We start from the raw sequence: 51,285 nt of genomic DNA on the forward strand, positions 1-51,285 counted from the left end.
GGACGCGACAAGAAGAGCCGGGGTAAGTTGAAATATCAGCTATAAAATTATGACTGAAGAGAATTTAAACAGGCTCTAAAAAATACAGTTTTCAGCCGTTTCAGTTTCATGGAGATGCTTGCCTTATGAAAACAAACCCGTCAGCGGCGAATAGGTATAAACATTCTTCTTCCAGTTAAAAACATCCTCAGCAGGGCAAGCATGATAAAAATCCACATTGTGCCGTTGCAGTTCGCGTTCCTGTTCTTTAGTGAACCAATAAGGAATCCCCTGTTCCAGTTCAGCTTTCAGTTGGGCAAAAAGTTGCGCATGCTCGATACCCTCACAGTCAATAGGTTTTATGACTTCCACGCAAAGATAACGACGGCTGCCCGTAGGCTCAGTCAACAAATCATAGCGGTTGGAAGTGCCTATAAACGAAGCGACACGCGGCAAGTCACGATAGTTTTTCTGATACGCCTTACAAATATGCAGGCTCGACATTTGCATCAGATTTTTCAATAAGGGCATCTTACTCGCAGCATATTTATCAAATTCATCAAGATTGATCAATCCCATCTCCGACATCAGACGCTCTGCCTTCCCTTCCGAAGTCAGTTGGAGATTATCCATATAGTAATGCCGCAAAGCCGCAGGCATCAACGACTTGCAGAAAGTAGACTTCAACCGCCCCTGTTCCGAACTTACGAGGATGAGAGCTACACTATTGGCATGAATCCCTGTTTTTCCCGACCATTGGACGGCAACTCCCAAAAGCCATGTATGAAAGCCGCGTACCCACAGAGATAAGTAGAAAAGATTCCATCCGCGCATCATCGCCAACGGACAGGTAGATACGGATGAACCCAGAAGCAGAATTCAGTCGCGATGCACACTGAACGAAATAGGCGTGACTGCCGTATTGGACGCTCTCTCGCAAGTAATGGGAGAAGAACTTGACGAAGGAAGACAGGTACACCTGAACGGTATCGGTTATTTCTACCCTACGTTGACCGCCACCGAAGAAATATCCGCAGATACTCCCCGCAAGAATTCGAAAGTGAGACTGAAAGCGATACAATTCCGTTCGGACCAAAGGTTGAAACAATCTGTCGGAACTGTAAAAATAAAGCAAATGAAGCGGGTCAAACATTCCGCCAAATTATCGGAAGTAGAGATAGACATGCGACTGAAAGAGTATTTCACCGACCATCAGATTATGCAACGTTCCGACTTTCAAGGTATCACAGGGATGGTACGCTCCACAGCCATGATTCATATCCGCCGGCTCCGCAAGGAAGGCAAGCTACTGAATATCGGCATATCCAACCAACCGATATATGTGCCCGCTCCCGGATTTTACGGAAAATCCAGAGACTACCAGCCTGTCAGATAAGCTGGCACAAAGCAAAAAAACAAGGATTATAATCAAAACAACAGATATATAAAAAAAGACGGCTGAAAGCAAAGACCATCTATTTTAAGGTCTGCTTTCAGCCGCTTTTCCTTTACAGCAAGCGATTACAGAGAATCGCTGAATGCTGAAATCACTTTATCACTTTGCAGTTTCTACTAGCACAACACGGTTCAGAATCGGCTGACCGAACTTATCGACGCCACCACCGGCAGCAACCTTCAAGTTATCAGCAGGAATTCCATACTTCTTAACCAGCAAGTCCTTAACAGCCTGTGCACGTTCCAAACTCAATTTTTGATTGAATTCCGGACTGCCTGTTGCAGAGTCTGCATATCCGTTGATAGTATAGGTAGTGCCCGGGAATTCTTTAATCCGGCCGGCAAGGTAAGACAAGTTCATCTCTTCTTGCGGAGACAATTTATCCGAACCAATCTTAAAGAATACGGTACGCGGAGCGATGTTAGAATCTGTGACGACTACTGCTTCAGCCTCCTCTACTTCGACCGGCTGTTGTGCATTGGCCAACTGCTGTTGCAACTGCATGTTGGCGGCTGCCATCGCATTCATCTGGTTACGCATCTGATTCAATTCGAGTTCAGAGATAATCTGTGGCGTAGGACGTTGGAATCCGCGGGTCGGGAAATAATAAGTTATACCGATCGTAGCACCGAGGATACCGTCATAATCACGTTTGCCACCATGTTCGCCGTCAAATTTACCTTCCAAACCTGTTGCACTCAATTCAATATTCAAGTCAACAGCATTCGACAGACGGAAACGGTTGATGACACCTGCGTTGAAAGTAGCGGCATCGGTGTGAGGACGTGAGTAAGAATGAGCCCAGCCGGCACCGATATAAGGGATAATTTCATATACACGGTTCGGATTATATCCACCGAAAAGCGCGTTCAGGTTAATCATCAAATCACCGTGAAGGTTCATATAGTCCCATCTCTGTTTGTAAGAACCGTCTTCTCTCGGACCGCCGACTACATAATTAGCCGTTTCGTTCATAGTGAACCCCTTGGCTTGCAATCCGCTGTATTGCATACGCAATCCGAATCCCGGAGTTAGCCATTTGCCGACAGAGACGTTGAATGTAGGAGCCACGCGGTCTCTGAACTTGCCGATATGGTCATTATTGCCATACAACATCTGGGCACCGCCTCCTACAGAGAAAAACCAGTTGCTCCAGAACGGGTTGGTTAGCACTTGATATTTATCTTGTACCTGAATCACGTCGTATTCAGTTACCGTCATAGTCTGCTGCGCAGAAGCAACAGACGCAACGCCGGCAAAAGCCAGCAACATCAGAATCTTTTTCATATACCTTAATAGTTAAGTGGTTATTAAATCTTTGTTGAACTAATTAAATAACACGAACCAAACTAAAAGGTTTTAGAAAAAGATGAAATTATTTGCTTTATTTGAATAAACGTTCGATATCTTCTTCCCTGATTGTCGTCAGAACGGTCTTCCCATCCGGAGTGTAATTCGGTGAGGGACAGGCAAAAAGATTATCTACAAGACTGACCATCTCTTCGTTGCCCAACACCTGCCCGTAGACGATTGCCGCCGCACGCGCCAACGTCAAGGCCAATATATTCTGTATTTCCTCCTTGACATCGTTCCCTTTTTCCATCGCCGTATGTAGCATATTACGCAACAATTCGACCGGATTCAGCCCTTCGATACCGGACGGAATACCATTGATAGCATAACTTCCGCCACCCAAATTGCTCAAGTCGAAACCTACTGCGGATAAATCCTCCATAATGCTTTGCAACACAGTCGCTTCCGAGGCCGGCAATTGCAAGATTTCGGGGAAAAGAACGCCTTGCGACACGCCTTGTTTCTGCTGAATCTGAATCATATACCGGTCGAAAAGCACCCGAATATGTGCCCTGTGCTGGTCAATAAGCATCAAACCGGATTTTACGGAAGTCAGAATAAAACGTCCTTTGAACTGCAAATGCTGGTTTCCTTTTTCTATCACAGGCTCGCTGGCGTATAAAGTGGGAGAAGCCATAGAGGTCACCATCTCCACCTTTTCTTCCATAACCGGCGTTCCTTCACTGACGGCAGAATCCTCCCACTCCATCTCAGGCTCCGGCATCGGGTTATTCATCTTGCTGGCTTTCGTCAGGCCGCCATACAAGTCTTCCCATTCCACTTTTGAACGGCTGTACGAACCACCGCCTGCACTACCTCCGGCAGACACTTTGAACGGATTATAATCCGAATTATAATGCACCTTGGGCGGCTCGGAAGTTGTCTTCTGTTCAAATGCCGGAATATCGGGCATATCTTCCGTATCAAAATCAATGGAAGGAATAGCGCTGAACTTCCCCAGTGACTCTTTTACCGAGGCTGAGAGTATCTGCCAGATGGCTTGTTCATTCTCAAACTTGATCTCAGTCTTAGTCGGGTGGATATTGACATCAATGTTAGCCGGATCTACTTCAAAATAGATAAAGTAGGAAATCTGCTCACCGGCAGGAATCAACTGCTCATAGGCTTCCATCACTGCCTTATGGAAATAAGGATGGCGCATATAACGTCCGTTGACGAAGAAATACTGATGGGAGCCTTTCTTACGAGCCGTTTCCGGTTTGGCTACATATCCGGAGACTTTCACCATAGTGGTATTCACATCTATATTGAGCAACTGCTGATTGAGCTTTTTACCGAAAATAGCCATAATGCGCTGGCGCAATGGGGATACCGGGAGATTGAAAAGCTCGGAATCATTGCTATAGAGCGAGAAAGCGACTTCCGGATGGACAAGGGCGATACGTTCAAACTCAGCAAGGATATTACTCAGTTCGGTCGAATTCGCTTTCAGGAACTTACGGCGGGCAGGCACGTTGAAGAATAAGTTCTTCACGGAGAAATTGCTTCCCTTAGAGCAGGAAACAGCTTCCTGGCTCTCTACCGTAGAGCCTGCTATCACCAGTTTCGTACCCAATTCTTCCGATTCCGGGCGTGTCTTCAGTTCCACCTGAGCCACTGCGGCAATGGAAGCCAAGGCTTCTCCGCGAAAGCCCATCGTGCGCAAAGCAAACAAATCGGCAGCCTCACGTATCTTGGAAGTAGCATGGCGCTCGAAGGAAAGACGGGCATCCGTTTCGGACATTCCCTTTCCGTCGTCGATGACCTGGATGCTGGTCTTACCCGCATCAGTCACCAATACATGTATATTCCGCGCATCTGCATCAATCGCATTCTCCACCAGCTCCTTGATAACAGATGCCGGACGTTGTATCACTTCGCCGGCAGCAATCTGGTTGGCTACCGAATCAGGTAACAAATGAATAATATCGCTCATAGTCCAGTAAAAAAATTAAAACGACCAGCTTCCCGTCGCCAAATAATGCCACAAATACAAAAGGAAAGCAATGATAATCAATATGATTCCGAAAGAGGCCGGTTTGCGTCCACTTGCCTTTCTCCGTTTCAGGTGAGTGGTTCCTTCAATAAACTTGCCACGAATATCCTCCGGATTAAATTCTTTCTCCGGCAGCATGCCCAAGTCCCGCCTTGCCTTCTCTTCCATCTTGGCGAGCTTTTCCTTGCGCTCGTCTACATAAATGTATTGATGATTAAAGCCACGAGGTTTCCTCATCGAATTAAACATTCCCATACTACTTCATATTAATTAAGTTTCGCTTTTCTGTTTTCGGTCGCCGGTCGGTGGTGGGTTTCAGGGTTTCCCCTACCCGCTTGCTCCGCCAGTTGAAAATATCGTCTTTATTGAGTGGACGGACATAGTCGAACCACGCAAAGGTAGGAAGACGCAGTTTGTCGGCTGGTATCTGATCCATCGGATACATCGTTCCGTTGGACTTGCCGACAAACAGTCCCTTTTCCATCTTCTTGTCTTTCATGTAAAGATGGAGCACACTGCCTTCCAGACAATTGAATCCGGTCATCGTACTGTCCTTCTCTTCCGGATAGAAAGCGGTCTGGACATTGCCCACCACCTCGATATGCCGCATATCGCCATCTACGAAATAGGCTTTCATCTCCTTGCCGGACACTTGGTTGTAATGAATGGAATCTTTCATTTCCACCGTGAGCGCTTGGTTGATGATATGTGCCCAGTCGATGGTGCTGTCGTTCATATAAATCTTAATCTGCTCGCCCAATAGCTGCTGGCCGTCATTCCAAAGAATAGGGTCGACGTGCATGGTCATACAGGAGTCTTTCGAGTTATAAACCAGCGAGTCGCATACGCCCTGCACATCAGTGCGGTACATACGTACTTTATGGTAAGCCTTCATCAGGCGGAACAAAGAGTCGGTATTCAGATTGTAGGATACCATCTGCAAGGTATCTCCATGCATAAAGAGAGTGTCTCCCTGCGAATAATCAATGGCAACCGCCCGTTTGGTGGCAAAGGCGGAATCCGTCAATTCGTTATAGAAACAGTAATCGCCCGTCAGCATATTCTTATTGATAGTGTCCATCATCTTCACATTGTCGAACGCTTCGCCATAGCCGTTGATACGGTCATAAAACAAGCTGTCACCTACCAGTTTTTTCCCCTGGTTGGTCAGTACCGAACGGTCTAACAGTTCGGCTTGTTCGGTCATTGTGTTATAGAATCCACGTTCGGAATAGATGTGGTTATTATCGCTTACAATGTTTGAAGGACCGAGGATAACGGCAATTTTGTTGTCCGTATTATACCTCAAAGTATCAGAAGTCAATACAAACTTGGGATTAACGAGTTTCACATCGTGGTTGAACACTGACTGCTTCGTCGCAGGACTGTATTCCCCCCAGTCGGAAGTCAATACGTTCTCCTCGTCCATCAGGGTTCCTCCCTCAAAGTAATAGCCGAGGTCATAGAGACGGTCGTAGTTCAGACTATCCGTCAGCAAAGTTGTATTGCGGTTTATCATCTTCACGTTTCCACGGAGTTGCGCAATCTGCGCCATTCCGTCGTAGAAAAGGTAATCACCGTATATAAATAAGGTGTCGCCCTGCTCCATACGCACGTTACTGAAGGCTTCCACAGAGTTGGTTTTCTCGAAAATCAAGGCACTGTCGCAGTACATATACATACTGTCGTGACGCATCTGCACGTTGCCAATCAGCACTTGCACATCAGGACGTGCCAACTTGTCCGCCTGACCTTCGTCAGCGTGGAGCAAATAAACTTTCATTTTTTTATTCTCCGGCTGCTTCTTGTTATCCGATGGTTTCCCGGGGTTTTGCGCCACGAGACATACACCAAACAGGCATAGAAAGCCTATAAGAAGCCATCTATGCCTGTCTTGTTGTTTATCTTTCTTATTTTGTCTCAGCATATAAAGTCAAGCTGTTAAACATCAATCCTTCTTCACCCAACCCGGGTATTTGAAGTCACATTTCTGCCAGTTTTCATTGATACGTACATACGTATTCTTCTGCTTGTTCAGAATCCACTTCTGCAGCATCTCTTCACGGCGTTTATCCATCACGATTTCCTTCAAGTCCTGATAGTCTTCTGCAATGGTAGCCTTATGACCGTTGATTTTCGCTTTCAATTTCACGATAGCACATACCTCTCTTCCGTCCTTTTCGTTTATCATTGTAAAGGCTTTTGAAATCTCGCCTACGTTCATCCTGTCTACCACCTTAGCTACGTCCTGCGGAAGGTCCTGCATCTGGAACTTGGAAGTAGTAACACCTGAATTCTCGTTGATGTTCACCATGATACCATGGTTGTTGCGGGTATCCTTATCTTGTGAGATAACGGCAGCCGCTTCATCGAACGTGAATTTGCTGGCACGGATATCATCTGCGATAGAATCGAGACGTGCACAAGCTTCGGTCAGTTCTTTTTCTGACACTTTCGGACGCAACAGGATATGGCGGGTATTGACACGGTCGCCACGTTTTTCAATCAACTGGATGATGTGGTAACCAAATTCCGACTCTACAATCTTGGATACCTTCTTCGGGTCCTGCAAGCTGAATGCCACATTCGCATAAGACGGGTCCATCATGCCACGGCCCATGAATCCGCACTCACCACCTTTGATGGCAGACGCTTTATCTTCCGAATAGAGACGCGCCAATGTAGAGAAGTCGATTTCTCCCTTTGTCACACGATCCGTATAGCCACGCAGCCTTTTCTTCACATCTTCAATTTCCGCAATAGGTATTTTAGGTTGCAGAGTGATAATCTGCACTTCCACCTGTGTCGGGATATAGGGGATACTGTCCAGCGGAAGGTCTTTGAAATAACGGCGCACTTCTGCCGGAGTCACTTTGATTTCCCCTACCAGTTTCTGCTGCATCTTCTGCACCGTCAGTCCGTCACGTGCATTGTCACGCAATGTCTCACGAATTTGTGTCGCGGTTTTGTTGAAATACTCTTCCATTTTTTCTTTAGAACCAATCTGCTGGATATACATATTGGTCATCATATCTACACGCTGTATGATTTCCGCTTCGGAAACTTCGATACTATCCAACTTTGCCTGGTGCAAGAACAGCTTCTGCACGGCTATTTCTTCGGGAATTACACAATAAGGGTCGCCGTCGAATCTGCGTCCGTTATACAGGGCATCCATACGTGCCTCTTCTACATCTGATTTTAAAATAGCTTCGTCACCTACTACCCAAACTACTTCATCAACCACATTGTCCTGTGCATAAGTTGCCACATTGGCAAACACTGCCAGGATAAGGGTAACAACAAATCTAAAGTTCACAAACTTCTTCATTCTTTGTATTTAATAATTATATATAATCTTCTTCTTGCTTGCCGCTTGCTGATACAGGTCACTCTTCACTTGTTCCATAAAGCTCACCCGCTTCTGATTGACCAGCAGGTCTTTCACTTCCGCCCGGGCAAACTCATACGGTTTTTCCTCTCCTGCCCCGCGATAGTCGCTCACATTCAGGAAATAATAAAATGCCGTATCTTTCAGTTCTACCTGCCGGTGCTTGTTCACATATTCTTCCGGCGCTTCCACTTTCAACGGAATCAGGTCCAGCACATCTGTCACCGGCACCCATTTGTCGTAGAAGTATGCGTATTTCACCGCATTCTGCAAACTATATTTCTCAAGGCTTTCCACAGCATCCTGCTTATCCGACTTATACCATCTACGGACATTGTTCAACTGTGGAGCCGTCAGAGGTACTTTTATAAACAGTCCCTTTATCAACGGGCTTTCCAATTTAAACAGTTCCTTGTTCTTCCCGTAATACTCCGCAATCTCCTGTTCGGGAATATCCTTCGTCAATTTCTGATTAATCAGCTCCTGCTGATACGTATGCATAATCAACGCCTTCCGGTAATTCTCCACCAACTTGTCCACATCCACATTATCGGGAATGTTGTTCGCAGCTTTCTCATATAATAAAATCTCTTCCGCCCAACTACGAATATAGTGTTCGGTGAAGAGAATACTATCGTCTTTTGACAATCCGACCGGAAGCACGGACATCAAATCTTCTTTATATAAAAAGTTACCGTCCACCTCTACCAAAGGAGTCTTTCCTTTGTGGTCGCGCTGTTCCTTGCACGCTCCACAAGTAAGAAGGGTAATCAGTAAGAGGACTAATATTCGCATTGGCAACTGAAATCTACTTATTTAAGGTACGAAGATAGTGAATAATCGGTTACATCAGTTATTATTAACTGTTTTTAAAACCTCTTGGTTTATTTCAACCTTACCGGACTCCCTCAATTCCCGTGTCCAGTACGTGTCAAGATAGATTCGATAATCCTTCCGGACGCAGTCTATTACTTCCCGATAATCATCCGGCCCCTTCTGTTTTTTGCCACACACAATGGTAAAAGGATAAGACATCACGGGTTCATATCCACCCTTCTTGAAAACCAGTTTATCTACATATTTATTATCTCCGTCGGCAAAAATCCCTTGTTCAATCTGTATCTTTTCCGTACCGGATGCATTAAATGTTTGCCGAAGTTTATCCACCCATTCATTTTCCGGCAGTTTCTTCAGCATTTTTTTCGCCTGTTTGGCGGTCTTTTTGTCTGCACAATGAAGAACCACTCCTTTATAACGCGGGCTATCCCAACGATAATCGGATGAGTGAAACTTGAAATAAGTAGCTAACCCGGCACGATCATTCATAGCGGGCAAATCTACTTTCTGCCGTGTCACCTCTTTTATGAGATACTCCCCATTGGATTTCTGTAGGGCATAACGGATTTCGGGATGCCTTTTATCTATGTTTTTGCTTTCATAATCCAATAACGATTTGGCAATAAAAGCATCGAGCCGGCGTTTGACAGCCTGCGGATGAGAAGCGGCAAACCGCTTAAACAAATTTCCGGTATAGCTCTGTCCGTCAATGGTGAACAATGTTTGTCCTGTCTTTCCTATTGCTAACAGTTCTTCCATACCTGCCTGGTTCGGAGTATATCGCCAGTCTTTTTTCAACCGTTCCACCACTTTCTCGGTAGCTTTATCCAATATCTCCCTGCTCCGCATACGTTCTGTCAGTTTATCGGCAACTTCCTCATAGGCAGGCATATCTTTCCGGTCTGTCACTTTCAGGATATGAATTCCCGCAGGAGTAAAGAACGGCTGGGATATTTCGCCTTTCGACAGAGCGAAAGCTACATCCTCAAATTCGGTGGTGGTCTGCAAACTTTCTATCCAACGGGACTGCTTGTCATCCGAATATTTTTCCACCAAACGGGAGAACTCCAGTCCGGGTTGATTTTGTATAGCCCGGTAGATAGAGTCCATACGGGTCTTTTGCTCTTCCAGATGACGGGAGGTAATCGTTTGCGGCAAGTATTTAAAAATCTGCATGACCTGTACTTGTCCGGGACATGCTTTTAGTCCCATCTTCTGATACAAGACACGAGCACAACTATCCAACGTCGATTTATCTATCAGATAAGATTCCGTCAGTCTGGCACGCGCAACTTCCTGTTGCTTGCGAAAAGCGGAAGTCGTATCAAGTCCGACAGCTTTTGCCGCTTCGACCATCTGCACGGATCGAGCAAAAAGCACCGCATACTCCTTTGGAGAAAGATTACCGTCTTCGCCAACCGCATTGTGCCGATAGGAATATTCGAACTCCGAACGGGATATGTCTCTCCCGTTGACACGCATCAACACAGGATCTTCCTGAGCAAAGACCAAAACTGCGAAGAAACAAATACACCCAAACAACAGACTTCTTTTCATCATCAATTCTTATTTTCCCAACAACAATAACAAGCATCAAAAACCAGCGAGTAGCGGAAAACAACGAACGGTGAGCAGCAAACATCTGCTGATTGACACAGCGTGTTCACCGTTCACCGTTAGCATTAACAGTTCACCGTTTATATATGTTATTCCGGACGGCTATAATTAGGCGATTCACTGGTAATCGTCACATCGTGCGGATGGCTTTCCATTACACCTGCATTGGTAATACGGGTAAACTTAGCGTCGTGAAGTTTCTCAATATTAGCAGCACCGCAGTATCCCATACCTGCACGCAGACCACCTGACAACTGATAAACCACTTCGAAGAGTGTGCCTTTATAAGGTACACGCGCTGCGATTCCTTCCGGAACGAGCTTCTTCACATCGGCTGTTCCACTCTGGAAATAGCGGTCTTTCGAACCGTTCTCCATCGCTTCCAACGATCCCATACCGCGATAGGATTTGAATTTACGACCATTGAAAATGATTGTGTCGCCCGGAGATTCCTCTGTTCCGGCAACCAATGATCCGATCATAACACTATATCCACCGGCAGCCAACGCTTTCACCACATCGCCCGAATAGCGCAAACCGCCATCGGCAATCAAAGGAATGCCTGTACCTTTCAGTGCTTTCGCCACATCATATACAGCCGATAACTGAGGAACACCTACACCGGCAACAACGCGAGTGGTACAGATAGAACCCGGACCGATACCCACTTTCACCGCATCCGCTCCTGCTTCTACCAAAGCTTTTGCGGCTTCTCCGGTAGCAATATTACCCACTACAATATCAATATTCGGGAAACGTTTCTTAGCTTCTTTCAGTTTTTCAATCACAAACATAGAGTGACCGTGAGCCGTATCAATAACGATGGCATCCGCACCCGCATCCACCAAAGCCTGCATACGGTCCAGCGTATCGGCAGTCACACCTACACCGGCGGCTACACGCAATCGGCCTTTGGCATCTTTACAAGCCATAGGTTTGTCTTTTGCTTTTGTAATATCTTTATACGTAACAAGCCCAATCAACTTTCCGTCCATTCCTACAATCGGAAGTTTCTCAATCTTGTGTTTCTGAAGAATCTGAGCAGCAGATTCCAAGTCGGTAGACTGGTTTGTAGTCACCAATTTTTCTTTCGGCGTCATGACAAGGTCGATATGTTTTGTCATATCTCTTTCAAAACGCAAATCTCTGTTAGTGACAATACCCACCAAGTAACCTTCATCATCCACCACAGGGATACCGCCGATTTTGTATTCCGCCATGATGTCCAATGCATTCTGAACAGTAGAACCTCTTTTAATCGTCACAGGGTCATAAATCATACCATTTTCGGCACGCTTTACGATGGCGACTTGTCTTGCCTGTTCTTCGATAGACATATTTTTGTGAATCACACCGATACCGCCTTCACGAGCAATGGCAATAGCCATTTTCGCTTCGGTAACCGTATCCATGGCAGCCGTCACAAACGGGATTTTCAACTCAATGTTTCTTGAAAACTTTGTCGAGAGGTCGACAGTACGCGGCAAAACTTCAGAATAAGCGGGGATCAACAATACATCATCGTAAGTCAACCCATCCATTACAATCTTATCAGCAATAAATGACATAGGGTTATGCGTTTAAAATTTATTGCGTGCAAATATACGGTTTTTATTCAGAAAGCGCAAGTTCACTCAAATATTTTTCCACCCAAGAATCAGACTTTGCCGGTTGGAACCCCCGCCAGTCTAATTCTTCAATTGCTGAAAATATCCCGTCAACAACCTCCTTAGAATATTCCCGATAAGACAATGATTCTCTCCATCCTAACCCCTCCGCTATTTTCGTTCTTGCAAAAGCCCATTCATCCAGTGCAAATTTCAACTCGTACCACATAGCATGATAATAATACGGTTCGGAATAGTGGTGGTACTTAGAAAAGAATTCTTCAAAATCCGTATAATTTCTAATAGAATCAGCTTTTGCCTGTTCAACTGAATATAGAAGTTTTCCAGTCAGGATATCGCGTTCCTTCTCCAAACATTCTCTCCGATAATCGAGCCACTCCGTTACCTTCTCGTTTTTTTCTTCGGGCACAGATTGATGTATTTGCGATCCATACAGGTAATCAAGATAGCAAAACATGGCCTCTAACAGATTATGCCACGCTACATACTCCTTGAAAATCCATTCATTGTCCGGCCAAGCAGACAACATAGAGTCATAAGCCAATGATGTATGTATACTTGATATCAGCCTGATATAATCAGTCCACATATTTATATGTGATTGCGAACCATAAGTTAAGGTATAACTCAAATCCGCCACATCTTGTAAGGCTTTATCAACATCTCCGTTATAATCCGAATCGATAATTCTCTTGATAGCACGAGCATAGTTCAAGTCATTCATTGGAGAACCTTCAACGGCAGCAAGGTCGTATATCTGTATCATAAGTTTATAGACATGAGGGTTTTCCGTGCGCATCCTTTCCCAGTATGTTCCCTTAACATCCAGACAAACATCCCGCGCTTGGGCAAGATACTCATCCACAGGATTCTCGCTATCCGCGAAATGCGGTTCATAATGAGCGTCCGGGAAATATTTACCTTTATATTCGCCTGGCAAATATAGAGTCGTATAATGCCTGTCATCAGCATTTATCAGTTTGAAGGTAGCATCATCTATTTTTTCAATTTCAGGAGCCTCAAACTGATACGGATCCAAAACAAAAAATCGCTTTTTAAGGTCGAATATTCCATACTGTTGCCGTTTTTTTCCCTCCTCCACCACATTGGAGTATGTTGAAAGAAACCGTCCCTTTTCATCTATTATTTTCAAACTATCATACTCCATAGGCAATATAATTCCATAACGGTCACGAAGCCCCAATTTGAGTTCAGAACAGCGAGACTGTTCTTTCAGATCTCGTCCAGTATACTTTTCAACTACATAAACCCCATTTTTGACACAAATATTTGCCAAATACGAATATGTATAATCAGCATCCGTGACCACATAAGGATTAAATCCAAGAATAAAGGGTGCGATGACCGTTGGAATGACGGTCATCAAAATTATGGAGACAAGCCACTCCCGCGTTTTAAGGATCATCGTGATACCGACATACACAATCAAAGTTATCGATATACAAAGCAACGAAACCGTAAACCGCCCGTTATCGCAAATGAGCCAATAGCCCCATCCGGCAAAAGACAAAGCAACACAACAGCGAGTGAGAATAACGCCCTTAGCCAAAGATTTCATCAGCATTATATAAAACAGAGGCAGCAGCAAAATGAGTCCTACAAATCGCAATGCCGAAATATCTTTCAAACCGATTATCAAGGCAAACAGCATGAATGCAGCATATCCGACATACCACCCGACTTCTCTGCCATCGCTTATCAACTGCATCAATGAACGTCCTTTGCGTAAATAAAGCCCCCAATACGCAAGCGGGCACGAGGCCAACACTACTCCTAAGAGCAAACCTCCAACCTTTCCTTCATCCACCATCCTCCAAACGCACAACACCACAAGAGGAAGCAGATATAGCCATATCCCTTTCTTTCGCCAGTCTGTCTGCCCGAAAGCCTTTTGCCTCCATCCTACAAACAATGGCATTCCGATGAGCCACAAGAACCACAGCACAGTAAAACCGTCAAACCAAACTTTCAGTTTCCGACCAATAGGATTTTCAAAAATCGCCACCATCACATCGGGACTTCCCGCACAGCAGCCCAATTTGTAAATCATACGCACAAACGGCGTATCACAAAAATCCAATGACAAATAAGCGATAAAAAAGGCAATAGCCGAAAAAAGAGTCCAAGACGATTTCCTACGCATCTCAAAACAGAGAGCGATTCGGATAGGCACCAGCAATAAAAAGTCCGCACTGCAATATCTGTTTAAAAAGAAAGCCCAAACACTTACCAATATAAGATCGATTACAAACAGGCTTTTACTGTAAATATTATATTTCATCTTTCTATTTTTAAAATATTCGCTATTTCGGAATATGGAATGACAAAATGAATGATTCCCTCCGCAAATGCTCCGTTCTCATAAGGCTGATAGGAGAACACAAGCCCGTTTTCGGTTAGAGCCGGACGAGGATAAATTCTCCCTTTGACTGATTCTTTGAGCACCGTAGAAAAGTCGGAACCAAGAGAAGCCAGATCTGCCGAAGCATTAGAATCCGTCTCACCATTTCTACGTTTGTGGTTGCAGATTTTCTTCTCAAGGCTTTCAATCACAAAATCAAAATTCTTCGGTTCAATAATATCTTCCGCTCCAAGCAACCGACCGGCAACTTTGTCAAAAGTCAGGTAATACTCCTCCATATAGCCATGTGCTCCCATTGTATACCTATATGTATAGAAGCGATAAGTGATATACCTTCCTCCACACTCATAAGCCGGATTCATCTTAAACAGATAATCATATTTAGGTCCCCACTTTTTACCCTCTTCATCGGCCACATCAAATTCTTTTCTATAAAGCCGTTCGTGCTCTTTCGCATAATGGGCGGCTATCTGCTTGGGCGTTTTTGCCCCGACATCAATCCTCCGCAGCACATCCGTCCTATCTTTATCGTCAGAAAAGAGTGTAGCTATATCATTAGCCATTATATCCTTCATGGTCCTCTTAGTCCAAGCAGGAATCTCCGAAGGCAGATATGCCTGAAAAAAGAAATCGCAATCACATGCAGCATCAGAAATATTGAAAGTATGAGAAAACCGATGGTTCTTCCAGCCTCTATTTGCAACAAAGCAATTCATCATGTTTACCTCACGTGGCAATTTCCAGGCATTGAAACACAACGTATCAACCCCGAACATCACATATATATTTTCGCCTTCCGCCCAAATATCATTGTAGTTGTCTATAATGACACAAGTATCCACCGGAACATTGTTACAGACGGTTATAAGCATGGCCTGCTCGAGCGAAGATACCTCTGCCACTGCGCCTCCATCACCAAAAGATACCCCCACAAAACGATTTCCAGATTTCACGAGAGTATCACCGACATAAACACCATTTTCCGAGCTATAAGTGCGAGTTGCGCAAAATGTAAAAACAGATGATATCCAAACAGTTACAAAAGAAAACAATAAAATACGTTTCATATAAAATAGTTTTATCATTGTATAAATCCAATTCTTTTCCGTTCCCCATTCTTTCTTTGATTCTCAAATTTCTGCCGCAGACGTTCGTACTCCTCAACCGTATCTTTTGATAAACTCGGCATTCTCGTTTTCAGCGCCTCCTTCAGTATAGACATCGAAATGGTGGATTTCAATTTAAATGCAATACGGGCAGCTTCACTGACTATTGCGGAGATATCACTTGTCAGATACCCTTTTGTCTTTTCCGCAAGATATTCATAGTCTATATCCGAATCGACCGGTTTATTCCTCAATGCAAGATAAAACATCGCCCTACGAGCCTTGTTATCAGGCATCGGCACATAGACAAGATAATCAATACGTCCCGTTCTAAGAACCGCAGAATCAATCTTGTCCGGTCGATTCGTAGTTGCTATGACAAAGACTCCATCGCTACCACAGTTATTGAGTTGTGACAGAAATTCGTTGACCTCCCCGCTTTGACTGGTATTGTTTATGCCATCCCTGCTCCGGACCAACGCATCAAACTCGTCAAAGCACAATATTGAAGGGGCATTTTTGCGGGCTTCATCAAACAATGACGCTATCTTTTCTTGTGTACCGTGCAAATAAGTACTTGCCAAATCGCTTGCTTTTATATAATAATAATGGTAGGAAGCCTGTTCAGCGAATTTTTCGGCAATGAATGTCTTTCCACACCCTGGAGGGCCATACAGCAGCATACCATTAGGTATATCTATACCGTACAGCTTTGCCCTCTCTCTATCAGCAAGAATATCGATCACATCCTCTTGCAGACGTTGCTTTATTTCATTCATTCCCGCCACAGCAGAGAATCCTTCTCCCAAGGGTTTATTCATAGGTACTACCTCCGACCGTCCTTCAATAGCATCCAGCATCTCCTTAGCAGATGAAAACTCGGCACCAATTGCTTTATATATGATATTTAGCAGACGTTCCTCAATAACATCGTCACCATGTACGCGAATACGAAGCGGCATCTTCGGAATTTCACCCAAAGCCATGTGATACATTATCATTCCTATAGACTGTATATCCATACAAACCGATATCTTGTCAGACCTCATGGCAGCACTTAATCCTACAATCCATGCCGTCGCCTCTCCACCGCCAAGGTCTATCATTATATTGCTCTCGGATATACCCGAATGTGCATATCCTCCATCATGCATATTCCCTATCTGTCCCAACAAGCCAATTGCAAATCGCTTCACTTCATCTGCAGAACATTTTCGTTCTCTTGACAATTTTGCTTCAAGAGTTTCACCACTAAGATACCTGTAAACCACATAATCACTTCCCGATGCGATATAAAGTTCTGACAACGGAGCCACCCGTTTCTCATTCTCATTAACCCCCAACTTTAAAGCGTAGAGCAAACCATCCCCTCCTCGAACACGATAAATCTCCATATCATTATTCTTCTTTAATGGCAGCAGTACCTTATATTCATCAATATAATCCCCTTTCTGATACTTCATAATCTACATGGATGGCAAATCGATACGACATTTTTTAATGCAAACTGATGTTGAACTACCATAAGGAGTCTCCTCTAAGATGAGTAATCCATTTATTCTCTCAACTATTTCCTTGATTTTAAAAAGTGGAGCCTCGGGATCATCCTTTAAGATTCCCATAGCTTTACCTATTAACTTTTGGGCAATCTTAGGCTCTTTCCATTTTAAAGAACAGAATTCCCTGTCAGTCATACGAATAAAGCCCCGATATATTTCCTCCTGCCTCAAAGAATATTCATAATCTTCTATTTGACCAAGCAATGCTTTGGCTTTCAGTATATCTTTAAAAGCGACTACCCTTTCGACTTGTGCAACCAAATTATTTACCATTTTATCAACTCCAGGATCTTTCTTACCCACAGCCGCAATCTGCAAACTCATCAAAGCCCTTTGCAGACGAATGCGTTCTCTGTCCCATTCTGTCGATTGTTCGTAATCTTCAATACTACGGAACACCTCTTTAAGATGCTGTTCTATCTGTTTATGCTGGGCACCGTTATCAAGTGCTTCTTCTATCTGCACAATTTGAGTTCTGATACGTTCGAACACTTCCATATCCTCAACAAATTCTTTCAACTTGTTCAATTGTGAAGTTGCCCGCGCAATCTGAAGTTTCAAATAGTCCAAGTCCTTCGTCTCTTGCCTGCGCGACGTGTCAAGATGCTTTTCCACCCTCTGGCCCGATTCAGGAAAATCTACAACGATTGTCATCATTTCCGAACGGGCCACCTCTATCTTGATGTTAATACGGCTTCCTTGAGGAATAAAAGATACAATATCCTCACCACTGACAATCACATCGGAAACATATTCAAACAAAGCAGCAGTTTTTCCTTCGGCACTATCGTCTCCCTGATAAACCGCTATCCGCACCATATCATTCTCTTCACCGGGACGAAGTTCGGACAATGTCTTCAAACCATACACCGTACCAACAGCCGGCAACGGGCGGTTCTTTTCCAAACCGGTGAATGCGGTAAACACACATTTGTCCTTTTTGGGATTAAAGACCTCCATGCCTATGTTGTAAGGCAATATAGCCGTTCCCGCTTTTGTTCCTTGCACAATCGTAAGTTCAGCCGGAAAGCATTTCACCTCTACACCGTTGACAGATGCTACGACACGGAACGTATTGGGCTGGTTGGGGATTAAATCAAACTCGAGCAACCCACCTTGTTCACTTATCCGAACATTCTGACTTTCCATACCATCCGAACGTCTGACCATCTTCACACTCAGCCCCTCTACAAAATTCATTGTTTTTATAGGCACGAACATCTGAGTATCCACTGTAGTCGCCTCAAAATCTATCAACAACTGCAATGTATCATCTTCAATATCATTCTCATCTATTTTCACAGGTATAGTAGAAGCATATATGGCAGCTCCCGTTGCAACAGCTGTCATCGGATTGATTTCTGTCTCCACATTTTCCGTCACCTGCTCTTTAAGCATCTTACGAAGTAATGGAATAGACGTAGGGCCACCGATCAAAATCAGATGAGACAATTTTTCATAGGATATATTATTACGCAGCATCAGCGTTTTGCATACGTCTACCGCCTTTTGAAGAATAGGCCTTATTGCATCTTCCAATTCTTGTCGGGTGACAGTTATCTCAAGTTCTATTTCCTCCCCATCTCCATCTTCCCCCCAATCGCCTGCCTCCAAATAGACAACCTCGCTATCACAATACGACAATTTGTTCTTGACTTTCTCTGCTTCCACTTTCAGTGCCTCGACAAACAGTTGATACTGTTCGCCGTCCGATAAATCAAGAGCATACCTCCGGGTGATTTGCGGCAGAATGATTTTCGACACAATGGCCTCATCCATATTCTTGCCTCCCAAGTAATTGTCTCCTTCCGTATCGAACACCTGCATAATTCCATCGCTCACATGCACAAGAGCAACGTCTAACGTACCTCCGCCCAAATCGAACACCATCCATATCCCGTTCTTATCCTCAGCCTTAAGTCCGTATGCGATGGATGCGGCAATAGGTTCTTGCAGCAGTTCCACCTGCTCAATTCCAGCAAGGCGCGCAGCCTCCAATGTCGCATCTTTTTGGTTTACTGTAAATTTCGCAGGAACTGTAACCACAGCAGCTTTCACCTCATCATCTGTGACAAAAGAACATAAAGTCCGGACTATCTGTGCCGACAATTCCTCGGGCGACCACGGATGCCCGGCATTCACATTAGAGAACTTCATATCAGTCCCCATATATCGTTTGAACTCTATACACGAATTTGAGCCCTGTGCTGATTTCTTCTTCAAAGCCCGAAGCCTGTCAATACCCAAATCCGCATAGGCCGATTGCCCAATGCGTATGGTTCCGCTTTTTTTGAACGACACACAGGAAGGCATAGTTTCCATTCCACTATCAGAACGGATAACAACAGGTACGCCATGCTCCATCCGGCAGATTGCCGAATTGGTTGTGCCCAAATCTATACCATAGTCTATTGTTACATGTTTCATATTCCAATCCTATTTATTCATTACATCATCATTACGAGAAAAATTACAATCAAAAATGCGAGCCACAGAACCGTTTTTATACATTCCTTACGCCTAATCACCTTCAATAGCTGTCTTGCGATTGCTGTTTGCACAAAGCACGCCTCTTCAAATTCGCTGACAAAAGCCGCAACGTTTTTGCACGATTCATCATCCAGGGCAATGTCTTCAATTGTACTATCAACAAATTCAAACACCTCTTCCATCAAGCCATGACACAGTTTCACACTGACAAACGCGCGTTCCGAGTTCAACCACTCCCCTATACACGTCAGGATAGCCTTTCCTTGTTTGCCAATGGAATAAACAACGGTTTCGGCGCATCTCCGATACCGTTCATCCGTTGTTCCGAAAAGCATTGCAGCCACCTTGATATAATACATAATCCGCATCGTCACATTCCTGAAATTGTCAATCAACATATAGAAGTCCGATTCTCCCTCTGTAAACGATTCGCAAAGTTCATAAAGTTCACCCCAAATTTTTCGTTCAAAGAAAACAGTGGCAAGATAATGAGCCTGGTTTATACACCCACTTTGCAAAGCACTTTCGGTGCTTTCCACATGCTCGGATAGTATATCAATCAACATATTTGCCAGTTTCTCTTTTTCAATGACAAACAATCCGTGTGTAACGGTCTTGACAAACTCATTCCGCAAGGCATCATCCTGTATCAATGATTCGTAATGGCAAAATGCACTCGCCAAATTTCCGGCAACCAAAGCATCTATGGCACTATTTAGAGTAAAAGCCCACAGATATTTCTCATCAGCATACCAAAACAAAGCATACTTAAGCCGCTCAACAGGTAGCGAAAGTGCCTGGGCAGCATCCGCAGCCATTTCACCACTTCTCTTCAACACAGGAAGAACACCATCACCTTTCAATACGAATGTCACCATCTGCCCCACTTTTGAATAGGCTGATATGCGATTTCTGTTACTGGTTTCCTTAGCTATGGAATCACCGACATAAACCCCCAATATCCTATATGGATTATCACCAATGAAAGTTTGTATCATCGTCCCAATATTTCTTTCATGACTTCTTTTCGTTTATCTATTTCCTTCTCAATCTTGTCTATCCCTATAGCAGCCCCCGATTGCGTATCAATAGTCCACTCTGTGACCGCTTGATTTTTATGTTTTTCTGGAACATACTTCCAAGAATACTGCATGGGCACTTGGAATCTATTGTCAATATTTTCATTCCATATCTGAAACGAATGCGCTCGGACTGTAATCTGTTTTTCGGGAACAGATTGCGCAAATGCACCATTAAAAAAGAGTGTTGGGTATAAAATTAAAAGTGAGTCTGTCTCATTACTTAAATATTCCCTACCAATAGCACAGAAATTTCCCTTATAATAAAATGGAACATAATAATGATCGACAAAAAAGGTTTTCCTATCAGGCAATTCCGGGTATACCCATTCTTTTTTTGCCCTATTAACATCCTGTGTCACCACGCAAACTTCAGGAAACAGAAACATGAACGGACACGGCAGAAAATATATCATTAGCCATCCCCAATTTCTAACCAAACGACTGTGTTCATTTAGCTTTTCTACTTCATACACAGACAGACGGACTTCTTTTCGCAAAAGCCTATATGGGCGATATTTAAAATACGCCCACAGTCCCACATATATCAACAGGCCTATCTGATAAAACACTCCAACTCCGAAAACCATAACATTTTCATCGTCAACTATTTTCACAATCAAGACACATATCTCTCAACTCTGACATCTTTATTTATATCAACTAAACTTATAGATCGTAAACATATACTTTGACATCTTTGCGGCAAAACTCTTCAACGATTATACTTTCCATTACCTCCCAATTCCCGCCGGCAAGCCCGCACCCGATTTTCGGCATATGGATTTCAAATTCGATATTTTCCGAAGCCAATTTTTTAAATATATCTTGAAATCCTCGCCTAATCGATTCGTAATTAACAAAACCGGATTTTTTTGAGGGTAAAAACTCAGGCAAAACGCCGGCTGTATTTCGGAATTCATATTGGTTTCGGCTATAAAAATACTGACCAATTATATTAGCCACATACAAGTCCGGCCGAATCTTAGAAATACAGACTTTTCCCATCAAGTCGTTTCGCAATTTATTTGAACGTTGATATGGAGAACAGAACAATTGGTAATCGACCTTTACCTTGGGATAACGTCGACTTAATGCCAGAACAAATCCCCGCCCCCATCCACCAAACGCGTTGCAACAATGACAAATTACAGAAACAGTTCGGCTGTTATTGTGTGGCAACGTGGCGTCACCATGCAAATATTTAATTGAAATCATCGTTTTGAGTGTTAAAGCTATTTATTCATTCCTCACAAGTTTAGATACATATCCTTTACCATGGCAATATGAGCACCTTTGGTTGACAGTCCTTATCTGGTTATTTCCAAAGTAAACCCGCTTTTGGTTGTACCCACCATCACAATGTTCACACTTCACATTGCATCTTGAATAGTTGTCCACATTCTCAGGTGTCACATAATTTCCATCATAAGTGACGACACCCTGAATCGGTTGAAACGGGTTGTTCATCATCTGTTGCTGAACAGCAGCCGCCTGATTGCGATAGAATTGCAAGATTTGCTGCTGCATCATCATATTTTGCATTTTCATGGCATTAATCTGTTGTTGCTGCTGCCAGCACCACGAGGGACTGCCAGATCCACAATCTAAAAGAAAATCTTGCGCCTTAGATATCGTTGTAAATATCATTGTAAAAGCAAACATCAGTAAGACCTTTTCAAACGATTTCATTCTTGTCTTCATTTTCTTTATACCCTAAATTCGTGTCGGGCACAACCTTCAATTGTTATAACTTTGGTTTCTTTGACAGTTTATGCAATCAGCATGCAGAAAGTAACCTGTTGCTACATTCTATTTTGCTTTTTTCAGTACATACTCCGCTTTTATCACACAGTCCCGAGCGCGTTCCCTTGCTCGCTTAGCTTTACGAGCATAATCTTCCGCTTTGTTTATCACATTCTTTGCACGCTGCTGGAAAGTTTTCATTTTATTGTAATCCTTCCTCTTTGAGTAATAATCCGCTTCCCTCAGATATCCTTGCGCTTGTCGATTGTAGTAGTCCACCTCACGCTCATATCTAAGAGCCTGCTTTGTATAGTACTCCGCTTCACGTTGATACGATTGCGCCTGTCTAATGTAATAGTCGTTTTGTGTCCTTAAAGGCAAAAGACTAAGCAATAAGAGAACTATAAACATTAACTGCTTCATATTTTATTCAAATGAACCAAACTTATTGACAAATGCTTCATAAATCTATTAATCGCCATTGGGAAGGAGATACCCAAGAATCGATTTCCAATCAGGAAATCTATCTGAACCAAACTGTATCCATTCACCCTCAAATTCACTTGCTCCATTCTTGCCTCGATCGTCTATCAAGACATCACCTTTGCACAGATTTTTACAATGCGTGATAATCATTCTTTTGTGGGAAACATCCCTGGAATCTCATCATAGCGTCCCTCATACTCTTTAAGAGTCTGCTCGTCCTGTTGTGCAAGTCCTGATTCAAAATCGACAAGCACACCATCCATATCAAAATAGATCCTTTTTCATTCTTGTCACTACTTCTTACCCCACATTACCTGATATGCATTCTTTCCATTACGACGGAGCAACATCAATAGCATAAAGATTATAATTCTACCAAGGCTTGCCACCATATAAGAAAATACATTGCTTGTGCTGAAATATGGAACGTCAAATCCATCCAAGCTAAAGCCATAACGCTGCAAATAAAGTAACGTACCACATAGTACACAAGCTATTATAAATAAATAAAATCCTTCTTTCTTTGCCTTCAGCATCCAATAGAAACCGAGAATATCTATACATGCAGCACAAACGCATCCCAAGAAGAGATAAATATTTACTTTAATTCCTCCCAATATGTTAAAGAGTCCCATACAGATAGCGGTAATTCCAACCGCAATCATTATACAAAAAATCACATTCAAAAAGACGTTCAGTCCATTATCATTCACTCGTTTTATCCATTCTTTCATACCACGAAGTTTACCTTTAAAATCAAACATATGCATTTCTATTTTTTAAATTTATAATAAAGAGTTTATAATCATTCATTATCTATCAAGCCTTACACATTTTTCTCCATACACATTGTAATAGCCATTTTTCACATACAACTTATAATCCATCTCAATACGATAAGTCCCGTCTTTTTCAACCTCAAACTCAAGAGGAGTCGAAATAAGGCCTGATGGAGCATAAGTCGTAAGCGTATGCTTTCCCGGTGAGGTTTTACGCTTCAATGTATATCCTTTAATGAAGTTGCCGGCACCAATTTCCTTACCGTCAAGAAGCAGTTTGTAAAAGCCATCTACATACGGCATTTTATGTTTTTTCCTATCAAGATGTATCTCCAATAAGACAGAGGTTTCCAACAACCGTTGCCGTGTATAGATATCAAAACCTTCTCGCAGCCATTCCGCAAATTGCCGGGCCGGACACAACTGCGCCACGCCCGCTTTCCTCTTAAACATACGAAAGGCTTGTTGCTGAATAGATTTCGTCCCGATACAACTACTATCATTCAACATACCTAAACGTTCTACCCTCCTTACCACCTCTTCGGAAAGCAGTCGGCGCATCGGACGAGAATAGTTGCCAACCAATGACAGCGCTATGTATGGTTCATCCACTTGAATATTCTGGGCTTGCAATTGTTGCAGTCCCCATCGCACAACTTCATAATTGTATCTGACGCAAGCGGCATGAAGCAATGCCTTTTGCAACACCGCCACTCCCACATAGTTCACAGCCACATCATCCGCATCATATTCCATCTGTTTAGCCAGTCGAGCATACGCTTTGTTGATGCAATTGCAAGTCCACATTGAAAAATAAGTAAACAGTAATAATTGCAATCTGATCTGCATTCTCCACACTCCTTGCTTTTCAGCCTCCTTGACAGCTACAAACGAACGAGAAAACTGACCAATCACGTAAACGGAAATCGAGCTCTTCATCTCTTGCTGTACATAATGCCCAAACTCGTGATACAATATTGCACGGATTTCTTCGTCATCCATTTGAGTCAGAAACCCAAGTCCTATCACTAATTCCCGCTTTGGTTCAAAGAAAAGATTGCGCAAATATGGTTGGATAAACACTGCTGCTGTTGCATCGGGACAGATATATACTTTATGAATAGGAGACAACTTCAAGTTCTCCGTAACCTCCGCTATTGCATCGAACAACACCGGAAACTCTTGTGCCGTTGTGACCTTATACGCAGTCGGCAACATGTTTTTGAATCTGAACGCCCGTAGCATCTCCCACAAAAGTACTCCTCCCGCAATAGATATCACTGCGAGTTGCAGAGGCCATTCATGCTCGTCCTGATAACGAATCACATAATATCCGAACCATAACGACCACAAAGCAACACATACAAAACAGCAACAGCCGAGTATGTAAACTATAATCGACTTGTTAATGTTTTGCTTTATTTTTTCTACATCAAAGCACATCATTCTTCTTCATCCGTATCCTCTTCTCCGTTTTCATCTACATTTCCTTCTCCCAAGAATCCAGCCATAGCCAATGGCTCGTACATTGGCCGGACAGTCTCAGAAGCGGTATCCCAAGAAGGCAATTGTATCACTTCAGCAACAGGAGACCCGTTCAATGCTTTACGAGACACATTCAGCAATTCAAACGTGTCAACATCCATCGTTCCGGCTTCTTGTAAGGTACACTCTCCAGAAAGAATGCAATCAAGATATAAAGCCAATTCTTCATCCGATAGTTTATTGAATCTTCCCATAACCATTTGCTTTTTCATTCAACAATGCCGTTGCTTTCAATGCAACAAAAAAATATTCTTTAAAAGCCGAATCCGCCAAATTAAACAAGACCGCATTTCGCTCTTGTTCCGTAGCTTGTCCGTCAAGCACCCGTCCAAGCAACTCGATATTATTAATTTGAATCATACTATTTTCCATATCCCATCGCAATCATTTGTTTTTGCAAATTCTTTCTTACCCGATTATAGCGAGTATATATATAACCAGCAAATTGAGCATCCGTTTTTGCTTCCGTACTTAGCATTTTATCATTCATTATAAGCACTTTCGCCTCGTCCAACACATCTCCCGGCTTTTCACCATCTATAAGAATGCGCTGCACAAGGAATCTATCAAGAGGAGACATACTTTTCATTATTCTGCCCAAATCTTCCATAAAGAACGATTCCTCATTCCTCTCTTCATATAGATGAGGCACTAAGCTAATATTCTCATCCAACGACAAAAGTTCCTTATCCCGCTTATGTTGAAAATAACGAGAAGCGATAATGGTAACATACGAATTTAACGTACACGTATATTTGAATATTCTTAATTTGTGCCAATCATCTGCCGCCAGGAATTCATAAAATTCTCCAATGAGTTCCTCCGGCGTTTGCTTATCTTGGCAGAAATATTGCCCAATATATATTAACACTGGTTTGCATCGCACAAAAAAGAAATCCTGAATAGTATGCAGTTCTCCCGCAATAAGACTATTTATTATTTGTTGTTCTGTCATAATCCTTTATATTTCATAACATCGTTTTTTTATGGTATAGCACTAAAACATATCAGCCGTATATATGCGGCAAGGCAGAAAACGATAAGGTACTGAATGGATACCAATCTACGATTAATAGATTGTAAATGCTTTCGAGTTTAGGCAAACGTTTTCATACCAAATTTCAATTCTATACTCCCCTTTTATCCAATGGCCTTTTGTTGTATTACCCCAACCGCTTAATATTTTTGAATTTGAGCCACTATAAACATATAATGATTCTTGTTGAGAGTAACCACTTGGCGAAGAATTCCCTGTTTTTATTAAACCATTAGGCATATACCATTTAATCTTAAGATCAACAGAACATCCTGTATTGATTCCTACATAAGTTATTTTTGGTTGCAAATACATTGTATGACTGCTGTATATCATATTTCCATAATCTGTTTCTATCTCCCCATTATGATATATATTGCCAATTTCAATATTAGTTATATGGATTGGAAATATATCTTTCACAGACAAAAACTTTGATTCAAAAGTTCGTAAGGAATCCCTGCATGAAACTATATCAGCACTTAATTCTTGAATTTGAATATTTTGTTGTCTAATAGAATCTCTTTTATTAGATAAAGTATCTTGTAATTGAGCAATACAAGTATTCATATCGGATATACTATTATTCAAGGAGTACAATCCTACAAGACTGACAATTACAGCTATAAAAAGAATGAAAACCCATCTATATTGTTTCTTTTGCTGAGATAGAGATTCGATTTCTTTTTTTAATGCTTCCTTTTCCTCCTGCAATTGTCCCTTTTCTGAATTTAGGCGTTCTACCGTCCTGGAAAAACTTGAAGGTATCACATTGTCCATTGTCACAATGACATTGTGATAATGCCGTATAGCAGCCGTTATTTTATTTTTATCATCTTCATTAAAGGCCAAACTTATTTTGCTGTCCATTGAAACAGAGAAATCCTCGGGGGGCAAATTTCCCCAATAAGACTGCCTCCCATTAACATTCTCTTGCATCTCGCGAAAAACGCTATCTACTTCTGCTGCTTCAGACGAGAAACTATCAATATTTTTACGAATCTTCCCTGACTCATCATAACAAAATAGTATACCTCTATTTGCTAACGCTTCTAATGTACTTTGAAGAAATTCATACAACCACTTAAGATTTAAACAAATTTCACCACAAACTATACACAATCCATATATTTCAGACGCAGATTTTTTGTACACGTATGCATAATACATCAGATTGCCATCCCTATGAATGGCAATCTGGTTGTCTGTACAGCAATTTTTACATAGTTGCTTTAAGAAATTTTCCGATTGATCAGACGTATATTGCTGATAACTACCGGAGAACTGACTGAATAAATAGCTTCTTAGTATCACTATTCTTTAAAATAAATAGATTGGTCGTATTGTGAAATTTCATAAGAATCCCCTAATGCTTGCATGACAGGAAGACCGATTAGTATATCTGTTCCTACATTATCATCAATTACTGCTTGGATATTAGACAACATATGTTCTACACCTTCTTGATCCACAAAAGAGATCGATTTCAACATATAGACAGCATATTCGCTGGTTTGTCCATTTGCAATTGTAACAGGATAATTAGATTTATAGTCACTTATAGAAAGAGTTCCATTTTTCACTAATGCTTCTGCCTCTAATTTAGAAATTTTTAAAGGTAGACTACAACCTGAATCCCAAACACCTTCAAATTGAGGACCATTATTTAAACGAACACGGACAACTATAGAATTTTTCTTCATCGAATACGGAATGGCAAACGAAAAATTATGCTTATTCCGTTCATTAGGAAATTGTGAAGGGCGATAAGCCTTTTTATTCTCACACGAAGAGATAAGCATCAACATCGCCAAACCAAAAAAAATCAACTTTTTCATACTGGAATTTATTTAATGTTTAAAAACTTATTTGCGGGAAGTAGAAGAGTCAGAACTTCCTGTTACTATTTTACGAGTCAAGAAAAGCCTCTCCCTCTTACTTGAATCATAACCTTTAGGTCCGTATGCAATAATCACAGAACCAGTGCCATTTTGTATCTCTACAGGAACATTCTGTTTATTATCTGTTGTTCCCGAACAACCTTGATACCTCCATCCATAGTCACCTATGGAAACAAACTTCGTAGCTTCTGCAGTAAGCACTTCTCCTACAACAACCGTATCATTCATATTCAACAGCTGTCCATTATCGCGTTTCACTACAAGACCAAAATCAGGTCGTGAAGGAGCAGATTCTTGAGTTATATTAATTTGCTTCTCAAAACTACCTGCCTTTATCATAAAACTACACGCCCTCTTTGGTCCTGAATTTTCTTTTATTCCAACAGACAATCGATTTTTTTCTTTTTTAGTCAATGTTATCCACGAACTATATTCTTCTCGCAAATCAAAACCCCATTCTCCATCTGTTTCTATAGTAATATCAAAATCCCCGCCTTTACTGTCAAAATCCTTCTTCACAGGAAATGCGTCTAACATTGTAGCCATTGACTTGGAAGATTGAATAGCCAAAGCCGTATCTGAACTTGCCTTCGACAAAAGAGAATCCTTTAGAATCCCGCTCACTTCTTTTTTAAGAGTTTGCGGGAAATCACGAAAAAAGCCGTAACTCATCAAACTACTTAGTATCACAAGAATCAAAATAATAAAAAGCAAACATATCTTCAAAAGATCCATTTTATTTTTAGACCGATATTGCGACTTTTTATCTTGCCATTTGGATATTGATTTTCCAATCTTAGCATATTTTTCCAACTCGCCACGAACTGTTTCAATCACAGCCTCATATTTGCTATTTTCAGCTAACAATGATTCTATTTTCGCATCTTTTTGCTGCATCTGCAAATTCAAATCTTCTATATCTGCACGAACTTTAGATTTTTCAGACCTCCTACATTCATCACGCTCCTTCCAATCTCTGTTCTCTGCCTCCAAAACCCTAACACGCCTCTGTAATATCTCCATATTTAGAGTATATAGTCCATATTCTTCGGAAATATATAAACGACCTACTTTACACAAACTATTAAAGGATACAAGAGAGTTACATACATCTACCCCCACTTTAACACCATGCCAAGAATCATAATCAGCAATATGAACACTTGAATCTATCACCATACCATGCCCACCTACAATCTTAGAAAAAGCCTTCTCTATATTCTGATTGAAAAGCGACAAAAATGCTTTTTCCACATCAAACTGAGGTATGACATATTGCTCTTCACCATTCTCATTGGTGCCTATAATTTTCTTTGTTTTAAGCAACTGGGTATATGCATCATACAACATTCTATATATAGCTTCCGGGAATACATAAACACCTTGACATGCTATACTTAAAGCAAAATACTGTCCTTTTCTTCCGTTCTGACCGCTACCACTACATTCATTATTTACAAATGAATAAATGCTGAAAACTTTCCCATTCTGATTTCTGTATAAGTCCACAAATAAAGCCAATTTTGCAGACGACTCTTTCTGGCGGAGTACACGCCCCTGAAAATACTTGTTTGCAATATCATTGCAAAATGTCTCAGGAGCATTGTCCGGTATAAACACACTTTGTCCTACCGAAGACCCATGTATAAAAGCAAATAGTTCCATAAGTTACCAAAGTTTTACAATTTTTTCCCATAGACTAGCAGGATAAACTGGACCTGAAGCTGTATAACTGCTACCATCGTCGGGATAAGTTCCTGTACAGAAAGGCAAGAAAGTATAATTCTCTATATCCCAAAAAAGAAATCTCTTCTTAAAAAACAAGTTTGGATAAAACTCCTTTGCGTTGGCAAATATAGCAGACAAATTGGAAACCCCACTGGTATTTGCCCATAAACCATTTTGAGGCAAATCTACTTTATTATAAAGAAGGATAACTTTACTGGGATGATGAAGAACATAACGGTTATATAAGTTAATCATTTTTTGTTCATACTTCATACGTAGTGCCGGATTGTTTCTAAACGATGGAGTTGAATCCAAATCAAGCAAGATTATATAGACAACTTTACGTTGCTTATTTGGTGTGATTTGTGCAATTTTATCCAGATAATTTTTAAATGGGATATTAGGTTCTTGCAAAGATTTTGTTAAGTTGAAAAAATCCTCCCCGGGAGCTTCCAAGAAATGAGCGACAACATTTCCCCTTCCATCTATAATGTCAGCCAGTAAATAATCAACTGTATTCGGCATTTTCTCATCCGTTTTAGCTATAATTTCTTCAAAATCTCTACAATCTACTTGATATTTTTCTGTATTCAGCAATGTGGTATTTGCCGAAATGGTATACCCCAATCCCGATTTATAAAGGTAACTGGCAAGACTTTTCAACACCATGCTTTTACCGCTTGCCGGAGGTCCGCAAAGTACCACAAACGGTGCGGAGTCACTCGGAATTTGAGGTTGAACATTAGGTGATGTAGAAGTTCTTTTTACATCATTAGAAGCAACCGGCTTCTCATCCAAAGCAGCAGTTTCACCACCAACAAAATTGAAAGTTCCTACAGAGTTTTCAGTGTTTAAATTTTCCATATTCCTATTTTTTTATATTACACATCATTTTTATCTTGCCATTATACGTAGCACATAAGCTATAATATCTATTATCAACGAGAACAAAATCCACCCCAGCAATTTCATATCATTAGGCAATCTGCCATGAAGCATATCATCCCAAACATTAAATGTACTGAACATCCTGGAAGAAGGGTAACTTCTATACCTTCCTTCATCACTATCATCCACATTTTCAGCCTTGTTTTCTTTCATCTGCTGCCTTATTGCAGTTTGGACATCTTTATCCAATCGATGAAAGACATTATTTGTCAGCTGGACTTTTGAGAACTGATAATAGACATCCGGTGTTGCTATTTCTGTAATTTGAGGAATATCCACAACATACAAACTATCATTAATGAATTGCCTGATTAAATCCATATCCTTGATTTGGGGAATCATCCTCTTGTAATAATCTCTAATAACAGATTCTCTTCTTAGCAAATTCTCCGCAATTCTTATTTTATACTTTTCTTTTAATGCCATCACTTCTCGTGCACCTGTTTTCCCCCTATCCCCTTTATCTTTATCTTCATCAAATATAGAATGCTCATAGGTATATTGGTCTCCAAATTTACCGGCAGTTCTTGCAAAATAGCCCTCAATATCCTTCAAGTACCCAATAGCCCTATCGCCAAATCCATAACGAACAGATGACTGGCATTCGCGTTCAAAATTACCAGCCAAATTTTGAACAGATGATTCACATAGAGCAATATCTGCGGCCTCTTTTTCTTTTATACCATTTTTACTATCTTGAACAGTCCTTTCTACATAGTTTTTATAAATTCCCAATTCTGAATTTATCACCTTCAATCCTTCATTGCTCATAAACATATAATGAACATTGGTAGCAAAACTTACTCCCCAAAACAATAAGAAACCCAATAGTCCCAAAATAAATTTTGATTTACTTGGATTAAAACAGTTTTGCATTTCACCAATTACAGTACTTAAGCAATATCCGGCCATCAAAGCTACTATGAAAACAAATACAAATACCGCCCATACTTGTGTCAATTCAAATGACATTGCTACAGATTTTGCGGTCAAGTATGAGCTATAAACCGCAAACAAACAATATCCTGCCCAGCAGGAGATCTTTTTTACAATACTAAATCTATTCATATTAAAAAAATTAAATTATATTACTAATACGTAACTACTATCCGTTACACATATTTATTTCCAACGCTTTGGGGCACGAACATCATCATCACCATTGGGACTATTGTTTATATCTTCATCATTACACATGCTATCCTCTGTTCCATAATAGACAATCATCGGATAAGGTAAACTGCTCATTAAACAAATTGCCTCTTGCAATAAAGAACGGTCGTTTCTACAATAATACAGGAATCTATTTGTGTCATGATTATCTACAAAAACAAATGGAGTAAAATATACTGGATAGCGAGAAAAATGTTGTTCCAACCGTCTTCTCAGCTGTTGATTATCAAGCAATCGTTCACCAGAGCATACCGTTTCTACAAGTATATTCATAAACGAAAAATCGAGTATGCCATCTAAGACTCCAGCATAATCCAGTTGTATCATTTCTTGAATATCAGAATTGTTCATCGTAGAATAATTCATTGCTAAATCTTTTCGACGAGCATTTATAAATTCAATCTGCATAAAATCTCTTGGATTTTGCAGCCAAGCTTCTCCAATAATAAAAATCTGTGGATTTATTCTTTTCAATTGAGCGGACAGCTCCCTCAAAAAAGAAAAAGGAACACCAATAGCATGATCTATTCTTAATCCATCAATCCCCATTTTTGCCATTCTTACCGCAACTGATATCATATACTCGGCAGTAGCGGAATTATGTAAATTGAATTTTGGCAAATCAGGATAATTTTGGTAAGACACAAATCCACCAAGTCTACTTTCATCAAAATAGAACCAATTTTTATACTTACTATCCACATTATTTTGAGCCGATTGAAATATTGCATTTCCCAAATGACAATGATTGGGAACATAATCGCAAATTACTTTTATTCCCTTTTTATGAGATTCCATTATCAAATTCTGGAAATCATTCCAAGACCCAAAATGTGTATCAACTTCTTCGTAATTAGTTACATGATACCCATGATAATTCCTTGTCGCGAATATAGGTGTTAATAAAATCGCGTTATATCCTAAAGAGCTAATGTAATCAAGTTTATTTATAATTCCCTGTATGTCACCACCGTAAAATCCATCCGAATCAATAGTGGGGTTTGTTGTCCAATTTCCACAAAATCTATCTATCATGATATGGTATATAGAAAGACAAGAAAAATTTATTGATTCATTATCAATACACTTCTCATTCAAATCGGAACAATTGCGGTTATCATAGATAGATGGAGGAAGCGGATTCACAGAGAATTTATGTCCCCCCATTCTTATGCAATCGCTACTTTGGCAACATCTCCGACTATAATAACGGCAATCACTACGACAGTAGCCGCGCTTTTTTTCCTGTTGTTTTCGTCTCCGACTGTCATCAATTCGTTCTTTTCTCAATTTACCCAATAGTAGCTCATGATACATTGCTGTCATAATACATACACAAAAAAGCAGTATCAAAAAAAGAATAATCACCTGAATGTTTCTTGATATTGGAATATTAATATACTGCAAGTTATGTTCTATAGCAACAAGTATAAGAACAAACCAACTCGTAAATAATACATTGGGAGCGAATTTAAAAAACATCAAGAATCTCATCCTACTATTCATTATAAAAACAGGAGCTAAAGACACTCTATGTGGGTACGGGTATTTTTTCTTACAATCGTCCCAATTATCATACTCATCCCACATCTCATAAACATGCCCTATGGATAGTTCGCTAACACACATAGAATAAATTGCAGACAAAGCAAGGAATAATCCCATTAAAAGGATTAAAATTATTATTACCTCCTTTAAATCATTATACTGTATTGCACAAAGCCCAGTAAATAAAAGAGCATGAGCACTCATAATCCAAGTCACATTATGATTCTGATGTTCAGTTTCATCTTTCTGTTGATTGTACATATGATCTACAGTTTTATTAATGAATTCTTGTTTCATCGTTTAATCAAATTTATTTAATCTATCGGCATTTTTATTTCTTAAAGAATTGAGTCCACTTTAAAAAAGTGCATTTCACATTTTCATCCCCTTTCAAAAGCATCTGTAAGGCGTTAATCTCTGATAAAAAGACTTTTTAAAGTGGACTCAATTAGTTTATTTTATAATTCATTATTTAATGGCACTTTTAGTAATTAAGTGACTCTTTGTTCTCATTTTTCTAAATTATAATTATCAACTATATCACTCCTTACCCTTTATTTCCACCAAATATATTTCCCCCAGCTGAGTATAAACTGCATCATCTGTCTTATAATGACTTTCACCTTCTATTTTCATCCCTGATGTAAAGTCCGCAGGAACTGTCCATCTAAAAGAAGGTGCGTCAGCAGTAACTTTGCGGGTGGTTCCATCGGGCATTGTGAAAAATGCTTCTTTTTCTTCCGGTTCGGACGGATTGAACGTTATCTCAACCTCATCACCTGCCTCGACCGGAAGTTCATTACTCTTTGATTGACCATCCACAATTATTGTCTGGCCATTACTCGTGACTTTTATCGTCCAATTACTGGAAACAACCATTCCCCTACCTGCTATTGCAGCAACTTCATTATCACTATCCGCACTAAGATTTACTGCCTTAAAATCAAAGCCGTTCGAAACTATTTTCGGTTTAGCTCCTTCACAACTCAGCACCCCCAACGCTAAAACAACCATCATCAAACCACTCAGCAATGCTTTCTTATTCTTCATCTTTCCAAACCCTTGATTCGTGTCGGGCACAACGTCTTATATGTTTATCAATCAAATTTATTCTTCTACTTCACCTTCTCCAAAAACGCACTCGGGATATACGCTGTGGCAACCGTCATCAATCCGTCAATCACAACCGCCACACGCTGCTGTCCCTGATAGCGTGCCACCCTCCCCACGACACCCGCAAACTGTCCTTCGATGATACGAACCGGCTGCCCTTCTTTGAATTTTTCTATTTCGCCCATAGACACAATGAGATTCTCCGTATCGGCAGCACAAATAATCCTAAGATTTTCAATTTGGTGGTCCGGAACGATGAGAGGTTTCTTGACAACGTTGTTGCCAACATGCAGATGACGATAATAAAAGCGGAGATAAGGGAGATTTACATTATCATAGACGAGGGATTTCATTTGCTCTTCCGTCCCGTAAGCGAAGAAAATATTGGGAAGGCGGGACTCTTCAACAGTTCGACGTTTTCCATCAACCAATTTTACACGGGTCAGGGTTGGATAGAAGGCGACAACGTTGTTCTTTATAAAATAATCGTAGGCTTTTTTCTCACGGCCGTATGTGGTGCGCAGAGCATACCAGTGGGGACGCGACAACGCATTTCGGGTGGACACCCCTGTTGGTAAGTTCTCTGCCGGAAACGGCTTTTGAACTGCGGGGAGAGCGTCGGGGGCAAGCCCGGCGCAAGGAGGAGGTGGTATGCCGTCTCCTATGCTTTTTACATCTACGGATGTGGCGCTATATGATTCCATATCGTGATGGCACTTTGTCATAGACATGACTCGGTGCAAAACAAAAAAGCGCGAGTTCGTCCTGTTGTCCGTCCCACACACCGAGGCTCTAGCACTGCCTATCGTAGTTGAACAGACAACGTCAGAGCCCACGCCGATATGAATATCATCACCGTAAAAAGAATAATAAAGTAACAATACTGCATCCCGACAGGATACAATTCGTGCTTACTATTTTTTACGGGATAGATGAATCACACCCGGGGCATCTACCGTTGCCCATGTTCAAGACTACGATTGCCGTCAATTTGCTAGATTTCGGTGTATCTCAAACAGAGCGTCAAGTAAACGCCTTTTTATGTATTTTCTTAGACTGTCCTTCCCACCCATACCCGTTTTGTGTAAACCTGCTTTTATGACTTCGCTACACTCTACATGGCGTGGGCTACCCTCCTAATGTTGCAAAGACACATCTGTCCTCGACACTAAAACTGGGGTATGACAGTCTGAATACAAAAATATATGTAAAATCTGAATTATCAAAAACTTTCGTCAAATAAATACAATTCGTCCGATGCTTAGAAAGCTATAGCATAGTCATGCACACAGCAAACATCTGCATTGAAAAGAATTGTATCTCCGAGTGTACAAATTAATTCGTCCGGCTATAGCGAAACGAAAAGATGCCTATAGGCTACGTTTCGTCCGCCTATAGGCAAACGAAACGTAGCCTATAGGCGGACGAATTAATTTATGCACTCGGAGACGTTAACCGCTACACACGCGAAAACTTATATGTGTATGCAGGGCGAATGCTCAGCGCACTACCTCCCCTTTGCCATTCAGCACCACGCCGTTAATACCGTCCAATGAACAGAGATAAAGGTCGGGACCTATGGCACGGACCCACTTGTATGACGGCAGAGTTACCACATGTCCGTCGGCAGTCATCAGCCCTAACCCTGTGCAATCAGCACCGACCCTATATACCCGCAACCGGGCTGTGGCTTTGGGATGATAGTCACTCACCACCGGAACGGCATTTTCACCTCCGCCCTCTGCGGCGGTTTCCGTACGATAGAGTATCTCATCCGTCTCGTATTCCAACATCTCGACTCCGGAAATGCAGAAATCGTTGAGGAGATTTCCCTGCAAATCGTACCTGCGCATCGTGTGGTCCGGCATCGTCACCCAGATGGCATCTTCAGCAATGTCAATGAACCATTCGGCAAACGGGAGCACCGGTTGCAGGTCTTTGTCAAGAACGGCCATCTCCTTTCCACGCCGGACACACCACAGGGCATAGTCATCGGTAGGAATGATATATTTGTGTACCTGAGGAAGAACCATCTTACCCGTCTTGTCCATCAGCCCCCAGCCTTTGCCGTTGCTCACCTTGCAATAACCGCCATGAAATACATAGCCGCTCATGTAGCTCGTATAAAAAGTATGAATCAGACCGTTGTCGATAACCACCTTGCCCGTAGCATCGATAAACTTGATGTATCCTTTTTCCTCTACTCCGGCAAGTCCTTCGGAGAATATCCACGCACGGTCATATTTCGGTTCGATGACAACCTTGCCCGTTCTTTTATTGAAGTAGCCGCGTTTCTTGCCATTGCTGAAGCAGACAAGCGAATCTGTCCCCATCGGCTGGGCAATCCATTCCACATTCTTCAACAGCTTCTCGCCGGTACAACTGTTGTAGACATATCCTTTACCATGTGCCGGACCATAGAAACAGATACCATGTTCGGCATCGACATAGGAAGTGTACGATTCCCCCCTGTTTCTCCACGTCGAAATCCGAGGATTATCACGCAGAAATTCGTATGCCGAATAGACAAACACAAATGACAGCACGGCCATGAAAACTGCCGCACTCGTGGCAAACAGCCCCCATACACACTTGGCAAACCGCCCGTCCCGCTTATAGCCAAACAGTCCGAAAAACCATCCTAACACTTGACACACACCTCTCCACAACACTGTGAAGAACATTCTCGCTGAAACTTTTTTCATTTTTTCTTGTTCCTTTTCAATTTTAATTGTTAGTTATCGTAAAAGCAATGCCTTGCACCCACAAGCGCCCGACTTCATTGGTATAGAGGCTGCATGTATGCAAAATCTAACACTCGACTTCATTTTTTTATTAGATTCTATGTTGTTGAATTGTTTATCGTAAACATAGAAAAAAAATTGCCCCTGCCACAGATAGCTGTAACAGGGGCAATCTCTTCAAAGAGGGAGAATAGCATTAATTAGCCATTTCCGAAATGAACTTGATACGTACTAAACGGACTTCTTCTTCCGTGAAGTCGTCACCCAATTCATCAAGCGCATCGTCAATCTTATCTGTGGTAGATTCCTTGAAATAATCGTAGATGTCGAGCATATGGTCTTCGTCCATGATTTCTTCCAGGAAGTAGTCGATATTCAGTTTGGTTCCCGAATAGACAATTGCTTCCACTTCGTCCAGCAATTCGCCGAATTCGATTCCTTTGGAAAGAGCAATGTCGTCCAACGCCACTTTGCGGTCAATAGCTTGAATAATAGCCACCTTCATCTTTGACTTATTGGCAACGGTACGTACACGCAAATCTTCAGGACGCTCTATTTCATTCTCTTCGCAATGGCGCTTAATCAGTTTACAGAACTCCTCACCATAGCGTTTTGCTTTTCCGGCACCTACGCCGGGGATATTTTGCAGTTCGTCCAGTGTTACCGGATAGATAGTAGCCATTGCCTCCAAAGACGGATCCTGGAATATTACATAAGGCGGAACTTCCAGTTTCTTCGAGAGTTTCTTCCGCAGGTCTTTCAACATTGAGTAGAGAGCCGGGTCTACCGCACAAGAGCCCCCGCCACGTGCCGGTGCTTCTTCCTCTACCTCCTCAAAGTCATTATCCTCGGTAATCTTGAATGATTTCGGCTTTTTCAGGAACTTACGTCCTTCCTCTGTCACTTTCAGGAGTCCATAATGCTCCACATCCTTGCTCAAGTAACCCGCTATCAAAGCCTGGCGAATCACCGCATTCCATGTTTTGTCTTCTTCGCCCATACCGGAACCGAAAACCTCAAGGTCTTCATGCAAATGCGCCTGTACTTCCGAAGTTTCTTTACCTTGTAGTATGTCTATTATATAATCTGCTTTAAAATTTTCTTTCACCGCGATAATCGCTTCAATCACGGTACACAATAATTCTTGAGCCTCCACTTGTTTCTTAGGGTTTAAACAGTTGTCACAATTTCCACAATTCTCTTCCGTGTATTCTTCGCCGAAATAATGCAGCAACGTCTTGCGCCGGCATACGGAAGATTCGGCATAAGCAGCGGTTTCCAACAGAAGCTGCTTGCCAATTTCCTGCTCTGCCACAGGTTTTCCTTGCATGAACTTCTCAAGTTTCTGCAAGTCTTTGTTTGTATAAAAGGTTATGCACTGACCTTCGCCTCCATCTCTGCCGGCGCGTCCTGTCTCCTGGTAATATCCTTCCAAGCTCTTCGGAATATCATAGTGAATCACAAACCGTACATCGGGTTTGTCTATTCCCATACCGAAAGCGATAGTAGCCACAATGACATCCACCTTTTCCATCAGGAAGTCATCCTGATTCTTGGTTCTCGCTACCGAATCCATCCCCGCATGATACGGGCGCGCATTAATGCCGTTCGCCTGAAGGATTTCGGCAAGTTCTTCCACTCTTTTCCGGCTCAGACAATAGATAATACCTGATTTTTCCGGATTGTTCTTGATGAACTTGATTATATCCCGGTCGATATTGGCGGTTTTCGCGCGTACCTCATAATATAGGTTCGGACGATTGAACGAAGATTTGAAGACCTGGGCATCCACCATTCCCAGATTCTTCTGGATATCATGCTGTACCTTTGGTGTTGCCGTAGCAGTAAGCGCTATCAACGGAGCTTTTCCTATTTCATTAATAATAGGACGAATCCGCCGGTATTCGGGGCGGAAATCATGCCCCCACTCGGAAATGCAGTGAGCTTCATCTACCGCATAGAACGAAATCTTCACTGAACGCAAAAACTCTACATTTTCTTCCTTCGTCAATGATTCAGGCGCCACATATAGCAATTTTGTCTTTCCGGCAAGGATGTCCGACTTCACTTGGTCTATCGCGCCCTTATTCAATGAAGAGTTGATAAAATGGGCAATCCCGTCTTCTTCACTGAAATTACGCATGGCATCCACCTGATTCTTCATCAACGCAATAAGCGGTGAAACTACAATAGCCGTACCTTCCATCAAAAGCGAAGGTAGTTGATAGCATAGAGATTTCCCGCCACCGGTAGGCATCAGCACAAAGGTATCCTTACCACCGAGCAAGTTTTGAATGATTGCTTCCTGGTTCCCCTTGAACTTATTAAATCCGAAATACTTCTTCAGTTCATCTGTTAAATTAATCTTCCCTGCCATCTTAACTTAGGTTGTTTTATTCAGTTCATGGTTTAACTTTAAGTAAACCCTCTTTTTCAAGAGAGCCAAACAAAGTTATAAACAACTTCGTAATTACCAAGCAAAATGTGACTAATATTTTCAAGAAAATACAGCAGCAATCATTTTTAGACGCCTTACGCTTTGATTTTAAGCGGTTTGTAGTCGTGCCATATTCGCTTTTTCCAGTTGATGTTTCGCATAATCCAGCGTCACTTCATACTCTTTTTTGCTTTCCGAAGGGATTTCAAACATGACATCCATCATGATTGTCTCCACAATAGAGCGTAAACCGCGGGCGCCGAGCTTATATTCTACAGCCTTATCAACGATATATTCAAAGACAGAATCTTGGAATGTCAACCTGATGTTGTCCATTTCAAACAGTTTGATATACTGCTTGATGATAGAGTTTTTCGGTTCGGTAAGGATAGCACGAAGCGCGTCACGATCCAGCGGATTGAGATATGTCAATACCGGAAGTCGTCCGATAATTTCGGGAATCAGCCCGAATGACTTCAAATCCTGGGGAGCGATGTACTGCATCATGTTATTCTTGTCCACCATAGCTGTTTTCTGTGATGCCGTATAACCTACGACATGCGTATTCAACCGCTGCGCGATTTTTTTCTCGATGCCGTCGAAAGCACCGCCACAGATAAAGAGGATATTTTTGGTATTCACCGGAATCATCTTCTGGTCGGGATGTTTACGTCCACCCTGAGGGGGAACGTTCACCACAGAACCTTCGAGCAACTTCAGCAATCCCTGTTGCACACCTTCACCGCTCACGTCGCGAGTGATGGAAGGGTTGTCACCTTTACGGGCAATCTTGTCGATTTCGTCGATAAACACAATTCCCTGTTCCGCTTCCGGCACATTATAATCCGCCACCTGGAGCAGACGGGTAAGAATACTTTCAATATCTTCGCCCACATAACCGGCTTCCGTCAATACCGTAGCGTCTACAATCGTAAACGGCACGTGCAGCAACTTGGCAATGGTACGTGCCAGCAGCGTTTTTCCGGTTCCGGTGCTACCTACCATAATGATATTGGACTTCTCAATCTCTACATCATCGCCACTGTCTTTTTGCAGCAGACGTTTATAATGGTTGTAGACCGATACGGAAAGGAAACGTTTCGCATCGTCCTGTCCGATAACATACTGGTCGAGAAAATTCTTTATTTCTACCGGTTTGGGCAGTTCTTTCAAATTGAGTTTGGTAGCTCCGGCACTTTTCTTGCCTTCACCCAACGCTTCCTGAGTAATCTCATAAGCCTGGATGGCGCAACTGTCGCAGATGTATCCGTTCATTCCCGTAATCAGGAATCCGACTTCATTCTCCGACCGGCCGCAGAAGCTACACTTTTTCTTTGTTCTTGAATCAGCCATTTTTATTTTCTAATCAATACCTCATCAACCATACCATACTCTTTCGCTTCCTGAGCGGTCATCCAGTAGTCACGGTCTGAGTCCGCCCATACTTTATCAAAGTCGGTATGCGAGTGGTCGGCAATAATCGTATAAAGTTCTTTCTTCAATTTCTGAATCTCACGTGCTGTAATTTCAATGTCCGAAGCCTGCCCCTGAGCACCTCCCATCGGCTGGTGAATCATCACCCGCGAATGGGGCAAAGCGGCACGTTTGCCTTCGGCGCCCGCCACCAACAATACGGCTGCCATTGAAGCTGCCATACCTGTACAGATAGTAGCGACATCACTTGAGATAAACTGCATCGTGTCGTAAATACCCAGTCCGGCATACACACTTCCGCCCGGAGAGTTGATATAAATAGAAATATCCTTGCTCGGGTCTACAGAATCCAGATACAACAACTGTGCCTGAAGCGTATTCGCTGTATAGTCGTCTACCTGTGTACCGAGGAAAATGATGCGGTCCATCATCAACCGTGAGAAAACATCGAGTTGAGTCACGTTCAACTGTCTTTCTTCCAGAATATAGGGATTCAAATACCCGGCCTGCGATTTAATCACATCATCCAATACCATGCCATTCATTCCTAAATGCTTGGTTGCGTATTTTCTAAAATCATCCATGTTAATTGTTCCTTTCTTAAAATTAAAAATAAACGTAAGTACAAAGAAACGAAAAAGAATACAGAGACACAAAAAAACACAGAGTTATAATTTTATAAAAACTCTGTGTTCCTGTGACTTTATATGCTGTTCAACCGAACGATTATTCAAACATCTTATTGAATTCTTCGATAGAAACGTTCTTGTTTTCCAAAGTTATCTGTGCTTTCAGGGCAGCAGCCAACTTCACTTCTACAACACGGCTTACCAGGTTGTTGATAGTTTCTTTCTTCTTCAACATCTCCTGTGTGTAGTTGTCAAGCACATCTTCGGGGACGGACAACATGCCGTATTGAGCAAACTGAGCTTTCGTTGTATCTTTTGCCATCTTCAGAACATCTTCCTGTTCCACCTTGATGTCGTTAGATTCTACCAACTGTTCCTTAATCAGATGCCAGGTCAGTTCTTCAATACTCTTATCATAGTTTTCATTAACATATTGTTCGCCTTTCTCTTCGTTGTTCAGCAACATGATACGTTTCAGCAGCGCGTCAGGGAATTCCAACTTACCTACTTTCTCCATCATCATTTTACGAACGTCGATCAGGAATTTATAATCGCTGTCTGCAACAAATCTTACTGCGATTTCTTCCTTAATCTTAGCACGGAATTCTTCTTCAGTCTTCACAACGCCTTCACCGAATGCCTGGTCGAACACTTCCTGAGTCAACTCACCTGGAACAAAACGAGTGATTTCCTCTACCTGGAAACTGAAGTTTGACTGCACGTCCTTGGCGATTTCCTTGTCGATTTTCAACAAAGAACCAAGTTCCGCAGCATTTCCGTCATAAGCAACGTTCGGATTGAACACCAACACGTCGTTTACCTTAGCATTGGCAAAGATAGCTTTCTGTTCGTTGTTCTTCATATAAGAAGGCATCATAACCGCACCTTCTACCTGAATACCGCCTTCTTTCGTGTTACCTTCTTCGTCCAACTGAGCCAACAGCCCTTTCAGCATGTCGTTATCTTCGTAAGCATCCACCTTGTCATACTTGCCGGTGCGCTGAGTATACATCTTCACCTGGTTGTCGACCATTTCTTCAGACACTTCGATCGTATAATAATCCACTTTATCCTTAGTGCTTACTTCAGCCTTGAATTCAGGTGCCAAAGCGATGTCGAATACGAAATCGAATTCATCCATTGTATCGAAATCAATATTCTGCTGCTTCTCTTCATTAGGCAACGGTTCGCCCAACATATTCACCTTATTTTCTTTAATATAATTGTAAACAGTTTCTTGCAATGTCTTATTCACTACTTCTGCAATCACCGATTTACCATACATCTTTTTAACCAAACTTGCCGGAACCATTCCTTTACGGAACCCGGGCATCTGTACCTTCTGACGAAGTGATTTCAACTCTTTGTCTACTTTCTCTTGATAATCCGCTTTCTCAAGCTTTACAGTAAGTTCTGCGCTTACTTTGTCAATGTTTTGTAATGAAACGTTCATTCTGACAATTATTTATTTGATTTATACTTTGTTCTATACTCAAAGAAGGTGCAAAATTAGTGCTAATCTTTTAAATTTCAAAAGACATTGCTGATTTATTTCGTATCTATTTAGAATACATACTCAACAAATCGCTGATAAACAATACTTCATTATAACAATCGTTTTCCTTTTTTCTCATTTTCCGCAAATTAAAACTGTAAAAAGATGGTCAATCCAAAAATTATTCTTTTCTTTGTTCCGGATTGATGGACCATTAGTTTCTCGATTTGATTACAAGGTTTTTACTTCCGTTCCAGAAACGCTTTTGTAAACTCTCTGTCGTTTTAATCCTTTTATTAGTAACCATCTGTCCAGAGAGTTTTATTCATTTATTTATTTTTATCATTTTCATTATGAACATTTATGTTGGAAACCTTAACTACCGTGTTAAGGAAGGAGATCTGCAACAAGTGATGGAAGATTACGGAGCAGTATCATCAGTTAAAGTTGTTATGGACCGTGAAACCGGTAAATCAAAAGGATTCGCTTTCATCGAAATGGAAGACGATGCTGCAGCTGCTAAAGCTATCGCAGAATTGAACGGAGCTGAGTACATGGGACGTACTATGGTAGTTAAAGAAGCTAGACCTAGAGCTTAATCGCCGACGCTACATAGCTAATAAAAAAACTTCTGCCACCCGATGACAGAAGTTTTTTTATTGCCTTATCTCTTTTTATTGCTTCATTCCAGCCTTTCGCGTTTCAACCTTCCATGTTTCGCACTTCGAGGTCTTTCACCTTGCGGAGCAAGTCCGAAGCAAAAATAAAGTTATTCAAGCGCTCGTTGGTAGAGGTGAATATATCGTCCTTCGTTCCTTCCCATTCTTTATGTCCTTCATAAATATAAATCACCTTCTCGCCGATTCCCAACACAGAGTTCATATCATGCGTATTGATAATCGTAGTCATGTTATATTCCTGAGTAATATCGTGAATCAGATCATCAATCACCAATGACGTTTTCGGATCGAGTCCCGAGTTGGGTTCATCACAAAACAAATATTGCGGATTCAGGGCAATCGCACGTGCAATAGCCACACGCTTCTGCATCCCCCCACTGATTTCTCCCGGGAACTTATCTTTCGCTTCTCCCAAATTCACACGATCCAGGCAAAACATCGCCCGTTTGGTACGCTCGCGTAATGTGTCATTACTGAACATATTCAGAGGAAACATCACGTTGTCCAATACCGACAAAGAGTCGAAAAGGGCGGCACTCTGGAAAATCATTCCCATTTCCTTGCGAAGCATCTTCTTCTCCTTCTTCCCCATCATCACCAGATTTCGTCCGTCATACAAGACTTCGCCCTTTTCCGGAGTGAGCAATCCTACAATACACTTCATCAATACCGTCTTACCGGAGCCACTCTGACCGATAATCAAGTTTGTCTTTCCATTCTCAAAGTCTGCATTGATGTCACTCAATACCGTCTTATCGTCAAACGATTTATAAAGCCCTTTAATCTCAATCATCCCATCAAAAGTTTAGTTAATACCAAATCCGCAAACAGAATCAAGACGCTGCTGGACACTACGGAATCCGTAGAAGCCTTTCCCACGGCAATCGATCCACCATCTACCGTATATCCGAAGAAAGCAGACACACTTGCAATAATAAACGCGAAAAAGAGGGATTTGATGATACCAGCCCAAATAAACCACTCCACAAACATATATTGCAATCCATATTCCAGATCGACCGCATTCATCACCCCGGCAAACCAACAGGTGCAAAAGGCACCGATAATTCCGGCAAAGATACTGAACGTCACTAAGATAGGAATCACAGTTACCATCGCCGTAATCTTAGGAAGAATCAGGTAGTTTGCCGAATTGATACCCATAATTTCGAGCGCGTCAATCTGCTGCGTCACCCGCATCGTTCCTAATTCCGAAGCGATATTCGATCCTACCTTTCCTGCAAGAATCAAACACATGATGGAGGAAGAAAATTCCAGCAACATAATTTCACGAGTCACATACCCCACAGTCCAGCGGGGCATCCACGGACTTTCGATATTCAACTTGATCTGGATGGTAATAACCGCGCCGATGAAAAACGAAATCAACAGCACGATTCCGATGGAGTTCACACCTAGTTGCTCCAACTCGTTAAGGTATTGCCGGAAGAACATGCGCATACGTTCGGGACGGGAAAAAGTCCGTCCCATCAGCATGAAATATCTCCCGACGGTTCTCAATGCTTTTATCATAACTCACACTATTTGTCTGCAAATGTACATTATTTCAGCTTATTTTTACTACATTTGCCGCAAAATAACTAGAATATGGAAGAAAGCAAGATGGTGCTCCGCACGGAAGACCTGGTTAAGAAGTACGGTAAACGAACCGTTGTGAGCCACGTTTCCATCAATGTGAAGCAAGGTGAGATTGTGGGTTTGCTGGGACCGAACGGTGCCGGCAAGACGACTTCATTCTATATGACCGTAGGATTGATTACCCCAAATGAAGGACGAATCTTCCTCGACGACCTGGAGATTACCAAATATCCGGTTTACAAACGGGCACAAACAGGAATCGGTTACCTTGCACAGGAAGCTTCCGTTTTCCGCCAGATGAGTGTGGAAGATAATATCGCCGCCGTACTGGAAATGACTAACAAGCCCAAAGAATATCAAAAGGAGAAACTCGAAAGCCTGATAGCGGAATTCCGTCTGCAAAAGGTACGCAAAAACAAAGGTAACCAGTTGTCCGGAGGTGAACGCCGCCGTACAGAGATTGCCCGTTGTCTTGCCATCGACCCCAAATTCATCATGCTTGACGAACCTTTTGCCGGTGTAGACCCGATTGCCGTAGAAGACATTCAGCAAATCGTGTGGAAACTGAAGGACAAGAATATTGGTATCCTGATTACCGACCACAACGTACAGGAGACCCTTAGTATCACCGACCGCGCCTACCTGCTGTTCGAAGGAAAGATTCTTTTCCAGGGTACACCGGAAGAGTTGTCCGAGAATCAAATTGTGCGTGAAAAGTATCTGAGCAACAGCTTTGTGCTGCGTCGTAAAGATTTTCAGTTGGAGAAATAGGTTCACCGCAAAAGACACGGAGAACACAGAGTTTTATTTTATAAGAAGACACGGATTGCCTCAATAATATTTATATAGTTGAGACAGTCCGTGTCTTTGATTTATTATTTCTCTGTGTCCTCTCTGTGGTGAACTTTACTTCTGCCGAATATAAATATTAACCGGAGTACCTGTCAGATTCCATTTTTCACGCATCTTATTTTCAAGGAAACGTTTGTAGGGTTCCTTTACATATTGCGGCAAGTTGGCGAAATAGACAAATGAAGGCACCTGTGTATTCGGCAACTGTGTGATATATTTAATCTTGATATATTTGCCTTTGTTTGAAGGAGGCGGATATGCCTCTATTAACGGAAGCATTTCTTCGTTCAAACGGGCAGTCGGAATCTTCGTCGTCCGGTGCTCATATACGTTACGGGCTTCTTCAAGCACTTTCAGGATACGCTGTTTGGTCAATGCGGAAGCAAAGATAATCGGAAAATCGACAAACGGAGCAAAACGGGAGCGGACAGCTTCTTCGAAAGTCTTCTGCACTTTAACGGATTTGTCTTCCACCAAGTCCCATTTATTGATAACGACTACCAACCCTTTCTGATTCTTCTGAATCAACGAGAAGATATTCAAGTCCTGGCTTTCCACCCCTCTGGTAGCATCCAACATCAGAATGCAGACATCCGATCCTTCGATGGCACGAATCGAACGAATTACAGAATAGTATTCCAAGTCTTCATTTACCTTGTTCTTTTTACGGATACCGGCTGTATCTACCAGATAGAAGTCGAATCCGAATTTGTTGTAACGGGTGTAAATAGAGTCGCGTGTTGTTCCTGCAATCTCAGTCACGATGTTACGGTCTTCACCGATAAATGCGTTCACGATAGAAGATTTTCCGGCATTCGGGCGTCCTACAACAGCAAAACGAGGAATCTCGTCATCCAGAATTTCAGAAGCTTCTTTCTTGAATTTGCTGACAATCAAGTCCATCAAATCCCCTGTACCACTTCCCGTAATAGCAGAAATACAATAAGGATCGCCCAATCCCAGTTTATAAAATTCAGGAGCGTTATATTGCAAATCATGGTTATCCGTCTTGTTGGCAACTATAATCACCGGACTATTGGCACGACGCAGAATAGCCGCCACCTGCATATCCAAATCAGTCACACCGTTCATCACATCCACCACGAACAGAATCACGTCCGCTTCATCCACAGCCAGCAATACCTGCTTACGAATCTCCTCTTCGAAGATATCATCCGAGTTTACCACCCATCCGCCGGTATCTACGACGGAAAACTCACGGCCCTGCCACTCGGACTTGCCATATTGCCTGTCGCGGGTCGTGCCCGCTTCTTCATTCACAATAGCCCGACGAGATTTCGTCAGACGGTTAAATAAGGTAGACTTGCCCACATTGGGGCGTCCTACAATTGCAACTAAATTACTCATAGTTCAATACCTTGTTTTTTCACGACTATCCCAGTCGCATGAATACTCTTTAATCTAACTGATAACCGAAATTACGCAATTCCTTATCCGAGCTGCGCCAATCCTTATCAACTTTCACATACGTTTCCAAGTAAATGGTCTTCCCAAAGAAATGCTCCAATTCACGGCGAGCCTCAGTAGCAACCTTCTTCAGCGCCTTTCCCTGCTTACCGATAATGATTCCCTTCTGCGAATCACGTTCCACATAAATTATCGCACGAATCTGAATCTTCTTCGGTTCTTCCTTAAACTCTTCCACGGCCACTTCCACCGAGTAGGGAATCTCCTTGTCATAGTACAACAAGATCTTTTCCCTGATGATCTCATTCACAAAGAAACGTGCAGGCTTGTCCGTCCACTGGTCTTTCCCGAAGTAAGGGGGAGAGGCCGGCAGCAATTCCTTGATCCGCTTCATCACATAGTCCACATTGAATTTCGATGCAGCGGAAATCGGAATAATCTCAGCCTGCGGAAGCAGTTCCTTCCACTCCTCCACCAGCTTGATCAGTTTCTCCTGGTCGGTAAGGTCAATTTTATTGATGAGCAGAAGCACAGGTACAGTCATCTCACGTACCTTTACCATAAACTCATTATTCTTGTCCGGCGTCTCTACCACGTCAGTCACATAAAGCAAAACATCCGCATCCGTCAATGCCGAAGTAGAAAAGTTCAACATAGACTCCTGTAGCTTGTAATTGGGTTTCAATACTCCCGGAGTATCAGAAAAAACAATCTGCATTTCATCCGTATTGTAGATACCCATAATACGGTGACGAGTAGTCTGCGCCTTGAAGGTAGCAATCGAGATGCGTTCACCCACCAGAACATTCATTAATGTAGATTTTCCGACATTCGGATTTCCTACGATGTTTACAAAACCTGCTTTATGCATTTCTCTTCATTTTATTGGTTGAGACAAAAAAACGCATCGAATCGAAATAGGATGCGTTTTTGAGTGTTATAGTTCAGTAACTAACGTTACTTATTCCTTCTTTCCGTCATAACCCCACTTCACGTAAACCGCGCCCCAAGTAAATCCGGCACCGAATGCTGTGAAAATGATGTTATCGCCTTTCTTGAGTTTATCTTCATAATCCCAGATACACAAAGGAAGTGTAGCAGCACTGGTATTACCATAGTGTTCAATATTTACCAACACTTTATCCATTGGCACCTCCATACGGTGAGCCACGGCTTCGATAATGCGGACATTCGCCTGATGCGGAACAATCCAGTTAATATTATCTTTCGTCAACCCGTTCTTTTCTGCGATTGCGGCAGAAACATCCGACATGCTGGATACGGCATATTTGAACACAGTTCTTCCTTCCTGGTGCAGATAATGCATTTTATTGTCTACCGTGAAATAAGACGGTGGACAAACCGAGCCACCCGCTTTCATATGAAGGAAAGGCAAGCCCTTGCCATCCGTTCTCAGTATCGAATCCATGACACCGTAATCTTCCGTAGTCGGTTCCACCATAAAGGCAGCAGCACCGTCACCAAAGATAGGGCAGGTAGCACGATCTGTATAGTTGACCATTGACGACATCTTATCAGCGCCGACAATGATAATTTTCTTATATCTTCCCGAACGGATGAAATTAGCAGCTGTCTCCATCAAATACAGGAAACCGCTACAAGCAGCCTGCAAATCGAAAGCAAACGCATTCTTCAGTCCGAGTTTATCACAAAGAATAGAAGCTGTAGAAGGGAAGTGATAGTCAGGAGTAGTGGTAGCGACAACAACCAAATCAATGTCATCAGGATTAGCACCAGTTTTCTTCATCAACTGTTTGACAGCTTTGCGCGCCATATATGAACTGCCTAATCCTTCCTCATTCAGAATATGTCTTTCTTTTACTCCGATACGAGTCATAATCCATTCATCGTTGGTATCCACCATCTTTGATATCTCGTCATTAGTCAAGATATAATCGGGAACATATCCACCGACTCCTGTGATTACTGCATTTATTTTTTCCATCAAACCTATTTTAAATTAGCAATACTATAATACTTAAAGCAGCCGGAGAGAGTTACCCTCAGGCTGTTTCAGTATGACTGTACTAATTATACAGCTGCTTCTTTCTCAATAGCGAGCTTACCTCTGTAGTAACCGCAAGCGCCACATACAGTGTGGTATACATGCCATTCTCCACAATTCGGACAAATAGCCAAAGTAGGGGCTACTGCCTTATCATGAGTTCTTCTCTTTGCTTGTCTCGTACTTGATTGTCTTCTCTTAGGATGTGCCATTTTCTTAAAACTTTAATTATTATCTAATATTTTTTTTAATTCATTCCAGCGAGGGTCAATTTGCTCCTCAACTTCTTCCTCTATTACGATGTCCTCTCCACCTGTGTCGAAACTGTCATCGCTATCATCATTCGCATTTGTTTTCAAATGCTTGTTCAATTTACTGGTCATTGCCTTATTGCACTTACCGGGAGCATGCACATGCTTCATTGGTATTGAGAGCGCAATAAACTCATACATGAACCATGCAACGTTGATTTCTCCTTCTTCCTCGGGAATCACAATAAGGTTGTCACCTTCTTCCGCATATTCATGTCCAAACTTCACCATCAGCTTGTCGGAAGAACTGATAGATAGTTCCATATCATCCAGACAACGGTCGCATGGTACCCACACCATTCCATCTGTCTGGAAACTCAGTTCGAAAGCACGAGAGGTTCTTTTCACGGTTAACGTAACATTCACCTTGCCTTTCTGAACTTCAGGTCCATCAATGTGAGCGAAGTAAAGATTATCCAATACAAACTCATACTTAGCAGAGTCTGTTTGCATACCTTTCAAGTCAATTCTATATTTATCAAATTTTCCCAAAGCTTCTCTCTTTTTAAAATCGTTAGCTTACAATTCGGGCGACAAAGATACAAATAAATATCCTCATAACATACAAATTATCAGTAAATATTCACTTTTTTAATAGGTATTATAAGGTTTACGAGTGTTAAAAACAATCGTATAATGCCGTGGCACTAAAAACAGAAAGCCTCGCCCGTCAAATAGACAAGCGAGGCTTCTTCAAAAACGGCGGCTACCTACTCTCCCACTGTTACGCAGTACCATCGGCGTGACGAGGCTTAACTTCTCTGTTCGGAATG

44 protein-coding genes, 1 rRNA gene and 2 pseudogenes are annotated in these 51,285 nt (G+C 42.0%); 3 read left to right on the plus strand and 44 right to left on the minus strand.

From position 1 onward, the window contains the following. Positions 1 to 174 precede the first annotated feature (174 nt). A pseudogene (locus NSB03_RS10305) lies at positions 175 to 783 on the minus strand (VapE domain-containing protein); the annotation flags it as partial. Between the two features lie 10 nt (positions 784 to 793). Here NSB03_RS10305 and NSB03_RS10310 point away from each other — a divergent pair. Next, positions 794 to 1,375: pseudogene (locus NSB03_RS10310) on the plus strand (HU family DNA-binding protein); the annotation flags it as partial. A gap of 159 nt (positions 1,376 to 1,534) precedes the next feature. Here NSB03_RS10310 and NSB03_RS10315 read toward each other — a convergent pair. The 35 genes from NSB03_RS10315 to tig form a co-directional block, all read right to left on the minus strand. Continuing rightward, on the minus strand, positions 1,535 to 2,722 hold the full coding sequence (locus tag NSB03_RS10315; RefSeq protein ID WP_257466375.1) for an OmpA family protein: 1,188 nt from the start codon (positions 2,720 to 2,722) through the stop codon (positions 1,535 to 1,537). A gap of 97 nt (positions 2,723 to 2,819) precedes the next feature. Beyond that, complete coding sequence (gene mutL / locus NSB03_RS10320) at positions 2,820 to 4,724, minus strand: DNA mismatch repair endonuclease MutL (RefSeq protein ID WP_242358444.1); 1,905 nt, start codon at positions 4,722 to 4,724, stop codon at positions 2,820 to 2,822. 15 nt (positions 4,725 to 4,739) lie between these two features. Next, complete coding sequence (locus NSB03_RS10325; RefSeq protein WP_024987105.1) at positions 4,740 to 5,039, minus strand: hypothetical protein; 300 nt, start codon at positions 5,037 to 5,039, stop codon at positions 4,740 to 4,742. Position 5,040: 1 nt separating this feature from the next. Further along, positions 5,041 to 6,711 carry an OstA-like protein gene (locus NSB03_RS10330; protein ID WP_257466376.1) on the minus strand — a complete coding sequence of 557 codons (1,671 nt, stop codon included), beginning with the start codon at positions 6,709 to 6,711 and terminating at the stop codon, positions 5,041 to 5,043. Between the two features lie 21 nt (positions 6,712 to 6,732). Next, a complete protein-coding gene (locus NSB03_RS10335; RefSeq protein WP_024987104.1) occupies positions 6,733 to 8,115 on the minus strand; it encodes a peptidylprolyl isomerase in 1,383 nt (460 codons plus the stop codon). Positions 8,116 to 8,124: 9 nt separating this feature from the next. After that, complete coding sequence (locus NSB03_RS10340) at positions 8,125 to 8,970, minus strand: hypothetical protein (protein WP_024987103.1); 846 nt, start codon at positions 8,968 to 8,970, stop codon at positions 8,125 to 8,127. 54 nt (positions 8,971 to 9,024) lie between these two features. Further along, positions 9,025 to 10,569, minus strand: coding sequence for a peptidylprolyl isomerase (locus NSB03_RS10345; protein WP_257466377.1), 1,545 nt, complete (start codon positions 10,567 to 10,569; stop codon positions 9,025 to 9,027). A gap of 149 nt (positions 10,570 to 10,718) precedes the next feature. Next, entirely contained in the window at positions 10,719 to 12,197 is a 1,479-nt protein-coding gene (guaB, locus tag NSB03_RS10350) for an IMP dehydrogenase (RefSeq protein WP_024987102.1), read from the minus strand. 43 nt (positions 12,198 to 12,240) lie between these two features. After that, a complete protein-coding gene (locus NSB03_RS10355) occupies positions 12,241 to 14,559 on the minus strand; it encodes a hypothetical protein (RefSeq protein WP_024987101.1) in 2,319 nt (772 codons plus the stop codon). Further along, a complete protein-coding gene (locus NSB03_RS10360; protein ID WP_159102129.1) occupies positions 14,556 to 15,707 on the minus strand; it encodes an RsiV family protein in 1,152 nt (383 codons plus the stop codon). Before NSB03_RS10360 ends, NSB03_RS10355 begins: the two co-directional genes overlap by 4 nt. 14 nt (positions 15,708 to 15,721) lie before the next feature. Then, positions 15,722 to 17,209 (minus strand): AAA family ATPase, encoded by a 1,488-nt coding sequence (locus NSB03_RS10365; RefSeq protein WP_024987099.1) that lies wholly within the window; start codon positions 17,207 to 17,209, stop codon positions 15,722 to 15,724. Positions 17,210 to 17,212: 3 nt separating this feature from the next. Further along, positions 17,213 to 19,732: an Hsp70 family protein gene (locus NSB03_RS10370; protein ID WP_136014301.1), complete on the minus strand. Its 2,520-nt coding sequence runs from the start codon at positions 19,730 to 19,732 to the stop codon at positions 17,213 to 17,215. A gap of 20 nt (positions 19,733 to 19,752) precedes the next feature. Next, entirely contained in the window at positions 19,753 to 20,793 is a 1,041-nt protein-coding gene (locus tag NSB03_RS10375; protein WP_024987098.1) for a hypothetical protein, read from the minus strand. Then, the gene (locus NSB03_RS10380) at positions 20,790 to 21,491 is read right to left on the minus strand and encodes a hypothetical protein (protein WP_136014300.1); all 702 of its coding nucleotides are present in this window, start codon (positions 21,489 to 21,491) and stop codon (positions 20,790 to 20,792) included. The genes NSB03_RS10375 and NSB03_RS10380 overlap by 4 nt, the downstream gene beginning before the upstream one ends. A 52-nt stretch (positions 21,492 to 21,543) precedes the next feature. After that, entirely contained in the window at positions 21,544 to 22,092 is a 549-nt protein-coding gene (locus NSB03_RS10385; RefSeq protein WP_128824307.1) for a macro domain-containing protein, read from the minus strand. A 21-nt stretch (positions 22,093 to 22,113) separates the two neighbouring features. Then, positions 22,114 to 22,425 carry a hypothetical protein gene (locus NSB03_RS10390; protein WP_128824306.1) on the minus strand — a complete coding sequence of 104 codons (312 nt, stop codon included), beginning with the start codon at positions 22,423 to 22,425 and terminating at the stop codon, positions 22,114 to 22,116. 261 nt (positions 22,426 to 22,686) lie between these two features. Then, positions 22,687 to 23,031 carry a hypothetical protein gene (locus NSB03_RS10395; RefSeq protein ID WP_159102128.1) on the minus strand — a complete coding sequence of 115 codons (345 nt, stop codon included), beginning with the start codon at positions 23,029 to 23,031 and terminating at the stop codon, positions 22,687 to 22,689. Between the two features lie 368 nt (positions 23,032 to 23,399). Next, positions 23,400 to 23,870 carry a hypothetical protein gene (locus NSB03_RS10400; protein ID WP_024987093.1) on the minus strand — a complete coding sequence of 157 codons (471 nt, stop codon included), beginning with the start codon at positions 23,868 to 23,870 and terminating at the stop codon, positions 23,400 to 23,402. A gap of 48 nt (positions 23,871 to 23,918) precedes the next feature. After that, complete coding sequence (locus NSB03_RS10405) at positions 23,919 to 25,331, minus strand: M48 family metallopeptidase (protein ID WP_136014299.1); 1,413 nt, start codon at positions 25,329 to 25,331, stop codon at positions 23,919 to 23,921. After that, on the minus strand, positions 25,328 to 25,624 hold the full coding sequence (locus tag NSB03_RS10410) for a LamG domain-containing protein (protein WP_024987090.1): 297 nt from the start codon (positions 25,622 to 25,624) through the stop codon (positions 25,328 to 25,330). The genes NSB03_RS10405 and NSB03_RS10410 overlap by 4 nt, the downstream gene beginning before the upstream one ends. After that, complete coding sequence (locus NSB03_RS10415) at positions 25,608 to 25,802, minus strand: hypothetical protein (protein WP_024987089.1); 195 nt, start codon at positions 25,800 to 25,802, stop codon at positions 25,608 to 25,610. The genes NSB03_RS10410 and NSB03_RS10415 overlap by 17 nt, the downstream gene beginning before the upstream one ends. Then, a complete protein-coding gene (locus NSB03_RS10420) occupies positions 25,792 to 26,385 on the minus strand; it encodes a sigma-70 family RNA polymerase sigma factor (protein WP_136014297.1) in 594 nt (197 codons plus the stop codon). The genes NSB03_RS10415 and NSB03_RS10420 overlap by 11 nt, the downstream gene beginning before the upstream one ends. Before the next feature lie 114 nt (positions 26,386 to 26,499). Continuing rightward, on the minus strand, positions 26,500 to 27,780 hold the full coding sequence (locus NSB03_RS10425; protein ID WP_024987087.1) for a coiled-coil domain-containing protein: 1,281 nt from the start codon (positions 27,778 to 27,780) through the stop codon (positions 26,500 to 26,502). Continuing rightward, positions 27,780 to 28,304 carry a hypothetical protein gene (locus NSB03_RS10430; protein ID WP_024987086.1) on the minus strand — a complete coding sequence of 175 codons (525 nt, stop codon included), beginning with the start codon at positions 28,302 to 28,304 and terminating at the stop codon, positions 27,780 to 27,782. Before NSB03_RS10430 ends, NSB03_RS10425 begins: the two co-directional genes overlap by 1 nt. A gap of 27 nt (positions 28,305 to 28,331) precedes the next feature. Further along, the gene (locus NSB03_RS10435) at positions 28,332 to 30,032 is read right to left on the minus strand and encodes a BACON domain-containing protein (protein WP_136014296.1); all 1,701 of its coding nucleotides are present in this window, start codon (positions 30,030 to 30,032) and stop codon (positions 28,332 to 28,334) included. Between the two features lie 3 nt (positions 30,033 to 30,035). Continuing rightward, a complete protein-coding gene (locus NSB03_RS10440) occupies positions 30,036 to 30,959 on the minus strand; it encodes a P-loop NTPase family protein (protein WP_024987083.1) in 924 nt (307 codons plus the stop codon). 30 nt (positions 30,960 to 30,989) lie between these two features. Further along, positions 30,990 to 32,111, minus strand: coding sequence for a hypothetical protein (locus NSB03_RS10445; protein ID WP_128824300.1), 1,122 nt, complete (start codon positions 32,109 to 32,111; stop codon positions 30,990 to 30,992). Positions 32,112 to 32,165: 54 nt separating this feature from the next. Next, positions 32,166 to 34,061 (minus strand): alpha-amylase family glycosyl hydrolase, encoded by a 1,896-nt coding sequence (locus NSB03_RS10450; RefSeq protein WP_024987081.1) that lies wholly within the window; start codon positions 34,059 to 34,061, stop codon positions 32,166 to 32,168. A gap of 243 nt (positions 34,062 to 34,304) precedes the next feature. Then, on the minus strand, positions 34,305 to 34,844 hold the full coding sequence (locus NSB03_RS10455; RefSeq protein WP_024987080.1) for a hypothetical protein: 540 nt from the start codon (positions 34,842 to 34,844) through the stop codon (positions 34,305 to 34,307). Between the two features lie 35 nt (positions 34,845 to 34,879). Then, the gene (locus tag NSB03_RS10460; RefSeq protein WP_024987079.1) at positions 34,880 to 35,581 is read right to left on the minus strand and encodes a UpxY family transcription antiterminator; all 702 of its coding nucleotides are present in this window, start codon (positions 35,579 to 35,581) and stop codon (positions 34,880 to 34,882) included. Positions 35,582 to 36,376: 795 nt separating this feature from the next. After that, the gene (locus NSB03_RS10465; RefSeq protein ID WP_136014295.1) at positions 36,377 to 37,582 is read right to left on the minus strand and encodes a WG repeat-containing protein; all 1,206 of its coding nucleotides are present in this window, start codon (positions 37,580 to 37,582) and stop codon (positions 36,377 to 36,379) included. 235 nt (positions 37,583 to 37,817) lie between these two features. Next, positions 37,818 to 39,998, minus strand: coding sequence for a DNA helicase RecQ (gene recQ / locus NSB03_RS10470; RefSeq protein WP_024987076.1), 2,181 nt, complete (start codon positions 39,996 to 39,998; stop codon positions 37,818 to 37,820). 168 nt (positions 39,999 to 40,166) lie between these two features. Then, the gene (gene clpX / locus NSB03_RS10475) at positions 40,167 to 41,411 is read right to left on the minus strand and encodes an ATP-dependent Clp protease ATP-binding subunit ClpX (RefSeq protein WP_024987075.1); all 1,245 of its coding nucleotides are present in this window, start codon (positions 41,409 to 41,411) and stop codon (positions 40,167 to 40,169) included. Between the two features lie 2 nt (positions 41,412 to 41,413). Further along, positions 41,414 to 42,076, minus strand: a complete 663-nt coding sequence (clpP, locus tag NSB03_RS10480) for an ATP-dependent Clp endopeptidase proteolytic subunit ClpP (RefSeq protein ID WP_024987074.1) — start codon at positions 42,074 to 42,076, stop codon at positions 41,414 to 41,416. A 142-nt stretch (positions 42,077 to 42,218) separates the two neighbouring features. Beyond that, positions 42,219 to 43,574, minus strand: a complete 1,356-nt coding sequence (gene tig, locus NSB03_RS10485) for a trigger factor (protein WP_024987073.1) — start codon at positions 43,572 to 43,574, stop codon at positions 42,219 to 42,221. A gap of 395 nt (positions 43,575 to 43,969) precedes the next feature. Between tig and rbpC the strand changes: the two genes are divergently transcribed. Next, positions 43,970 to 44,215, plus strand: a complete 246-nt coding sequence (rbpC, locus tag NSB03_RS10490) for an RNA-binding protein RbpC (RefSeq protein ID WP_004297160.1) — start codon at positions 43,970 to 43,972, stop codon at positions 44,213 to 44,215. 103 nt (positions 44,216 to 44,318) lie between these two features. On the opposite strand, the gene NSB03_RS10495 is transcribed toward rbpC, so the two are convergent. After that, positions 44,319 to 45,089 (minus strand): ABC transporter ATP-binding protein, encoded by a 771-nt coding sequence (locus tag NSB03_RS10495; protein ID WP_121766919.1) that lies wholly within the window; start codon positions 45,087 to 45,089, stop codon positions 44,319 to 44,321. Then, entirely contained in the window at positions 45,086 to 45,829 is a 744-nt protein-coding gene (locus tag NSB03_RS10500) for an MlaE family ABC transporter permease (protein ID WP_024987072.1), read from the minus strand. The genes NSB03_RS10495 and NSB03_RS10500 overlap by 4 nt, the downstream gene beginning before the upstream one ends. A gap of 75 nt (positions 45,830 to 45,904) precedes the next feature. On the opposite strand from NSB03_RS10500, the gene lptB reads away from it, so the two are divergent. Continuing rightward, a complete protein-coding gene (gene lptB / locus NSB03_RS10505; protein ID WP_004308626.1) occupies positions 45,905 to 46,666 on the plus strand; it encodes an LPS export ABC transporter ATP-binding protein in 762 nt (253 codons plus the stop codon). Positions 46,667 to 46,801: 135 nt separating this feature from the next. Here the strand turns inward: lptB and der are convergent, their stop codons facing one another. From der to rrf, 6 genes are all read right to left on the minus strand, one after another. Further along, a complete protein-coding gene (der, locus tag NSB03_RS10510) occupies positions 46,802 to 48,115 on the minus strand; it encodes a ribosome biogenesis GTPase Der (RefSeq protein WP_024987071.1) in 1,314 nt (437 codons plus the stop codon). A 49-nt stretch (positions 48,116 to 48,164) separates the two neighbouring features. Beyond that, positions 48,165 to 49,046 (minus strand): GTPase Era, encoded by an 882-nt coding sequence (gene era, locus NSB03_RS10515; protein WP_024987070.1) that lies wholly within the window; start codon positions 49,044 to 49,046, stop codon positions 48,165 to 48,167. Between the two features lie 90 nt (positions 49,047 to 49,136). After that, positions 49,137 to 50,141 (minus strand): beta-ketoacyl-ACP synthase III, encoded by a 1,005-nt coding sequence (locus NSB03_RS10520; protein ID WP_024987069.1) that lies wholly within the window; start codon positions 50,139 to 50,141, stop codon positions 49,137 to 49,139. A gap of 86 nt (positions 50,142 to 50,227) precedes the next feature. After that, positions 50,228 to 50,413, minus strand: a complete 186-nt coding sequence (gene rpmF / locus NSB03_RS10525) for a 50S ribosomal protein L32 (protein WP_004296852.1) — start codon at positions 50,411 to 50,413, stop codon at positions 50,228 to 50,230. 12 nt (positions 50,414 to 50,425) lie between these two features. Further along, complete coding sequence (locus NSB03_RS10530) at positions 50,426 to 51,004, minus strand: YceD family protein (protein WP_024987068.1); 579 nt, start codon at positions 51,002 to 51,004, stop codon at positions 50,426 to 50,428. Positions 51,005 to 51,209: 205 nt separating this feature from the next. Then, positions 51,210 to 51,285: ribosomal RNA gene (gene rrf, locus NSB03_RS20980) — 5S ribosomal RNA — on the minus strand; the annotation flags it as partial.

It is taken from the genome of Bacteroides acidifaciens, assembly GCF_024623065.1.
Classification (GTDB): Bacteria; Bacteroidota; Bacteroidia; order Bacteroidales; family Bacteroidaceae; genus Bacteroides; species Bacteroides acidifaciens.

Coding starts and splice junctions, on each gene's coding strand:
- NSB03_RS10315 (WP_257466375.1), bottom strand. CDS start 2,722: ATGAAAAAGATTCTGATGTTGCTGGCTTTTGCCGGCGTTGCGTCTGTT.
- mutL (WP_242358444.1), bottom strand. CDS start 4,724: ATGAGCGATATTATTCATTTGTTACCTGATTCGGTAGCCAACCAGATT.
- NSB03_RS10325 (WP_024987105.1), bottom strand. CDS start 5,039: ATGGGAATGTTTAATTCGATGAGGAAACCTCGTGGCTTTAATCATCAA.
- NSB03_RS10330 (WP_257466376.1), bottom strand. CDS start 6,711: ATGCTGAGACAAAATAAGAAAGATAAACAACAAGACAGGCATAGATGG.
- NSB03_RS10335 (WP_024987104.1), bottom strand. CDS start 8,115: ATGAAGAAGTTTGTGAACTTTAGATTTGTTGTTACCCTTATCCTGGCA.
- NSB03_RS10340 (WP_024987103.1), bottom strand. CDS start 8,970: ATGCGAATATTAGTCCTCTTACTGATTACCCTTCTTACTTGTGGAGCG.
- NSB03_RS10345 (WP_257466377.1), bottom strand. CDS start 10,569: ATGAAAAGAAGTCTGTTGTTTGGGTGTATTTGTTTCTTCGCAGTTTTG.
- guaB (WP_024987102.1), bottom strand. CDS start 12,197: ATGTCATTTATTGCTGATAAGATTGTAATGGATGGGTTGACTTACGAT.
- NSB03_RS10355 (WP_024987101.1), bottom strand. CDS start 14,559: ATGAAATATAATATTTACAGTAAAAGCCTGTTTGTAATCGATCTTATA.
- NSB03_RS10360 (WP_159102129.1), bottom strand. CDS start 15,707: ATGAAACGTATTTTATTGTTTTCTTTTGTAACTGTTTGGATATCATCT.
- NSB03_RS10365 (WP_024987099.1), bottom strand. CDS start 17,209: ATGAAGTATCAGAAAGGGGATTATATTGATGAATATAAGGTACTGCTG.
- NSB03_RS10370 (WP_136014301.1), bottom strand. CDS start 19,732: ATGAAACATGTAACAATAGACTATGGTATAGATTTGGGCACAACCAAT.
- NSB03_RS10375 (WP_024987098.1), bottom strand. CDS start 20,793: ATGATACAAACTTTCATTGGTGATAATCCATATAGGATATTGGGGGTT.
- NSB03_RS10385 (WP_128824307.1), bottom strand. CDS start 22,092: ATGATTTCAATTAAATATTTGCATGGTGACGCCACGTTGCCACACAAT.
- NSB03_RS10390 (WP_128824306.1), bottom strand. CDS start 22,425: ATGAAAATGCAAAATATGATGATGCAGCAGCAAATCTTGCAATTCTAT.
- NSB03_RS10395 (WP_159102128.1), bottom strand. CDS start 23,031: ATGTTTATAGTTCTCTTATTGCTTAGTCTTTTGCCTTTAAGGACACAA.
- NSB03_RS10400 (WP_024987093.1), bottom strand. CDS start 23,870: ATGTTTGATTTTAAAGGTAAACTTCGTGGTATGAAAGAATGGATAAAA.
- NSB03_RS10405 (WP_136014299.1), bottom strand. CDS start 25,331: ATGATGTGCTTTGATGTAGAAAAAATAAAGCAAAACATTAACAAGTCG.
- NSB03_RS10410 (WP_024987090.1), bottom strand. CDS start 25,624: ATGGGAAGATTCAATAAACTATCGGATGAAGAATTGGCTTTATATCTT.
- NSB03_RS10415 (WP_024987089.1), bottom strand. CDS start 25,802: ATGGAAAATAGTATGATTCAAATTAATAATATCGAGTTGCTTGGACGG.
- NSB03_RS10420 (WP_136014297.1), bottom strand. CDS start 26,385: ATGACAGAACAACAAATAATAAATAGTCTTATTGCGGGAGAACTGCAT.
- NSB03_RS10430 (WP_024987086.1), bottom strand. CDS start 28,304: ATGAAAAAGTTGATTTTTTTTGGTTTGGCGATGTTGATGCTTATCTCT.
- NSB03_RS10435 (WP_136014296.1), bottom strand. CDS start 30,032: ATGGAACTATTTGCTTTTATACATGGGTCTTCGGTAGGACAAAGTGTG.
- NSB03_RS10440 (WP_024987083.1), bottom strand. CDS start 30,959: ATGGAAAATTTAAACACTGAAAACTCTGTAGGAACTTTCAATTTTGTT.
- NSB03_RS10445 (WP_128824300.1), bottom strand. CDS start 32,111: ATGAATAGATTTAGTATTGTAAAAAAGATCTCCTGCTGGGCAGGATAT.
- NSB03_RS10450 (WP_024987081.1), bottom strand. CDS start 34,061: ATGAAACAAGAATTCATTAATAAAACTGTAGATCATATGTACAATCAA.
- NSB03_RS10460 (WP_024987079.1), bottom strand. CDS start 35,581: ATGGAATCATATAGCGCCACATCCGTAGATGTAAAAAGCATAGGAGAC.
- NSB03_RS10465 (WP_136014295.1), bottom strand. CDS start 37,582: ATGAAAAAAGTTTCAGCGAGAATGTTCTTCACAGTGTTGTGGAGAGGT.
- recQ (WP_024987076.1), bottom strand. CDS start 39,998: ATGGCAGGGAAGATTAATTTAACAGATGAACTGAAGAAGTATTTCGGA.
- clpX (WP_024987075.1), bottom strand. CDS start 41,411: ATGGCTGATTCAAGAACAAAGAAAAAGTGTAGCTTCTGCGGCCGGTCG.
- clpP (WP_024987074.1), bottom strand. CDS start 42,076: ATGGATGATTTTAGAAAATACGCAACCAAGCATTTAGGAATGAATGGC.
- tig (WP_024987073.1), bottom strand. CDS start 43,574: ATGAACGTTTCATTACAAAACATTGACAAAGTAAGCGCAGAACTTACT.
- rbpC (WP_004297160.1), top strand. CDS start 43,970: ATGAACATTTATGTTGGAAACCTTAACTACCGTGTTAAGGAAGGAGAT.
- NSB03_RS10495 (WP_121766919.1), bottom strand. CDS start 45,089: ATGATTGAGATTAAAGGGCTTTATAAATCGTTTGACGATAAGACGGTA.
- NSB03_RS10500 (WP_024987072.1), bottom strand. CDS start 45,829: ATGATAAAAGCATTGAGAACCGTCGGGAGATATTTCATGCTGATGGGA.
- lptB (WP_004308626.1), top strand. CDS start 45,905: ATGGAAGAAAGCAAGATGGTGCTCCGCACGGAAGACCTGGTTAAGAAG.
- der (WP_024987071.1), bottom strand. CDS start 48,115: ATGAGTAATTTAGTTGCAATTGTAGGACGCCCCAATGTGGGCAAGTCT.
- era (WP_024987070.1), bottom strand. CDS start 49,046: ATGCATAAAGCAGGTTTTGTAAACATCGTAGGAAATCCGAATGTCGGA.
- NSB03_RS10520 (WP_024987069.1), bottom strand. CDS start 50,141: ATGGAAAAAATAAATGCAGTAATCACAGGAGTCGGTGGATATGTTCCC.
- rpmF (WP_004296852.1), bottom strand. CDS start 50,413: ATGGCACATCCTAAGAGAAGACAATCAAGTACGAGACAAGCAAAGAGA.